This is a genomic window from Chitinophaga agrisoli (assembly GCF_008386695.1).
Lineage (GTDB): Bacteria > Bacteroidota > Bacteroidia > Chitinophagales > Chitinophagaceae > Chitinophaga > Chitinophaga agrisoli.
The window spans coordinates 807,400-863,469 of sequence record NZ_VUOC01000001.1; the positions used below are offsets into that span (position 1 = coordinate 807,400).

A 56,070-nucleotide genomic window follows, 5' to 3' on the forward strand; every position below is an offset into this window, starting at 1 on the left:
GAGACCTGTATTTACCTTCCAAAATGTACCTAATCTTTAATTTTAGTCTTCATGGATGCGTGATAAGACCTGTATTTGTTCCAAGCATACTTAATCTAACAGGTTGTCTCTTGAAATACTCATATTTTTAGTTCCTAATTGGGTTAGGTATGACGTGTATTTACGTCAGGGTATGTTAATTCAATGAGGTATCTACTCTCAAACACTCATATTTCAGCCAAGAGGTACCGGAACACAATGCATGCTTGACACTGGATGTGGAAGCTGCATATGTCCAGCAGGTCTTTAGAGCTTGCGGTAGCATAATTTTATATGCAGATTTTGCCAACAGGTCCTTAATAGAGTTCCGTTATATGATAAAACCCAGCCAACGGGGTGGGAGGTGCATCAACATCTCTGACCTAAGGTAAGTAGAAAACCTTGTGAGGTATAGGAAGTTTTAGGGAAAAGATGACTTTGCTTGCCTCCTTCCTAAGTGCATTGTATACAGAATATGTGAAAACTTGCTTGTTACTATCATTGACCAGCTGGGAGGAGAGAGAATTTTAATGCGAAGGACAGGGACCTATAGGCCCCGATTCCTCTATTTACTTACTAAGAAACTTAGTCCTTGGAGGGCATTTTTGCCGGTTTGTACCCGCCTGTTCAGTCATGGATACGAAGATGGCGGTGGTTTGGGAGGGTTGATGGGAGTATTACCATCGCCTTTTTTTAAGCGGACTGTTCATATCCTTGCTAAAAGAAGCTTTTATATCCTTTTGTGGTTGGGAAGAGGTAATGGTTAATCGCGGCAAACGAGAGATTACCCTAAGGGTGAGACTCCCATTTAACCCATTTATTCCATACCCTTATCACAATGTTCCACGTGGAACATTCAAATATTTACGACCCACTTACCCTGCTTTATATGTAATTTTGCATCTTCTTAGATATACAAAGTATGTTTCCTTCTTATGATGTTATAGTAGTTGGTGCGGGTCATGCGGGTTGCGAAGCCGCCGCCGCTGCCGCAAACATGGGATCCAAGGTATTACTGGTTACCATGAATATGCAGACAATTGCCCAAATGAGTTGTAACCCTGCCATGGGTGGTATTGCAAAAGGGCAAATTGTGCGGGAGATAGATGCATTAGGTGGATACTCCGGTATTGTTAGTGATCAATCCATGATCCAATTCCGGATGCTGAACCGTTCCAAAGGACCCGCAATGTGGAGCCCCCGTTCCCAAAATGACCGGATGTTGTTTGCCGCGAAATGGAGAGAGGCATTAGAGCAAACCTCCAATGTGGATTTTTACCAGGATATGGTGAAGGGGTTATTGGTAAAAGATGGCCAATGCTATGGAGTGGTAACTGGACTTGGACATGAAATAAAAGCCAAAGCAGTTGTACTTACCAATGGCACTTTCCTGAATGGAGTAATGCACATAGGTGATAAACAGTTTGGCGGTGGCCGGGTAGCAGAGCGGGCTGCTACAGGTATTACCGAACAGTTAGTTTCCCTTGGTTTTGAAAGTGACCGTTTAAAGACAGGTACCCCACCGCGGATTGACGGCCGGAGTTTAGACTATTCCAAAATGGAAGAGCAAAAAGGCGATGACGATGTTACTGGCTTTTCTTATCTGGATGTGGAAAAGATAAAACCTGCACAACAGAGAAGCTGCTGGATCACTTACACCAGCAGTGATGTTCACGAAACTTTAAAGACAGGGTTCGATCGTTCCCCAATGTTCCAAGGCAGAATTCAGGGAGTTGGACCCAGGTATTGCCCTAGCATCGAAGACAAGATCAATCGTTTTGCGGAAAGGGAAAGGCATCAGCTATTTGTAGAACCGGAAGGTTGGAGCACGGTGGAAATATATGTGAATGGTTTTTCCACATCCCTGCCGGAAGATGTTCAATACAAAGCATTGCAAAAAGTACCCGGTTTTGAAAATTGCCGGATGTTCCGTCCCGGGTATGCGATAGAGTACGATTATTTTCCACCTACCCAATTACAGTTTTCACTGGAAACAAAACAGGTGCAAGGTCTTTTCTTTGCCGGTCAGATCAATGGTACAACCGGTTACGAGGAAGCTGCTTGTCAGGGTTTGATCGCTGGTATGAACGCGCATCTGAAAGCAAGTGGTCAACCACCTTTTATTTTGAAGAGGAGTGAAGCATATATTGGTGTACTTATAGACGATCTCATTAACAAAGGAACGGAAGAACCATATCGCATGTTTACCTCCCGGGCAGAGTTCAGGACATTGCTCCGCCAGGATAATGCAGATCTGCGGTTGACAGAAAACAGTTATCGGTTGGGTCTGGCCTCTCAGGAGAGAATGGAAAAAGTACGGCAGAAAGAACAAGGTGTAGAAAAAGTAAAAACGATCCTGAAAGAGTTGCCGCTCGATCCGGAGGATATCAATCACTTTTTACAGGAGATGAATTCTGCAGTACTTACCCAACGTCAACGTGCCTGGCAAATATTACTTCGCCCGGGAATAGATATTCTATCCATGAAAAATACAGTAAGCAAAGTAGCGAATGCCTTATCAGATTTTTCAGCAGAGATATTAGAACAAGCAGAGATCCAGATCAAATACGAAGTATACATAGAAAAAGAAAATGAGCTGGTGAAAAAAATGAGTCAGCTGGAAGACCTGGTGATACCCGATACTTTTGACTATACCAAATTAGTATCGCTGAGTGCGGAGGCGCGGCAGAAGTTTAACAAAATTCGTCCGCGTACTTTAGGACAAGCTAGCCGTATTAGCGGAGTAAATCCAAGTGATGTTCAGATATTGATGGTGTACATGGGCAGATAAAAATATTTTTACTTGATACGCAAAAAAGGAGATGTTCAACTAACATCTCCTTTTTTATTATCAAAAAAGACATAATTTCATTAATTAATTGAATTTCAATTTATTAAATAGAAAAATATTGACCTCATTATCTCCTCATATTTGAACGATCGTCCATTGACCAAGGTAATGTTATCAAAAACGAAGTGATTATAATTACGGGGCTTTAAAATGCGTTTTCCGGGATTGTCACCTTTTTTCCACAAAAACTGAGGAGCAAAGCAACGCTTTATAATTAAATATCGTAAATACTATACCTGATTCTCTAAAACGAATATCTTTACATTCCGTGAACAATGGGTTGTGTACTTTGGGAGGATGTAGAAAAAATCAGGTAACAGATATTTCGTGCACGAACTGAACGATATCATCGAAGGCTGCCGGAAATGGAACCGGACCAGCCAGGAATTATTGTACCGGCAATTCTATGGATATGCCATGAGTATTGCTTTGCGTTATGCACAGAATAAAGAAGAAGCTATAGAAATTTTAAATGACGGGTTTCTGAAAATATTTCAACACATCTCTGACTTTGATACGAATCGTCCCTTCAAGAGCTGGCTGGCCAGGATCATGGTAAATACAGCCATCGACCATCTACGCAGCAAAAAAAGAATTTCTTTTACTGAAGATATAACACAAGTGTACGACCTGGGTATGGATGATACCGCCATGGACAAACTCTCGTATGATGAGTTGTTAGTGTTGGTTCAATCTTTACCACCGGCGTACCGTACCGTTTTTAACCTATATGTGATGGAGGGTTTCCAGCACCAGGAGATAGCAGAACAATTGGGGATTTCTGAGGGGACTTCTAAATCTAATCTCTTCAAGGCAAAAAAAATATTGAAGGAGAAAATAGAAAAGGCTATCACCTATAATAGTACGATAAAAACATAAAGACCTTCAGAGGTCACAAGAGAAATGAGTGACGCGTTTGATAAAAAGTTTCGTGAGAAATTGAGCGAGGAAGATTTTCCATTTGATCCGGATGCCTGGAAAAAAATGGAAAAGAAACTTGACGCGCTTAATGAACCTACCGGCAGAAGAAAGCCCTTCTGGTGGTGGATGGCGCCGCTATTATTATTACTGCTGGGTACAGGCGCCTTTATCTGGTGGCGCAATACTACGTCACCCGCAAACATTCCTGAGGAAGATGGTAAAACATCTGCCCAGATTACGCTGCCATCTGCAACTGATACCGTGGCTGCTACTTCCGGGGGAAAAGCAACTGCCGCTCCGGAGAAGGAAACTACTACCCCTGCTTTGTCTGACGATAACACCAGGCCAGCTAACCAGCAGGAGATAAAACCTTCAGACAACAAAAATACAGCAGCAGGGAAAATATCCGTACCCCCAATATTGGTTACAACAAATAACAATAATAATAACGCCGCTAAGGGCAAAACTGTTGTGCCTCCCGCAGTAGTAAAAAATGATAATCCGCCAGCTGCTGCTTCACCCGTACTGGCTTATCAGGAAAAACGAAATGCTGCTGCAAACGCTGTGGATAATAATACTGCAGATAATAATATATTGGACCTACTGGCCAACATACGGCCCAAGGAAAAGCAGGTATCCACAAAACTGAATGGCGCCAGTCACATTCCGGTAAAGGAATCAGTAGAAAAATCAGTAACAAAACAAACTGTTCCCCAACGTAAAGGATTTTCTATAGGAGTGATGGTTGGCCCGGTGCTAAACATAGCGCCTTCTATGCAATATGGTCGTATAGGCGTAGACGCGGGACTGTTGTTAAGCTATCATCTTAATAACCGGTGGTCTTTTACAACCGGTGCGGTATATAGTATAAAACCTTATGGCGGCACCCGCTCTGACTATGGGGTAACAAAAAAATGGAGCCCGCCTATGAGCTATGTGAAAAACATAGACGCCAACTGTGATGTACTCGATATACCCCTCAATATTAATTATGCTGTTGTGAACAGCCCTAAGTATACATTGGGTATAACGGCCGGCTTATCCAGCTACCTGATGCTGAAAGAAAAGTATGAGTATAAATATGACTACTGGGAAAGTGACCGATATATTAATAATGAGAATCGTCACTATTTCTCTATACTTAACCTGGCCTTTACTTATCAGTTCCCGCTAAATAGTCATATGTCGCTGGGATTACAGCCTTATGCCAAAATACCTTTAAAAGCGGTGGGCTTTGGAGAAGTAAGATTATACTCCACTGGTGTTGCAGTTCAATTAAATTTTAATCAGACCAAACGTAAATAACCGTAGGAAGACTGTTGTTTTTTTCCTAATTTGTTATAAACGTTATGATCTATGCGTAAACTATACCTCATTGCCGGCGCCTTGCTCCTGCCATGGCTGCTTAGTGCGCAAACCTTGCCAGAAAAAAAGTCTGATCAGTATCTGTTAATTGGTACCTATACAAAACAAACCAGCGAGGGCATTTATGTGTATGCCTTTAATGCTGAAACTGGCGAGGTAAAACACATAAGTACTGCTACGGGTGTGGATAACCCATCTTACCTGGCAATAGCGCCCGATAAAAAACATGTGTATTCCGTGAATGAAGTAGGCGCAGAGAGAACTGGCAGCGTGAGCGCTTTTACTTTTGACGCAAGTACCGGGCAACTGCAATTTCTGAATAAACAACCCTCTGGCGGGGATGGCCCTTGTTATATTAATACCGATGAAAATGGCAGCCATGTGCTGGTAGGCAATTACGCCGGCGGCAGTCTCTCCGTATTACCGGTGCAGCCAGATGGGAAAGTAGGCGCGCCACTCCAAACCATACAACATACCGGTTCCAGCGTAAACAAAAAGAGACAAGAACAGCCACATGTGCATTGTGTGGAATTTTCGCCGGATCATCAGTTCCTGTATGTGCCTGACCTTGGCATTGATAAGGTGGGTATCTATAAATATGATCCTAATTCAGCACTGCTGCTGCAGGAGGCCAATCCTTCCTATGCGCCGCTGCCACCCGGATCGGGGCCACGTCATATCATTTTTCACCCCAAAGGCAAATGGGCTTATCTAATACATGAGCTGGATGGAAAAGTGACGATGTTTAAATATGATACCGGCAGGCTTACGCCCATCCAAAATATATCTACTGTGCCGGAGGCCTTCAAAGGCGTGATATCCGGAGCAGATATCCACATTTCTCCGGATGGGAAATTCCTGTATGTTTCTAACCGGGGCACATTAAACAACATTGTATATTATGCCATTGATCAACGTAGCGGAAAATTGCAGCGCAAAGGGCAGCAGGCGGCCGGCGGTAAAACGCCCCGTAATTTTATGATTGACCCTTCGGGCCACTTTTTGCTGGTGGCTAACCAGGACAGTGATAATATTGTAGTGTTCAAACGTAATATTACTACGGGCGCTCTCAAACCAACAGGAACAACTATTGAAGTATCTATGCCGGTATGCCTAAAAATGATACCGGCGGAATAGCCCCCGATTTGGCATAACATTTTCGGTAACTTTTAAAAAATGGGTATGAAAGACAAGCATCCAAAACCGGAAAAGAAAGATCTGCCAAAACCACCGAGTATGGAAGAGCAGGAAGAAAAAAGGGAGAAGACTTTCCCTGGTTATCCTACTTATCCCGCGAGCGAAGATATTATGAACCGCGGCGAGCAGGAAGACCTGGACGTGGAAAACTTCACCCGTTCCGCCCGGTTAAATAACGAGTTGAAGGAAAGCAAAAATGTACCGGACGGAGAAGAGAACCTGGATGTACCAGGAGCAGAGCTGGATAACGAAAACGAGGAGATTGGGGAAGAAGATGAAGAGAATAATTTCTACAGTCTGGGAGGAGACCGGCACGAAGATCTTGAGGAAGATCCATCATAATAAAGGAGTGAGCAATCTGCACACCGCGTCTATAAATTTCTCTCCCAGCGAGCGGTTCCTCCAGGAGCGGCGGGTGATCAGTGTGGCGTCTTCCAGGTCGTTTTCAAAAGCCTTATCGAGATCGCGTACTACAGAACGGTCGTACAAAATAACAGCAATTTCAAAGTTCAGGTAAAAGCTGCGGTTGTCCAGGTTTACAGTGCCTACAATAGCCAGGTTATCGTCGATGATCATTGTTTTGGCGTGGATAAATCCTTTTTCATAGAAGTATACTTTTACACCGGCATCCAGCATGGGCTTGATGAATGATTGTGCTGCGTGCTGTACAAAGAAGGAGTCGCCCCGTTTGGGGATCAGCAGTTCTACATCTTTACCAGCTTGTGCAGCCATTTGCAAAGCTGTTAGCAATTGTTCATTGGGGATAAAGTAGGGATTGCTGATACGGATGCGTCGGCGGGCCACATTGATGGCCATCAATATAGTTTGCATAGCCATGGGCCACGGAGAGTCGGGACCGCTGGAAACAATATCCACAAAACACTCATCTTCAAAACTAGCCCTTTGAAAATATGGGTAGGCGAAAGGAAATGTTTTCTTGCTGCAGTAACGGTAGCTCATCATAAACTGTAGCTGCAACTGGTTTATTACATCGCCTTCCAGCTGCAGATGCGTATCCCGCCAGAATACTTCATTACGGCCATTGTTGATATAGCGCTCATCCATATTAATGCCACCGGTAAAACCAACCTGACCATCTATTACAATGATCTTGCGGTGATTGCGGTAGTTCGCATTCAGATAAAAATCCAGCAACACGGGAGCAAAGGCATATACTTCTGCGCCATACTGTTCAAGCGGTTTAGCGATCTTGCTCATATGATCGCAACCCATGTCATCATAGATAAAGCGTACTTCCACACCGGCCTGTAGTCTTTCAATTAATACCTCCAGCACAGCAAGGCCTACACTATCTACCGCGAAAATGTAATACTCAATATGGATATGATGCTGTGCTTTACGCAATGCATCTAAGACAGCGGGGAATTTTTGTTCGCCGTTTAATAATACCTTCACCCGGTTATGCTTGGTGAGTAGTGAATTCCGGGTATTCAGCAACATGGAAGATATTTCCTGTTTACTGGCTACCAGGTGGCGCAACTCTACCTGCATACGTTCTATCTGCGGACGTTTGTTTTCCCAGTAGCGTAGCATCAATGTTTCATCGCGGGAACCCTTGAGGGTAAAACGTTTTCTTTTACGCAGGTCACGACCCAGGTAATAATAGACGATCAATCCCAACAATGGTAAAAACACCAGCAATAGTATATATGCCATTGCTTTGATGGGATTGCGGTTCTCCAACAGGATGGTACCTACTACACCTGCAAATGTGAGCAATACCAAAAAATAGCTGATCAATTTTATGACCAGGTGCCAGTTGGTTTCAGATAACAAATGAAGGATGGTGAACACAGATTGATAGCTATTATATTATGTTGATAAAGATAGAAGTTTGTATCAATTGCGCACACACTGTGCGCACAATTGATACAAACTTTCTCATGCAAAAGTTTCGCCAGTAAAAAGAAATCCCCGTTATTTGCTAATAAAATTAGTAACCGGTTTGTAGATAAAACCCTTCTTACAGAGATCAAATCTATTATCACCCAGGCAAGAGAAAACGCCATCCGCGCTGTAGATCATGAAAGAGTATTAATGTACTGGCATATTGGTAAGCGGATATTTGAAGAAGAACAACAAGGGCAAGACAGGGCCGGTTATGGGGGAGTACTTAATTAAGTATTTAGCGGAGCAGTTACAACCTGAGTTTGGAAGTGGGTTTTCAAAACGTTATTTAGAGCTATTCCGTCAATTTTTTCGGACATTTCCAATTGCGAACTCACTGAGTTCGCAATTGACCAGGACTCACTATAAATTATTAGTACGGACTGAAAATCAACAAAAAAGGGACTTTTACATAACGGGAACCGCCAAAAACCACTGGACCGTCCGCCAATTGGAACGCCAGATCAACAGCCAGTTGTACGAACGTCTTTTGATGAGTAGCGATAAAGAAAGCGTACTTGCTGTAGCCAATGGAGAACAACCGGTTCATGATGCAAAAACAATTATTAAAGATCCACTGGTGCTGGAATTCTTAGGATTAAAAAGAGAATCATCTTATTACGAGAAAGACCTGGGGGGCGCCATCATCAATAACCTGCAGGAGTTTTTATTGGAGTTAGGCAATGGCTTTGCATTCATTGCCAGACAAAAAAGGATTCACCTGGAAGGCGACGATTTCTTTGTAGACCTGGTTTGTTATAACCGCCTGTTGCAATGTTTTGTATTGTTTGAAATAAAAACCGGTAAGCTCACTCACCAGGACTTAGGACAATTGCAGATGTACGTAAATTACTTTGACAGGATAGAAAAGCAGCCTTTTGAGAACCGTACCATTGGTGTGTTGTTATGCGCAGAAAAGAATAACGCCGTAGTGAAATTCACTTTACCAGAGGATAACAAGAATATAGTAGCGAGTAAATACCAACTATACATGCCTACAGAACAACAGCTGATAGCCGCTATGGAAAAAGAAATAGAAAGATTCCAGTAGCCGTTACTGCTGCACCTTAACAAGCGCCGGCGTATACCTGGGTTTTATAAATAGCGCCCAGTGAATAAATACGCTCACCAAAATATTTATCACTGCCCACACGGTCATCCAGGTATTTTCTTTATAAAAACCAGCAATAAAGAACCAGCTGAAGAAATACAAATGAAACCATACAGGCACCAGCCAGGTTATGACCGGCAGGGAGGTAGTTGCAGCAGGATCGCCCTTACGTTTGGCATATCCCATAACCGCCATTACTGTAAATAATACTAACAGCGCTATCAAACGATGCGCGCTGGTAATGCCAAACATCCTTAAAAAGTCAGTGATCGTGAAAAGCGCTAACCATAGCGCCGCTTGTGAAATTATGATGGATAATACCGGGGTAAAGATAGGCCAGACCTTTGCGAGCGCGGGGTTGCCAATACGTACCCGTTCCAGTAAACGTGCAAATGAAGAATAAAAGAACACCACACAAAGCCATCCGTAAAAGTTACCATATGGAACGCCAAACCACTGGCTGGTAAGCACATTATAAGCAGCTCCCCGTGATTCCCAATCCCAGTGCCACATGTGCAGGCGATAGGCCACCACATCCATGCTAAGATCAATACTGATAGCCAGCAGCGCGTCTAATGCCGCGGCCTTCCACAAGGAGATACCCAATGCATCTGTGATCAGCCGGGCGGTATACATAATAATGGCCCAGCCGGTGCCAATACATAAAGGTATATTATGCGGCGCTTTACCAAACATTACCCAGAACTGCCCATATTTGTAACCCGCGTTGGTAGCCACATTCACATATTCCAGTAATAGCCCGAAACCAAGACCGCCCAGTAGATACATCATTGGGCCCATACCTTTTTTGTAAGCATGCACGCAACAAAGTATAAACAGCACATACATGCAACATTCAGTAAGCGGGTAACAAATGCCGGGAGGATAGTCATACGGCATAGTAGGAAAAGGCTTCATCTGGTAAATTTTAAGCAGCAGAATGAAGTTAAAGATTTTTAGGCATTGCTTCCTTTTCTTTATCGATATAGGAGGTATGTTTGGTGTCCCGTACCACTACATACACGATCAGCGATATAAAAATGCAACCGGTGATATACCAATAGTACCAGGGCTCGTGACCAATGTTTTTAAAATACAAGGCAATGTATTCTGCGGTTCCGCCAAATATGGCCACGGTAAGCGCATATGGCAGGCCCACACCCAGCGCCCGTATTTCAGCCGGGAATAACTCTGCTTTTACCACTGCATTGATGGCAGTATACCCGCTCACAATGATCAGCGCAGCCAGTATCAGAAAGAAGGCGGATATAGCAGATGTAGTATGGCTAAGCGTGGTAAGCACCGGCACGGTGAACAGGGTGCCAAATACACCAAACCCAATGAGCAACGGCTTGCGGCCATATTTATCAGAGATCCACCCAAATAATGGTTGCAGGCAGGCGTAAATAAGCATGAGTATAAAAACGATCAGTGTGGATTGTTCTTTGGTAAGATGGACAGTATTTACCAGGAACTTCTGCATATAGGTGGTGTAGGTGTAGAATGCCAGCGTACCGCCTAAGGTAAGGCCTATGACAGTGAGCACCGCACGCGGATGTTGCCTGATCAATACGCCCAGGCTGCCCCGTTCTGTTTTTTTATCATCCAGTTTTACGGATTCCTCCATATTACGGCGCATATATAATACTATCAGGGCCAGTAATGCGCCTATTACGAAAGGAATGCGCCAGCCCCAGTTTGCCAGCTGAGCAGGGGAGAGGAATACTTTCTGCAATAGTAGCTGGATGCCCAGCGCCACCAGCTGCCCGCCAATGAGGGTCACGTATTGAAAGCTGGAGAAAAAGCCACGCTTTTCCGGCGTAGCAATTTCACTGAGATAAGTAGCAGAGGTACCGTATTCACCACCTACACTTAAACCCTGTAACAGACGGGCCAATAATAGTAAAACGGGAGACAGCAGCCCTATACTTTTGTACGCAGGCGTAAGGGCAATCATCAGAGAGCCTAGTGACATGAGCAGCACAGACGTGGTCATAGCGGTTTTGCGCCCCTTCTGATCTGCAATGCGGCCAAATAACCAGCCGCCAATAGGCCGCATCAGAAAACCAACGGCAAAGATAGCGGCGGTATTAAGCAGTTGCACGGTATTGTTACCTTCCGGGAAAAAGGCCGGAGCAAAGTACAGGGCAAAAGCGGCATAAGCGTACCAGTCATACCACTCTACCAGGTTGCCGGCAGAACCGGTGATAATGGCTTTCAGGCGCCAGCCTGTATTATGGGATGTGTGCTGCGATGTTGTTGTCATGGAATTTATTTAACATAGGAAGTGTGGTCAAAAATAACGGCTTTTTGCATAAATTAGAATGATGTGAAGTGTTCTTGTATCTTCGTAACAGATCATTTAATATTTGGTGTATGCAGGATCAGATAACAATTGCTAAAAAGGCTGCCGGCGAAAAGGCGGCAGAGTTTATCCGTCCCGGTATGGTGGTAGGCCTTGGAACCGGCTCCACTGCTTATTGGGCTATACAAAAGATAGGCGCCATGGTGCAGCAGGGGTTGGATATAAAGGGGATTGCCACTTCCGAAGCGTCCGCCCAGCTGGCAAAAGAGCTGGGTATCCCGCTTACCTCTTTTGCAGAGACCCAACGGCTGGATATGGATATTGACGGTGCAGACGAAGTAAGCGAGCGCCTGGATGTTATTAAGGGTGGAGGAGGCGCATTACTGCGCGAGAAGATAGTGGCGTTCCATAGCAAACAACTGATCATTATTGCAGACGAACATAAGTATGTACCTACCCTGGGCAACTTTCCGCTGGCCGTAGAGGTCATACCCTTTGGTTGGGAAGTTACCAACAGCAAGCTGCAGACCTTGGGTTGCGTGCCTACGCTACGGAAAAAGCAGCAGGAAATATTTATAACGGATAACGGGAATTATATTATCGATTGCGCTTTTGGTAAGATCGAAAATCCGCAGCAAGTACATAATGCGCTGCATAATATTCCTGGTATCGTGGAAACCGGACTATTTGTACAAATGGCGCATACCGTGGTGTTAGGGTATGAAGATGGCAGTACTAAGGTGCTGCAGCGCTGATTATTACCGGATAAAATCAAACGTATAGCGGCCGTTGTCATAATGCAACGGCCGTCCCTCTTGTTCCATAATAACCTTTATAGGCAGTACACTATTAGCATGTTCTGTAGGGTACCAGTGCCGTCCTTTTGTTACCACAATCAGTAAGCCCTCTTCATCGCCTACCGCCTTAAATTGTTCCCCATAGTCTTTCCAGACAGGAATACTACTATGGGATTGCAGCTCCCGGATAAAAGCCGTTGTATCATCTACCGGAATGCCGATCTCGCTCACGCTTAACACATGTCTTGAGTTGAAGTGGCCATCAGTTGTGTGGTGATCGAGGTTGTAACGGGCTATGAACTCCAGTATGTTTTGCTCTGCATCATAGAAATACACTGATTTTGCATTCCAGTTGGGGAAATCCACGACCGGCAGTCCATCCTTCAGGATAATAGGAATATGCTGTGCTGTGAGGAAGGGAACTATGGCTGGCAATACGGCGGGTTTAATATTGAAGGCAATATGATAGGGGGTATCTTTTATCTCGCCCGTTTGGGCGAATGAAAGCAGGGTATGGCCTGCTTGTATGGAGAAACTGGTTTCGTCTTGATTGATCAGGGGCAGTCCCAGTTGTGCGGTATAAAAGGCCTTTTGGCGGGCGGCGTTATTACAAAGGAGATGTACTTCTTTAGCGCGCATAAAACGTGGATTTGTACAAAAATACGTCAAAGAAGGTACCGGAAAGCCAATGCGGGCTTACGCATGAAAAAGGGGTACCCGACCACGGTACCCCTTCTCTGTGTAGAATACTGATTTTTATTATTGCAATCCTAATAAGCGGGTTGCATTTGTATAGAACAGCTTTTGCTCTTCTTCTTTGGTCAGGCCCATAGCATGTACACTTTTAATGGCTTCCGTAGGATCGAAGAGCGGAAAATCAGAGCCGAACATAAATTGGTCTATACCAATAGTACGTATGGTCCATACCAGCTGATCCCGGAAAGGGGAGTTACCGAGGATGGGTGCAATGGCGGAGACATCAAACCAGATATTGCTTTTGTACCAGGGGTATTTCTTTAGTGCTTCTATGGTCAGCAACTGCGGAAAGTTTACCATCCCCATATGTGCGAAAATGAACCGCGCATCCTGGTTCATGGCTGCCAGCATGATCAGCTTACCGATCTCATCTCCATCGAGTGGGCTGTAACTATCAAACAGCAAGACCATATGTAACTCACCTGCCTTTTTCACCAGGGCGGCAACTTCCGGCACAGCCACATCAAAATGCTGGCTGTTAGGGTGTAGTTTTATTATCTGCACACCCTGTTTATGCACCCGCTCCATTTCAATAAATGCGGAGTCGCCATCCATGGGGTGCACGGAGCAAATAGGTATAAGGGAAGGATACCGGTGGCTGAGGGCAATGATACTATCATTCCTAAAACGGGTGTCTTGCATATCCCCTTGTCTTGCCATGGTGATGATAACAGATTTAACAATGGAGGACCTGGGCATAAAGGCCAGGATATCCTGGATTGTATTGGTACGTTGAGCACTGAACGCATGGTTTTCACTTTCCTTTACTGACACATGCACATGCATGTCTATAACCTTGCCATTATAATGTTGTGTATTGGATTGACTGTTGCCGGTAAGCGCAGTGAATAACAACGGCAGACATAAAACGTGGGATAGGTGTATTCTCATTTAACAGGAATTTAGGGGCGAAAAGATAATGCTTAATAAGAGCATGGGAAAGCCGGCGCGCCGGTATTTTTTGCTTGATAACAATGCTGCTATGGTACTAAAGCAAATAGGCGAGCCAAACTGGCCCGCCTATTTGCGATCGGGAACTATGTATTTTGTTTAGTAAGTGCAGGCGGCCCTGGTAAACCTAATTTCAGGGGCGTAGTCGAACCGTATGCCAAACAGCATATAATAGCGGAAAGAGTTGGCTCCGGACGGATTGTCATTTGCCATGAGTATCATATCCTTTTTACCATCCCGGTCCAGATCACCTATTGCCACACCGGCGCCCTGTGCTTGTTCGCCAACGGGATCTATTTGGAAAATGGGGTATTTAAAGTTAACCTTAACGGGTTCGCCTTGCAGAGTCATGTCTGTAATAATGGTGGTAAAATACCTTTTGCCATCGCGCAGCTCATAGTAAAAAGCAGCCATGGTAGGCGTGCCATTATTGTGCAGGTCGGCAATATCTATGCCGGCGCCCATTACCTGGTTAATATTGGGTAAGTCGATAATTTGCATAGGGCCCCAATTGGTTGGTCTGCCGTCAACACCCAGGTTGAAGCCTACTTTATAGCGGATCTCATAACCGGTAGTTGCATTTATGCCGTCCAATCCCATGAAAACAATGTCCAGAATACCATTTTTGTCAATGTCTGCCAGGGCAACACCGCCGTCCATGCCATCATTGCCTATTCCATCTACATCATTGTAGGTTTGCCAACTATCAGGTTCGCCATTGGCATTCATGCCAAAACCGATCTGGTAGCGGAATTTATTCAGTCCGGGTTGGGCATCAACAGCCATTAGCACCATATCTACCTTGCCATCCCTGTTAATATCGCCAAAAGCAGCACCAGCGCCCTCGGCATCGTTACAGTTGCAGGCACGGCCTCTCTCGGGCAGGGTAGCAGCAGGCACACCATTGGCATTTACATCCATCAGGAATTTATAGCGGAATGTATTGCCACCAGAAGGGTCATCGTTAGCCATCAGGAAGATATCGGGAATGCCGTTCCCGTTGATATCCGTGATCTTTACATCCGCCCCATCTGCGTTATCGCCCAGGCCCTGAGTTGTTATGAAGTTATACCCAAACCAGTATGCCTGGGAATATAAGGTAACAGGCCCGCTTCCATATACCGTTTTTACGGCCACATCGTAAGTATGTCCGCAGGGCATAGCCATGTTGAAATCAATTACGATCGTTACGGCCGGATCCGGCTGATGAATGAGGCCAGAGATATGTAAGTCCTGCAATACATTCAGATTTCCATCAGTTATCTTGTAGATCGCATAACTCACATCGGCGCCGGTATAGAGCAAAACACGACAGGCATAAGTACCATCACTATTTTTTGATAGCACATCAAAGCCGATGTTGGCGCCAGGCGGAACATCCAGCATTCTGGCGGTCTGCTGCACTGTTTTGTCAACGGTAGCTACGGTTTGTGGCTGTGGCGGATGGGCTGGTACCAACGTGGTGTCATCTACCAAAGCAGACACACCTTTCTCATCCACCACATAGTGGAGAGCCCGCACTTTTTCTTCGCTTGTTTCTGTGTTTGTTGTTGCTGTTGTTGATTCTTTTGCTCCTTCCTTTGAGCACGAGGTCATGAGGAACATGGCTATGGCCAAGGCTCCCAATAGGGCTTTTGTTCGCATAGGTGATACAATTTAAATGGTTAAATGAAATTACCGGTGACAGCGGGTTTTAGGTTTTCACAGGTATTACAAACTATAAATAAAAAAGGCTTTTGAAACATTCAAAAGCCTTTTGGGTTTCGTGGTGTGGGGCGGGATCGAACCGCCGACACAAGGATTTTCAGTCCTTTGCTCTACCGACTGAGCTACCGCACCATCCGTAGTCCTTCTCTCGAAGGGAGTGCAAAGATAATATTTTTCAATTCTAATTTCCAAATATTATTGGGGCAAATTATTACCGTCGCCGCAATTTCCTTAGTTGCCGTACTCTACCAGGAACTTGATCCGCATCAACTTCAGTTGCTCAATGGTGTAATCGCTTTCAATCAACTCTTCACGGGCCAGGGCCAGGCTAGAGGTTTCGCAACCCTTAAAATATTCGATGATCTCGTCCTGCGCGTAATCATCCAGCTCTTCGTCAATGCAATAATCCAGGTTCAGCTTAGTACCGCTGGCCACGATGGTCTCCATCTCATCCAGCAGCTGTGCAATACTCAGTTCTTTGTTCCTGGCGATGGTTTCCAGCGGCATCTTTTTATCGATATTCTGGATTATGAATACCTTCAGACCGCTTTTGTTCACCACGCTTTTCATCACAAAATCATCCGGCTTAACAATATCATGTTCCTGCGCATATTTATTGATCAGGTCTACGAACTGTTTGCCATAGCGGATGGCTTTACCTTTACTTACGCCCTGTATTTTTTCCAGTTCCTGCACAGTGGTAGGGTAGTGGGTAGCCATATCCTCCAGGGAGGTTTCCAGGAATATAACAAAAGGAGGGAGGTTCTTTTCTTTGGATACCTTTTTGCGCAGGTCCTTCAGCATTTCAAACAGCAGGGGATCTGCAGAGGCCTGGGCTTCTGCGGCCACCTCGTCATCATCACCACCATCTTCATCAAACTGGTGGTTAAGGGAAACCATGATGGAATAAGGCTTTTTCAGGAATTTGCTGCCTTTCTCTGTTACCTTCAGCAGGCCATATTCCTCTATATCTTTTCCGATCAAGCCTTCCAGCATCATCTGGCGGATGAGGGAGTTCCAGAAGTGTGCGTCGAATTCTTTGCCTTCTCCAAATATATCCAGTTGATCATGGCGGTAAGTGGTGATCTGCGGGTTGGTTTTGCCGGTGATGATGTTCACGACATACTCTGCCCCAAAGCGTTCTTCGAGGGCTTTGATGGCTTTTAGCACAATCACTACACGGTTCTTAACCTCGATCTTTTCCTTGGGATTGCGGCAGTTATCGCAGTTGCCACAGTTCTCCTTTTCAAGCGGTTCCCCAAAATAATGGAGTATCACCTTACGGCGGCATACGGAACTTTCTGCATAGGCCACCGTTTCATTGATCAGTTGGGCGCCCATTTCACGTTCGCTGAGTGGCTTATCGCGCATGAGATGCTCCAGTTTCTGCACATCCTTGTGGCTGTAAAAGCAGAGGCAGATACCTTCCAGTCCGTCGCGGCCGGCACGGCCGGTCTCCTGGTAGTAGTTCTCGAGGCTTTTGGGAATATTATAATGGATCACAAAACGCACATCCGGTTTGTCAATCCCCATCCCAAAGGCAATGGTGGCCACGATCACCTCTACTTCTTCCAGCAGGAACATATCCTGGCGCTGGGCGCGGGTATTGGCATCCAGGCCGGCATGGTAGGCTACTGCCTTGATGTTATTGGCCATCAGCATATCGGCCAGCTCTTCGGTGGTCTTCCGGTTCAGGGTATAGATAATACCGCTTTTGCCTTTATGCAGGTGGATGAACTTTACTATCTCGCGGATGGTTTGCTCCTTTTTGCGTTTGGGCCTTATTTCATAATAAAGGTTAGGCCGGTTAAAGGAGGATATATAGATCTCTGGTTCGCGTAACACCAGGTTCTTTACAATATCGCTCTGTACCTTGGGGGTGGCGGTGGCGGTGAGCGCAATAATAGGCAGATCCGGGTTGATCATGTCTATCATTTCTTTCAGGCGCCGGTATTCCGGGCGAAAATCATGTCCCCATTCAGAGATACAATGCGCTTCGTCCACGGCAATAAATGAGATCTCAAGATCCCGGAAAAAATCCAGGTTCTCTTGTTTGGTCAACGTTTCCGGTGCTACATACAGCAGTTTTGTTTTGCCGCCCAGCAAGTCGGTACGTACTTTCTTTATTTGTGCTTTTGATAAGGTGGAATTCAAAAAGTGAGCAACATTGTCTTTACTGCTATAAGAGCGCACCAGGTCTACCTGGTTTTTCATCAGCGCTATAAGAGGAGAAACAATGAGCGCGCATCCAGGACTGATCAGGGCAGGCAATTGGTAACATAATGATTTACCGCCCCCGGTTGGCATTATTACAAAAGTATCTTTCCCCGAGAGTATGCTATTTATGATGATCTCCTGGTTCCCTTTGAAGGAATCGAACCCAAAGTGTTCGTGTAATGCATCTAACAAACTTACCTTTACAACAGCCATTGCATTCAAGATTTAACTATATATACGAAACTCTAAAGAACTTAACAGATTACAGTAATTGATTATATGATTTTTAGGGGACACGAAGTTACTTAAAAAACACTTGAATTACAACAGAATTTATATAAACTAAGGTAAATTTGTGGCGTCAGCATGAAAAAGACTACCGCTATTAACATCCGTGAAACCGCCGTACGGACCCTTCAAGTAGAAGCCGCCGCAATTAGTCATTTACAGCAATTTGTGGATGAAGACTTCGAAAAGGCTGTGGAAATTATTGCACATTGTGCGGGCCGGCTGGTGGTGACCGGGATAGGAAAAAGTGCGATCATTGGACAAAAGCTGGTGGCCACCCTCAACTCCACCGGCACGCCCGCATTGTTTATGCACGCCGCAGACGCGATCCATGGCGATTTGGGTATGATACAGCAGGATGATGTGGTGATGTGTATCTCGAAAAGCGGAACCTCCCCTGAGATAAAGGTATTAGTACCGCTGGTACGGAGCTTTGGTAACACATTGATAGCCATGGTAGGTAACACTGGCTCATACCTGGCCCAGGAAGCCAACCTGGTGCTGAATACCACCGTTAGCAAAGAAGCCTGCCCTAATAATTTAGCGCCTACCACCAGTACGGCTGCCCAAATGGCAATGGGCGACGCCCTGGCCGTGTGCCTGATAGAATGGCACGGTTTTACTGCAGCAGACTTTGCTAAATTCCACCCGGGAGGCACTTTAGGCAAAAAACTGTACCTGAAGGTAGGCGATCTTAGCCGTCACCACCAGACGCCCCGGGTACACCTGAACAGCCCATTACGCGAAGTGATCCTGGAGATATCATCCAAGATGCTGGGAGTAACCGCGGTAATGGATGATGAAGGACAATTACAGGGTATTATCACAGACGGAGACCTCCGCCGTATGTTGGAAAGGAATATAGCTACCGACACCGTAATTGCAAAGGACATCATGTCAGCCCATCCCAAGATGATAGAACAGGATGAGCTGGCGATCAATGCCCTGGAAAAAATGCGGCAACACGATATAACGCAACTACTTGTTATGGAGGATAAGCGCTATATTGGCATCATTCATTTACATGACCTTATAAGGGAAGGGATTATTTGACAAGCGATGACACAAATGAACAGGCATTTTTACGTGGCCATTATGGCCGGAGGGATCGGCAGCCGTTTTTGGCCCTATAGCCGTACTGATTACCCCAAGCAATTCCTGGATATTTTAAATACAGGAAAAACATTGCTGCAGTGGACATATGAGCGTTTTGCACAGTTTGTTCCGAAAGAGAACATCTATGTAGTCACCCACCAGCATTATGAGCATAAGGTAAAGGAGCAACTGACAGAATTGCCGGCAGCTAATGTAGTCTGCGAACCTTCCCGTAAAAATACGGCTCCCTGCGTGGCGTATATCTCCTATAAGATCCGTCAGCAGGATCCTGAGGCAAATATTGTATGTGCGCCGGCAGACCACCTGATCATAGACGGGCCTGCCTTTACGGCCTCCTGCCTCAACGCCCTGCTGTTTGTACAGAAACACAGCGCCCTGGTAACCCTGGGCATTAAACCTACCCGCCCGGATACCGGCTACGGGTATATACAGTATGAGACCCAACAGGTAGCGGATAATGTGTACCCGGTAAAGACCTTTACAGAAAAACCCAACCTGGAATTGGCCAAAACATTTCTCCAGAGTGGTGATTTCCTCTGGAATGCGGGCATTTTTGTGTGGAATGTGAAGACCATCCTTGCCGCATTCAAGAAATACCTGCCGGAGATTGACGAGCTTTTTGAGCAAGGCCGCAACGACCTGAATACCGATAAAGAACGGGAGCTGATAGACTCCATTTACCCGCAGTGTACCAATATCTCCATTGACTATGGGATCATGGAAAAGGCGGATAATGTATATGTGATCCCCGCCAATTTTGGCTGGAGTGACCTGGGCACCTGGGCATCCGCTTATGAGAACCTGGAAAAGGATTACCTGGGCAATGCCGTGCAAGGCAAAAATGTAGTGGTGATAGACGCTACTAAATGTATGGTAAAGGCCCCCCACGAAAAGTTGGTGGTATTGCAGGGACTGGATGAGTTCATTGTGATCGATACCAACGATGTGCTGCTGATCTGCAGAAAAGAGAATGAGCAGCAGATCAAAGAATATGTGGCAGAGGTAAAACGTAATAAAGGGGATAAATTTTTATAGTTTTAAGGAATGATGTCCAAACTCCCGCATGTAGGCACCACCATTTTTACCGTGATGTCTGCATTGGCTGCAGAACAGCAGGCCATTAACCTTTCACAGGGTTTCCCGGATTTTGATTGTGATGACCAATTAAAGGAACTGGTGAATGCTGCCATGCAGCAGGCCCATAACCAGTATGCGCCTATGCCGGGCATTATGCCGTTGCGGGAGGCTATCGCACAAAAGGTCTTTAATGCCTACAACCAGCAGGTAAGCCCGGATACGGAGATCACCATTACTCCGGGCGGCACCTATGCTATATTTACGGCTATCGCCACCTGCATACGGCCGGGCGACGAGGTGATCATATTTGAGCCGGCTTATGACAGCTATATCCCCAATGTGCTGGTAAACGGCGGTACGCCGGTGCTGATACCGCTTACGTTTCCGGAATACCGCATTAACTGGGAGCTGGTGCGCAGCAAGATAACGCCCAGTACCCGCATGATCATGTTAAACACGCCGCATAACCCAACGGGCAGTGTATTGTCTGCCACTGATATAGTGGAGCTGGAGAAACTGGTAGCGGAATTTGATCTGTTGGTGTTGAGTGATGAAGTATATGAGCACCTGGTATATGACGGGCAACAGCATCAAAGTATACTGCGTTACCCTAACCTGTTCCGTAACAGTTTTGTGACCTTTTCCTTTGGAAAAACATTCCATGTTACCGGGTGGAAGATGGGGTATTGCATTGCGCCCGCACACCTTATGCAGGAATACCGTAAAGTGCACCAATACCTGTGTTTTTCCGTAAACACCCCCATGCAGCACGGGCTGGCAAAATTCCTGGAAACCCCTGAACATTATCTTTCCCTGCCCGCCTTTTACCAGGATAAAAGGGACTATTTCCTGCAGCTCATGCAGGATACCCGTTTTACGCCGTTACCTTGTTATGGCAGCTATTTTCAGCTGATGCGTTACGACCGTATTTCCCAGGAAGGCGATAAAGCGTTCGCCATTCGTGTTACCAAAGAGTTTGGGGTAGCGAGTATACCGGTATCCGCTTTTTATCAGAACGGGCAGGATGATCATGTGATCCGTTTCTGTTTTGCCAAGCAACGCCAAACCCTGGAACGTGCAGTGGAGCGGCTGAGAAAAGTATAGATAACTTCTCCTTTTTGATCAATCACAGAAAAAAAAGGCCATCTCCAAAAATGGAAATGGCGGTCCTTTGTATTACGAGCAGTACGAAAATACTTGTTTCATACCTTCTTTAGGTCAGCTTACCGCTGCCAGATCTTTTTCGTAGAAGCTATCGGAGCCTAATACCTGGGTGTTGTCCATAAAGGTTACTACTCCGGTCTCTACATCGTAGAGGGCGCCAATAATACCTACTTCTCCTTTCAGTATCATCTCACGTAGAATAACGCTTTGTTCCAGCACGGCCTGAACGGAACGTTCTGTATGCAGGTGGGTAACTGCATCTACAAATGCGCTATTATGGGAGTTCCTGTTTTCTTTGATCGTTTTTTCTGCATACACGGCAGGGGTGATCTTGCTAAGCAGGGCGGTGAGGTTGCCCAGCTCCACCTTGTCACAGGCGCCTTTGATAGCGCCGCATTTGGTATGCCCCAGCACTACGATAAATTTGGAGCCCGCTACTTTACAGGCGTACTCCAGGCTGCCCAGCACATTATCCGTGATCACAGCGCCGGCCAACCGGATGCTGAAAATATCGCCCAGGCCCTGATCAAAGATCAGCTCTGCAGAGGTACGGGAATCCATACAGCTAACGATAGCAGCCAGGGGCCACTGTCCGTCACGGGTCTCATTCACCTGTTGCAAGAGGTTCCGGTTAATACGGAGGTTATCCACAAACCGGGCATTGCCTTGCTTCAATAATTCTAAAGCGTGTTCTGGTGTTATACTGGATTGAGATGCTTTATTCTGTGTTTTCATCAAATTTCGTTTTAAAGAAGTTCCTTAATGGGTGATAAGCCTGTGCTTTTCACCGTTACCTGTCACATTAATTCAATTGCAACTCTTTCAGCAGTTGCTCGTGGTTACCGGATGAGATAGTTTGTACGTGACCCTTGGGGGCCGTGTGATGCCCATCCTCATCATCAGTAAGCGTGTTTGTTACTTTGTATACCTCTTTAAAACCGGTGAGCGTAAGGGTAATGTTTTTCTGTGGCGCCTTTACTTCCTTGAACTCGCGGATAATTTCCAGCACGTCATGATCTATATAGGCGGTTTTACCGGCGTCTATGATCACCGCGCTGTTTTCCGGCATATGATCCAGTGTAAGCAATATGCTGGCTTTGTTCAGGAAAGAAACTTCCTGCGCCAGTTCCAGGCGGATGGTATCGCCGGCATGGTATTTTTCTTTCCGGAAATAGTAAGGGCTCTTTATATTACCCCTTAAGATGGCGATCACGCTCACGGCCATACCCAGTGCTATACCTATCAGCAGGTCTGTGAATACGATGGCTACCACTGTTACCACAAAAGGCACCCATTGGTACTTGCCCTTGCTGAACATTTCCTTGAAGATGGAGATCTTACACAGTTTATAACCGGTTACCAGCAATACGGCAGCCAGGGTGGCCAGCGGTATCTTATTCAATATGCCAGGAATTAAAGCTGCACATCCCAGCAACAGGAAGCCGTGGGTAATGGACGATAACCTGGTACGTGCACCGGCATTGATGTTGGCGGAAGAGCGTACAATTACAGAGGTAATGGGCAGGCCGCCAATTAAGCCGCTTATCATGTTACCGATACCCTGGGCCCGCAATTCGCGGTTAGGGGAGGTATGGCGTTTCAGCGGATCCAGCTTGTCTGTAGCTTCTACGTTCAGCAGGGTTTCTACAGACGCTACGATGGCAATTGTTAGGGCTACTATCCACACTTCTTTATTAGCAAATGCGCCAAAATTGGGCGTAGTGAACTGACCGATGAACTCCTGGAAGCTGCTGGCCATCGGCAAACTCACCAGGTGACTTTGCGCGAGGGCCAGGCTGCTACCAGAACTAACAAAAAGGGCGTTCAGCACAACCCCGGTAATCACTGCTACCAGGGGGGCCGGTACGAGGTTGAGTTTGGGTATTTTGCCCCAGTACAGAATTATAAGTACGGATATTATGGTAATAAGTGTTGCGCCCAGGTGAATATGGTTAATGCCGGACAGCAGTGCTGTAAAGCTGTTATCCCCATTTACCTGGATAAAGGTGAAGTCGCCTTCAGAATCTTTGTCATAACCAAACGCATGGGGTATCTGTTTCAGGATGATAATGAGACCAATAGCCGTTAGCATACCCTTGATCACATTGGATGGGAAGTAGTTAGCTACTGTACCGGCCTTTATAATACCCAGCAGTAATTGAATGGCGCCGCCAATAAACACCGCCAGCAGGAACACATCAAAAGCGCCCAGTTTGGTGATGGCGGTCAGCACCACCGCGGTGAGGCCGGCCGCCGGGCCGCTTACGCTTAATTGTGAGCCGCTGAGGGAACCTATTACCAGGCCACCGATAATACCGGAGATCATACCGGAAAACAGAGGCGCGCCGGATGCCAGGGCTATACCCAGGCACAATGGCACTGCGATCAGGAACACCACCAGGCCCGAAGGCAGGTCGCTTTTTATATTGGAGAATAAAGATGTTTGCTTGCTCATAATCGCAAAGGATTTAAGTGTTTAAAGAATTTGTCACAGGAAGCTTCTGATAACCATCCAGTATATACATGCGTTTCCCTCGTTATGTATCATAACAGTGGAAAAGCCGGCATGTATACCCTGTAGGGTACAGAATGATGAATAAATGAAAATAAGAATAGCGTTACGCGAGCACGTAAACGTCAGATGGTACTAAATCCTTAGCAGTTGGGTGGGGGAGCGTGAATTTCGCGGGCAGGTCCGCTGGGGATATCCTCAAACAGCTGGTACTGAACAATATTCAGGAACAGCTCCGGGGCAAATTTTAAAGCTTCATCAAAATGATTATAATATTTAAACTCCTTGGCGTGTTTAACAGTATCACAACCATCTACGGGGTGTTCTTCAACGATCTGATTATTAAACAATAGCTTACCCATCTCCTTTATCGGGAGAAGTTGTGTGCCCATGAGCACCAGTAAACATATGCCTATAATCCTCTTCATTGTGATCTTACTCCGGGACAAATGTAATTAACCAAGTTTATACTTTGAAAAATACGACAATTAAAAAAATGTTAAAAGGATTTTAACAAATATTCATCCTTTTATTGCGCCATTCATCACATACATTTTGGGCTTTCTTTCCGCCAAAATGCGCCTTAGATAAGCCACCAGCGCGCGTATTCTATTTTTCGGCCGGTAATGTTCAAAGCAAGTTATTTTGCTTTCTATGGTATTGTGTATTGCATAGTAGTAAATTTTACCTATTTTTGTATCGTAAAGTTTAATAAAGCTCACTTGCCATGAATATAGATAACACACAATCACAGATGCGAAAAGGGGTACTGGAGTTCTGTATCCTTTCCATCATCAAGCAAGGAGAAGCTTATCCTTCAGACATTATTGAAAAAATGAAAGAGGCGAAGCTGGACATCCTGGAGGGCACCCTGTATCCCTTACTAACACGCTTGAAGAACGCAGAACTTTTAACCTATCGTTGGGTGGAAAGCAGTTCCGGGCCACCCCGCAAATATTTTTCCATGACCGAAAAGGGCGAAGGCTTCTATAAGGAACTGGAAGCAACCTGGAACGAACTAGCCAATGCTGTACATCAATTAACACAGAACAACACGTCCTTTAAATCTATAACCTAAAATCTGAACAGCCCCCTGCTGTTGAAAATCAAAACTGTAAAGATGAAAAAGATTATTAACATAAACCTCGCCAGCCGCCTGATCCCCATAGAAGACAGTGCCTATGAGATACTGCGGCAGTACCTGGAAAGCCTTAAGCGGTATTTTGCCAGGGAAGACGGGGCAGATGAGATCGTTAGCGATATAGAAAGCCGCATAGCGGAATTATTCCAGGACATACTGAAAAAAGGCGCCCACTGTATCACAGATGAGGATGTTCAGGCCATCAAGGCGTCTATGGGTACGCCGGAGCAGTTTGAGGAAACCGCGGCGGACACTAACCAGACGGCAGGCCAGGAGCAGCCAGCCTCCGCCTACCCCCGCCCCCGCAAAAGGCTGTACCGCGACCCGGATAATAAAGTACTGGGCGGCGTATGTAGCGGCCTGGGCGCATACCTGAATGTGGACCCGGTGGTGTTCCGGATCATTTTTGCTCTGCTGGCCATAGGAGGCTTTGGTACCGGTATACTGGTATACTTTATCCTCTGGATAGCTACGCCGGAGGCCAATACCGCCGCAGAAAAGCTGCAAATGCGCGGCGAAAGGGTAGACCTGAATAACATCAAAGCCACCGTACAGGATGAGATAAATGCCCTCAAAGGCCAGTTTAAAAACGTAGGAGACGATGTCCGAAATTTTTCGCAGGGCCGCGGAAGGCAGGTTGGTGATGACATTGAGCGGATCTTCCGCAACTTTTTCACCGGCCTGGGGAAAGTGCTGTTGTTTGTTACGAAGGGCTTCTTTTACTTCCTGGCAGTTGTGATACTGTTTAGCCTTATAGTGGCCGGTATTGCCATGGCTGCCTCTTCCGCGGTCCTGTTCCCGCTTAAAAGTCTTGTATTAGCAACGCCGATGCAGAACTTCCTTTTCTGGCCGGCTATTATTTTTCTGCTGGGTATTCCGGTGGTGGCCCTGGTGGTATTCATTATCCGCAAGCTTACCGGCGTAAAACAAACCAGCCGCTATGTGGGGTATACGCTTAGCCTGCTGTGGGTGATAGGTTTGATGTGCGGTATTGGCCTGGCTATCTCTGTAGGTAAGGATTTCCGCACCAACTACCGCGATGAGGGCATTTTTACCCTGCAACAGCCCAGTCATGGTAAGCTGATCGTGAAGAAAGCAGACGATATGGTGGAAATAGAGGATGTGGAGCTGTTTGATGGCCGCCTGCGCGTAACGGATGATACCACTATCATTGATAATATATGGGTGGATATAGAAAGGAGCGAAACAGATAGTTTCCAGGTGGAGATCTCCCGCCGCTCCAGTGGCCGCACGGTATCACAGGCCAGGAACCTGGCCCGCGAAATAGAGGTACGGCTTAGCCAGCAGGATTCTGTACTGTATCTGCCTGCGGGCATCAGCATACCGCGCCACTCCCGTTTCCGTGGTCAGCGGGTGATCATCACCATAAAAGTGCCGGTAGGCAAAAACCTGGATATTGATGACGAGGCTTTTCACCGGTATAACTTCAGGCGCGGCCGCCACGGCGACTGGTGGGATGGTTGGGATGATTGGGACCACGGCCGTAACGGCTCCATGCAGCTGAGAATGACCCCGGATGGATTGGATGACCTGAACGAAGACAAACGGGATGATACCAGGGAAACCCCCATAGAAGATTCCCTGCAGGACCACTACCGTTACAAAGGCAATGAAGAAAAGAAACAGGATACGCCCGCTCCGGCGCCGGAAGATAGCAAACCGGTAACGCACACCAGCCATACTGCCACTGCGCAGCTGGACATTCCGGAAGTGGAAAGCGCCTCTATGATCCTGTACAGTGTATACAATATGTTAAAATAAACGATTTCAATCATCACAATAAGTTCAAATCAGTTTACGAAAGAAATGAAAACCACGGTATCCACCGTGGTTTTTGCTATTTTATGACCTTGCGCCCATCTGCCGGCAGCGCTTTTTTTCCCGATCCGATCATTCAACTGCCTTTTTAATTCATAGCTTTGCATATTTCAAACTTTCGATGACAAGGGATAAGGAATGCAGGCAACAACAAATGCATCAATAAATATTGCGCTGGTAGGTAATCCAAATAGTGGAAAAAGTTCACTCTTTAATGCATTAACGGGTTTAAATCAGAAAGTCAGCAATTTTCCCGGCGTAACGGTCGATAAAAAAACCGGCACCAGTAGCATTTCCGCTGCCCTGCAGGCCAATATTATAGACTTACCCGGCACCTACAGCCTATATCCCAAAAGCGCCGATGAGTTTGTGACCTATGATGTGCTGGTAAATCCCAAGGGCAATGACCGCCCGGATATGATCCTCATCATTGCAGACGCCTCCAACCTTAAACGCAACCTGCTCTTCTGTTCCCAGATCATAGACCTGAAGATCCCCGTTATCATAGCCCTTACCATGATGGACATTGCCCGGAAAAAGGGCGTGGAAATAGACCTTACCGGTCTGGAAAGGGAGCTGGGCGTGCCCGTGGTGTCCATTAACCCGCGTAAGAACAAAGGCATACCGGAATTAAGAAAGAATATAGACCTCCTGGCCAGGGAACATTTTCCGGTACCGCCCCGCGATTTTGTGGATAGCCATGCCATGGCGCCGGAAGTGGTGAACCAGATAAAACAGCATGTGCAGGTACGCAGTGATTATGCCGCCCTGCATATTGCCGTAAACAGTGATGAGCTGCACTTCCTGAACGGCGGGCAGAAACTGGCCATCAAAAATGCCCTGCAGGAACACCGGTTTAATAAGACCAAGGTACAGGCAGAGGAGATCATGCAGCGCTACGCCCGCATCAAACATATTATGAAGGCGGCGGTGGTGGAGGCAGATCCGCTGCAAAAGCAGCTGCAAACGGAAAAGCTGGATAATTTACTCCTGCACCGTTTCTGGGGCTATGTGATCTTACTGGGCGTATTGTTCCTCCTGTTCCAAAGCATATTCTGGCTGGCTTCTTATCCCATGGATGGCATAGAGGCCGCCTTTGGCGCGTTAAGCGGCTGGCTTACAAACGTACTGCCTGATAACCGGATAAGCGATCTGCTCATCAACGGTATCGTGGCCGGCATAAGCGGTATTGCCGTATTTGTGCCGCAGATCATGATCCTGTTTGGCCTTATTACCCTGCTGGAAGATACCGGGTATATGGCCCGTATTAGTTTCCTCACAGACCGGCTGATGCGCCAGGTAGGCCTGAACGGGAAATCCGTGATGCCCCTTATCAGCGGGGTAGCCTGTGCGGTGCCTGCTATTATGGCCGCCCGTAGCATAGAGAACCGCAAAGAACGCTTGATCACTATATTAGTTACGCCATTAATGAGCTGCTCCGCCCGCCTGCCCATCTATACCGTGATGATTGCGCTGGTGGTGCCGAACCGCAGTGTGTTGGGTTTCTTAAGCCTGCAGGGTCTTGTGATGATGGGCCTCTATTTGCTGGGCTTTTTTATGGCCCTGGTACTATCCGCGGTAATGAAATGGTTTATCTCCATTAAGGAAAAAAGCTATTTTATCATGGAACTGCCGGTGTACCGTGCACCCCGTTGGAAGAACGTGGGAACCACAATGGTGGAAAAGGCCAGGATCTTTATAACAGACGCCGGTAAGGTGATCATGGTCATCTCCGTAATACTCTGGTTCCTGGCATCCTATGGTCCGGCCAGCAAAATGGACCCGGTACACGCCAAATATGAACAATTGATGGCCGCCAACCCGGCAGCGCATGATGAGCTGGATAAAGCCTACCAATCTGAAAAACTGGCCAACTCCTACGCCGGTATACTGGGGCATGCCATTGAACCGGCTATCCGTCCCCTGGGTTTTGACTGGAAAATAGGGATTGCGCTGATCACCTCTTTTGCTGCCCGCGAAGTATTTGTGGGTACCATGGCTACCTTGTACAGTGTGGGTGAAAGCCCGGAGGATAATGACGCTACCTTGCGGGAAAAGATGTCTGCCGCTGTACGGGCGGATGGCAGCCCGGTATACACCGTGGCCACCGGTTTCTCGCTTATGCTGTTCTATGCTTTTGCCATGCAATGTATGAGCACCCTGGCTATTGTAAAGCGTGAAACCAAGTCCTGGAAAATACCCGCTATACAATTGGTGTATATGACCGCCCTGGCATATATCTGCAGTTTTATTGCCTATCATATTTTTTAATATACCACTCCCCAAGGCGTATTTTGGACATAATGTCGTAAAAATAGACCGGCTTTATTGCGGTAAAACTGGGGTGTTTCCCTCCTAAAAAGGCATTGAAAGGTTACTGCAACCCTAGTGAAACCCGTATCGACCCTATTTTGAAACGATGCTGCAAATAATCCATCCGGCGGCAGATCGCTGCTATTAACAAATCCTCGTTATATTGCAATTAACCTAATTAACAGTTATGAAAAGGCTTCTACTAGCTGCCATTTGTCTGTTGCCCACATTGGCGGTATTTGCCCAAAAGCAGGGTATTGATTCCCTGCAGCTGATAAAAGACATCCGCACGCTTAGCGCTGATAAGTTCGAAGGCCGCAGGACCGGCACCAAGGGCAACCGCATGGCGCAGTTCTATATTATGGACCGTTTTAAGGAACTGGGTTTGCAGCCCTATCATAATACCTATGAATATCCTTTCTATTTTAACGAAGGGGAGAAACGCGTTATGGGTACTAACCTGTATGGCTATATTCCGGGCAAGCAACCCGGCGCCATTGTGATCACCGCACACTATGACCATCTGGGTATTAGCCGCCGGGATGGGGCAGTGGACAGCATTTATAACGGGGCGGATGATAACGCGTCCGGTACCTGCGCCCTGCTGGTCCTTATCAAATATTACAAACAGCACCCGCCGCAACATACGCTGGTGTTTGCGGCGCTGGACGGTGAGGAGGAAGGCCTGCAGGGCGCCAAAGCATTGCTGCAACAGCCGCCTATACCCGTGGAGCAGATGGAGCTAAACCTGAATATGGATATGGTGAGCCGCAATACCCAGCAGGAGCTCTATGTATGCGGCACTTACCAATACCCGGATCTGAAGCCCTTTGTAACAAAGGTGGCAGGCAACAGCGGGATTAAATTGCTGATGGGCCATGACCGGCCGGAAGATGGCGCCCAGGACTGGACCAAACAAAGCGATCATTACGAGTTTCACAAAAAGGGGATACCCTTCCTGTATTTTGGCGTAGAGGACCACCCGGATTACCATAAAGCCGGCGATGAGTTTGAGCACATTGATCCGGCATTTTATTATAAGGCGGTGCAAACCGTGCAGATGGTAGCGGATGTGGCAGACCAGGAGATGACAGGAAGAAAGCTGCGCTCAAAAGTAATTTACAAGCAATAGCCTTACAATTTAAAAGCAAAAGGGTGTATCACAGTTGATACACCCTTTTTTATTGCAAGCATGGTATGCGTGTTATTGCCTCGCAGGCTTTATAATCATGCCTTTGAAGTGTTTATCAGGTATGGCCCTGCCAGTCCTGAACCGGCGCAGGCTTTCGGTAGCGGGGGCCATACGTCCCAGTTCGCTGTCAGAAACGCCTAATTGTTTAAGGGCCCGGCGCAGGTATACTTCATTAAGGCTGCCCCAGTTTATTGTATAGTCTTCATCGCGCTGATTTGCCGGCACAGTGGCGGCATCATCCGGTATGAATCCGTTAAAGTAGTCGCCTGCCCCCAGGGCATTCTTGTTCCATATGGAAACGGCATACATGTCATAACCGCCAATGGTGATACCCACAAACCCTACTGGTTTACCAAAAGTGGTATCGCCTACCAGTTTAACCGGCATATAAGGCTTTAATACGTTCATCACCAGTTCGCTGGCAGAGGCAGTGGAGTAACTGCCGATGAACACCACGGTATTGGGATGCACGTTGCCTTTGGTAGAGAAAAAAGCGGTAGGGTTTCGTACCCAGCTCTCAAAAACATCCGCCCAGGAATCGCTATAGCCGGGAATTTTAGCCTTAAAGTAGTTGCTGGACTGGTGGTTGGTAAGGTTGGTGTTGAAGTACTCTTTGTACATCACCTTGATCTTATCGCCCACGGAAGCAGGCGCAATCAGGTTAGCCATGTACTCTGCTGTTTCAACTGCGCCGCCGCCATTGTAGCGTAGATCCACAATGAGGTCCGTGATGCCGCTGAATGTGCTGAAGGCCGCGTCGATCTTGGGCTGCGCCTTCTCAAGGGACAGGAACTGGTTAAATACCAGGTAGCCTATCTTTTTACCGCCTAATGTATAAGTATTGCTGTATAAAACGGGATTGATATTGTAGTTAGCTACGTTTAATGTAGCCGTAGTGGTGGTACCATCTGGCCGTTTAAGCCCAAGGGTGATAGTATTATTGTTATAGATCGCATCGCTTATCTTATCGATGTGGGGCCCATGACCATCAGGACCGGCATCATACTCAAGATTGCTATCTCCGTTTATGGAGATGATCTGCCAGCCGCGTTTGATACCTTGCTGATCAGCGGGCGAGCCCGGATAGGTGTACAGGATCCGCAGGTCTGTGCGGGTTTGATAGTCCAGATCAAAGCCAAAGTCGCCGGCAATGCCCTCATTGATCTCTCCGGCAACGGCGCCGTGGTCAACAAAGCTGTATTTATCCATATACCCGCCGGTAGCATTTTTCTTAAAGGAAGCCAATGCCTCGAACATGTCTTCCAGGTTGGAATAACTGCCGGGTTTGAAGGTAGCTGAATCCGGAATTACATCGTTCCACAGATATTCATCCTTGAAAATGAAGTACATAGAGTCGTTGGCGGAGCCAGAACCGCCACCAATCGGCTCTACGGCCGGTCCATGGTCTTTCTTGCACGCGCCCAGGGCCAGCAACGTTATCACCAATGCCCAGGTGGTTTTTCGACAGGTAGCAAACATAAAAGCTATTTATTTAGGTGCTGAATTTAGTTAAAATAAAAACGGTTTCTTTCCCAAAATACGTACATATGGCGGCATAAGTTGCGTCACTGTTCCGGATAGCGGGATCATACCGCCAAACCGGGTTAAATTATCTGCGGCTAGGGCAGGGCTTTAACGGCCTCCAGCTCGCGCGATACCCGGGTCATCCATTCCTGTTGTGCCGCGGCGTTAACGCCGTTACGGGTTTCGCCGTCATACTCCTCCTGCAGGCGGTTCATTTCCCGGAAGGCCTCCAGGTATTCGTATTGGATCATGCTGTCATAGTCATCCCGCGTCAGTGCCAGGCTTCGTATCCGTTGCTTAAACCGTTGCGCCACCAGGTAGGTGATGTCAAAATGGAGTTGTTCATGCCCCAGGGCATAGCTATCCATGATGCCGGCCCGCGCCCAGGAGGCGCTGCGGATAAAGAACACCTGCAGGGTAAGCGTAATTTGCAGCGTATCGCGTTGCAAACGGCTGCGGCCCTCATAGGCAAAGCTGGTAAAGGCTACCGCTGCACTGGGCCCCCGCAGGGAGGGCGTACCCCTGAAATCCGTCCAGCGTAATTTCCGGGCCGGGTAAAAAAGGGTATCTGCCTCCGGATCATCCGGCCGGGAGTCCATAGTGAACACCAGTTTTATAATGGGCGTGTCTTTTACAACGGAGGCCGGGCTGGCGTCATTAAACGTTGGCTTACAGGGCGTATCATTGATGGCAGGGTCGGGGCTGCCGTATAGACCGGCAACAGGTAACAAAGTGCATAATATACTCCACGCTGGCAATAACATTGTGTGTTTGCTAGGCCCTGACAGTTTGGCGAACCACTATCCCTAAATTAAACGATTTTCGGCCGGAATGTGTAAAAATCGTAATTTACAATCAACCAAAACAATCGTCCCATGTACGGTGGAGGATATATATTTGATGAGCCCAACAGGAAACAGTTGCGCGAGGAGCAACTGCACGACGACCCTGAGAAACTGGCCGCCTTTGAAGAGCGTATTGCCAAAGGAGAAAAGATAGAGCCCGGCGACTGGATGCCGGTAGAATACCGCCGGCAGCTTACCCGTCTTATTGAACAGCATGCACATTCTGAAGTCATAGGCGCATTGCCGGAGGGCACCTGGATCACGCGTGCACCGGGATTTAAGCGTAAGCTGGCCCTGATTGCCAAGGTACAGGACGAAGTTGGCCATGGACAGTTACTGTACAATGCTGCAGAAACGCTGGGCAAAAGCCGGGAAGCGATGATCAACGACTTGCTCAGTGGTAAGTCCAAATATTCCAATGTATTTAATTATCCGGCCATGACCTGGGCGGATGTTACCGTGATAGGCTTCCTGATAGACGCAGCCGCTATCGTAAACCAGGTAGCCAATGCAAAAGGCTCTTATGGCCCTTATTGCCGCGCCCTGGAGCGTATTTGCTATGAAGAGAGTTTTCACCTTAAACAAGGGCATGATGCGCTGATAGAGCTGGCTACCGGTACGCCGGTACAAAAGGCCATGCTGCAGGATGCCCTGAACCGGTGGTGGCAGCCTATTATGCATTTCTTTGGCCCGCCGGACAAAGTTTCCCAGCACTCAGAAAAGCTGATGCAATGGAAGGTAAAGATGGCTAGTAACGATGAAATGCGTAACCAGTTCCTGGACGCTTACGTACCCAAGATATGGGAGCTGGGCCTTACCCTGCCGGACGCACATCTGCATAAAAATCCCGAAACAGGCCGTTGGGAGTATACGGATCCTGACTGGGACCTGTTCTTTAAGGTGATCAACGGCGGCGGGCCGTGTAACCAGGAGCGCCTGCAGGTGCGCAAATGGGCGGAAACAGAAGGCCGCTGGGTGCGCAAAGCGCTCATGAAACCGGAAGAAAGGAAAGTAATGCCCGTGGCATAGATCAAATTTATTAGCCGTGCGCTAAAGTAGTGATATCAATTCAATTAACTGCCGGCAGGTAAGAAGAACTAATGCCGGAGCATAGATTAAGCGGCAATTTGGCTGCCTGCCAACAACCCGTTAGGTAAACGTTCAGCAAACATGTCAAACCAATCATATGATCCCCGCGTAAACCGCCTGAAGCTGGGGAGCACAGACGATCCGATAAAAGTAGAAGAAGGCGAGAACTGGAATATCTACGAAGTATTTCACCAGGAAAAAAGAGGCGCCCATCATGAGCATGTGGGCTGCGTACATGCGCCGGACCCACAGCTGGCGCTGGTATTTGCAAAAGAGCAGTTTGGCCGCCGCAAAAAATGTGTAAACCTTTGGGTGGTACGCAGCGCAGACATCCTGGCCTTTGACCTGGAAGATGAAGATATGTTTGCCAACAATATGGAGAAAACATACCGCGACGCCAGCGGATTTAAGGTAATGGAGAAGATCAATAAGTTCAAAGGGGCCGGCAAACAACCACCGGCCAAAGATGGCAAAGAAAAGTAACGGAGAACTTGCCTGCGGAAAGAAGGACCATATTAGAGGGGAAACAGGCATCCACGAAAAACTAAACCACGGAAGACTAAAATAATTACGCATGACTACCGCTCAGCAACAGGCAATTACGGACCTTATCACTAAAATGGCAGATGATGAACTGATCCTCGGACACCGGAATTCTGAATGGACCGGGTTAGGCCCTATTATGGAAGAAGACATTGCCTTTTCTTCCATGGCGCAGGATAAAATTGGCCATGCCTGGGCACTGTATCGCATATTACAGGAGCAGCTGCAGGGCCAGGATCCCGATCAGTTTGCCTTTATGCGCGCCGAGGCGGATTTTAAATGCTGCCACCTGGTAGAGATGCCCATTGGTACCTATGATTTTAGCCTGATGCGGCATTTCCTGTTTGACCACGCGGAAGCGGTACGTTATGACAGCCTGCAGCAAAGCAGCTTTGAGCCGCTGCAGCAACTAAGCCGGAAGCTGAAAGGAGAATTAAAATACCATACCCTGCATGCAGACGCCTGGATCATTCAGCTTTGCCGCGCAGGGGAGGAGAGTTATAACCGCCTGCAGGCAGCACTGGAAACCTGTTTGCCGCTGGCCTTTGGCATTTTTGAGCCAGCAAAAGAAGAGCAGGAGCTGACAGGCGCTAATATTTACCCCGGTGAGCGGGCATTGTTTGAGCGTTGGATGGATAACATCTATCCCGTGCTGGTAAACGCCTCCCTGAACATGCCGGATCCGGCGGGTATATCCCCTCAGTTTGGCGGGCGTTATGGGGAGCACACGCCGCACCTGCGGCCCCTGTTACAGGAAATGGGAGAGGTTTTCCGCCTGGACCCTACCGCCAACTGGTAATAATATGTAAACATGACAACAGACATCACCATAGACAATATTTACAAAGCGCTGGAGCAGGTCATGGACCCGGAGATACCGGTATTAAATGTACTGGACCTGGGTATGATCACCGGCGTAGCCCTGGAGGCGGATATGGTACACATAAAGATGATACCCACTTTTGCCGCCTGCCCGGCGGTAAGCCTTATACAACAGAATATACAAACCACGGTGGAAAAAACCACGGGCCTGCTGGTGCAGGTGACCGTAGATAAAGAGGTGCATTGGGAAAGCAACCGGCTTTCTGCCGCTGCTAAGGAAAAACTGCAACACTTTGGTATTGCGGCTCCCCAGGTGCACGAAGGCGAGCTGCGCGCAGAGATCATGCTGAACACCCCCTGCCCCCATTGCAGTAGTAAGAACACCTATCTGCGCTCTCCGTTTGGATCTACCCTTTGCCGGGCCATCCATTATTGCAAGGATTGCGGGATAGTATTTGAGCAGTTTAAGCCCGTGGGGTAAAACATGTTGTGCGGAATTTATATATTACAGCCCAAATAAAAGCTGCGCATGAAGATTGGCTTATATTTCGGGTCCTTTAATCCTATACATGTAGGACATTTGATCATTGCAAACTATGTAGCCTATAATACGGACCTGGATAAGGTATGGTTAGTTGTATCACCACAAAACCCCCTGAAGCCCTCTTCTTCCCTGTTAAATGAACATCACCGGTTTCACCTTACGGAGCTGGCCGTAAAAGGAGAGCAACGGCTAAGGGCCAGCAATATTGAGTTTACGCTGCCAAGGCCATCATTCACCATAGACACCCTTACTTACCTGGCAGAGAAATTTCCCACACAGGAGTTCACCGTTATCATGGGCAGCGACAGTTTTCAGAACATTACACGCTGGAAGAATTATGAACAGCTGATAAAACATTATCCCATCTACGTATACAAAAGGCCGGGGCATGAAATAACCGATACGCACGGCGCAAAAGTAGAGGTGTTAGAAGCGCCCCTGCTGGATATCTCCGCCACCACTATCCGCCGCTGGATCCAGGAGGGTAAGTCTATCCGGTACCTGGTGCCGGACAATGTTGCCGCATATATCATGGAGAACAATTACTACAAATAGTGGCTATAACTGTTGCTTAATGCTACAACTGTTTACAGCAGCTATGCCGCGGCTCATGGCGTTTTGATCACCTTCACCTCTCTCTTTTTCACCAGGAACTCATTGGAATAGATCTGTATCAGCAGAATAAACATAGAAATGAGCAGGGGGCCAAAGATAAGCCCGATAAAACCAAAGAGATTAACGCCCACAATTACCCCAAATACGGTAATTAGTGGATGTACATCCCCAATTTTTTTTGCCAGCAGAAAACGGAAGATATTATCAGAAGCGCCTACTACCACAAATCCATAGATCAGTACGCCCAGACCTTGCCAGGTATGGCCGTCCGCGATCAGGAAAATGCCCATGGGCACGTATACAGCCGCCGCCCCAATAATGGGGAGCATGGCAGTAAAGCTGGTTACCACAAACCAGAAGACCGGTTGGGGCACTTTAAAAATGAAATAGCCTATCAGCGCCACGATACCCTGTATAATGGCTATTAGCGGAATACCTACAGCATTGGCAAAGATCATGGTCTTTAATTCCATGCCCAGGCGGATCACATTTTCATCCTTGAGGGGAATATATTCGTAGAGGCCATCTTCCATTTCACGGGCATACACCAGCATAAAGTAGAGTACAAAGTACATGATAGCAATGGCTGTTACGGTATTAAAGGTAGCGCCCAGGAACATGGGGAGGAAGCTGCCAAGGGACTCCTGGAATTTTTGCAGGCGGGCCTCAGTAAGCAGGTTAAAGCCGGTAGCGTCCTGCAATCGTTTGTTTACGGTCTCTATTCCCTGTACCAACTCAGAGGAGTGCGAAATGGCATAACTTACTTTAGTGGTGAGCATATTAATAAGCAGCCCAAAGGGTAATAATATGATAATAAAGGAAAGGACCATGAGTAAAGCTGCAGCCAGGCTTTTTCTCCATTTACGCTGCTCTACCAGCAGCAGCATCCATTTACGGCTCAGGATATAAAGGCTAAGCGCCCCCAACAGACCGGGGAACAGGCCATAGAGCTCAGAAAAGAGCAATACGCCCCATAAGATGATGATCAGCAGAAAGAAGATCTGTTTTAAACGCGCATTGTCAAGATAGCTCATAGTACAAGAAGTGAAGGGTGAACAGGTTGTTGCCAAACCTACATGATTTTCTACGAATGACAAAAAGGGCTAATTTTAGGCCAATCCGGATGTCAATTAAGCAGGGGGCAAAAATTGTGGAATAATGTTTGTACCCGGTTAAATACCCTTGATAAAATTTAATGTTTAATCTAAAAACGTATTAACCATGAGTAACAGTTCAAAAGCCGTTGTTTCCTTTATTGTAGGCGCTGCCGTAGGTGTAGCCGTTGGTTATTTCCTGAATTCTGATAAAAAAGACGAGCTGGTTGAGAAGCTGCGTTATCAGTCAGACAAGCTGAAAGACCGCTTTAAAAAAAGGAAAGAGCAATTTGAGGATGCCATAGAAAACGAACTGGCATAATCCCATAAAATCATTTGCATGGAAGAAAACTTTAGCAATTATTTTAACCAAACCGGCAAGGTTGCCAAAGAGTATTTGGAAACCCGTTTGGACCTCATTAAGCTCCAGGCAGCAGGAAAGCTATCAAAGGCCTTAGGGCTTTTCTTCTCTTTAACCATGGCTTTCCTGCTGTTCTTTTTTGTGATCGTGTTCCTGGGCATGGTGGTAGGCTTTTGGATAGGGGAGCTAACGGGTAGTTATACCATCGGTTTCTCCTGTGCAGCGGGGCTTTTTGTGTTATTGCTGATCATTATGCTGATATTCCGTAAGGCGCTTATCCAACGCCCGCTGTCTAATATGCTCGTGCAGGAATTGTTAGGGGAGATGGATGATAAGGATGAGGAACACGAACCTGTAGCATAAAAGTATCCCATGGGGCAATTTCCAGTCAACAACAATGATAAACGTTTACACATGCAAAAGGTGAAAGTCACCAATTCTGATACCCTGGAGCAGGAGATAGCCCGCCTCAGGCGGCGCTCCCGTGACCTGGAAATGGAGCTGGGCACCAAGGTGGATTTCTTTAAGGAAAACTACAAGGGAATGGCCATTAATTCCGTTATACCTGGTGGCGGCAGTGGCAAGGGCTTCTTTAAGGTAGCCTCTCATATTGCTGGTATTGCCTGGGGAAGCCGCAATGTTAAATCCTTTGCCACCAGTGCCTTGATGACCGCTGTGGAGTTTATAGGCGTAAGGATGGGCATTAACCTGTTCAGTAAATATCAGCAGGGTAGAAGAAAGAGAAGGGCCCGCAAAAGAAGAGAGAAGGAAACGACGGAGGAAGGATAAAACGCCATCATCTGTCACGCCATTATGCCAGCATCCTCAGGGAGGATGCTATTTTTATGCGTATATGTTTAACCCCATACTTTAGTGCCTTCACTGCAATTGGCACAGATATCAATATTCTTACGGCCTTCTTTGATCTGGGTACGGAAACGTACATACTTTTCATCATACCATAACTCGCGGAAAGATTGTTGTTTCAGATCACCCAGTTTATGCTGCGCATCCTTATCAAAGCAACAGGGCGCTACCAGCCCATCCCAGGTAATAACAGGTGAACGCCATAAGCGCCAGCAACTATTGCCTAGTTTATTCTTAATGGTATAGGTACCGTCGTCATTCCGGTGATAGCGGCTGTATTTATCAATGGTGGGTATCAGGCGGTTGCCTTCTTCATAATCATATACCTGGGCGGTTTTGAAACGTACCTCATCCACGCCAATCTCTTTTGCCAGTTGTTTAATATCCTCAATCTGGTGCTCATTGGGTTTTACTACGAGGAATTGGAAGAATACAAAAGGCTTTTTGGAGTTAAGCTCCTTTTTCCATTTCACTATATTCTTAGCGCCCTGTATCACTTTCTCCAGGTTGCCACCCACCCGGTATTGGGTGTACACATCCTGGGTGGTGCCGTCTATGGAGATGATAAGCCGGTCCAATCCGCTCTCTACCGTTTTGCGTGCATTTGCCTCTGTAAGATAGTGGGCGTTAGTGGAGGTGGCGGTATAGAGGCCTTTTTCGCTGGCATACTTTACCATGTCCAGGAAACCGGGGTTCAGGTACGGCTCGCCCTGGAAATAGAAGATCAGGTATAAAAGGTCTTTTGAGATCTCGTCGATGGTTTTACGGAAAAAGTCCTGCTGCAGCATACCTGTGGGCCTGGTAAAGGCGCGGAGGCCGCTGGGGCATTCCGGGCAGCGGAGGTTACAGGAGGTAGTAGGCTCAAAGGAAATGGAGATAGGATACCCCCACTGTATGGGCTTCCCGGTCCATTTACTCACCAGGTAGCTGCTGAATACCTTGCCGGCGTTCCACGCCCGGCGGGGTGTGAACTTGGAGATCAGGTTCAGCGTATCATTCAGATTAAATTCCGGCATGGTATAGTCTCTTTGTATGTAAAATTAAGATAACTGTACTGTAATAGTAATAAAATATTTGCGCTATACTTGTACCCTGAGTTGTAAGTTGTTAATAGCTAATTGTTGGTAAACAAGTATTGCTAGCCCCTAATTACTAACCACTTACAGTAGCAAACAGGGAAAATGAAAATCTGGAAACAAGGACAGTCATTATTAGTATTACTATTTGTAGCAGCCCTGGCCATAGCGAGTTGGTGGTGGTGGCAACAGCGGCAGGAGGCGTTAAATTTTGTACGGTACGAAGAATTTGGCATAGATATGCCGGTAAATTATGCGATACACGGAATAGATGTATCCAAGTTCCAGAAAGATATTAACTGGGAAGCAGTACGGCAGATGCAGGTAGCCAGGATACGTATATCCTTTGCCTTTATTAAGGCTACAGAGGGTATTACCCGCCAGGACGCCGCCTTTAAACGCAATTGGCAAAAGGCAGGCAAGGCGGGATTGATACGTGGCGCCTATCATTTCTTTTATGCCACCCGTGACCCGATAAAACAGTCTATTAATTTCCGGAATGTGGTAACGCTGGAGTCTGGCGACCTGCCGCCCGTGCTGGATATTGAAACACATAATAACCAGCCGGCCGCCGTGATCCGCAGCACCGCCAAGATCTGGCTGGAGGAAATGGAAAAGGCGTATGGCGTAAAACCCATTATCTACACGAACCTGCGTTTTTATAACACCTACCTGGGAGATGAGTTTAATGATTACCCGTTGTGGATAGCCCATTATTACCAGAAAGAGCGGCCACGGGTAGACCGTGAATGGGTGTTTTGGCAGCACAGTGATATTGGCCGGGTGAATGGGATAAAAACAATTGTGGACTTTAATGTATTCAGAGGAGACAGTGCGGCGTTAATGAAATTATGCCTGCCTTAATCATATAACGGATCATTATGGAAGAGCCCAATAAAACAGAAGACCGGAAAGAACCATTGAATATGGAGCTGGTAATGTACTTTGTTAAGATCATGCGCACGCTGTTCCTGGGTTTTTTCTGGATGCTCATCAATGTTTTCCTGGGCTTATTCCTTGGGTTAGCCATACCGGAAGAGTCTACGCCCGGCCGCATGATCTTCTTTTACAGCTGGCTGGTGATAACGCTGGCCGGTTATATTTATATAGTATGGCGCTGGTGGCGGAAGAAAATGCCGCCACCATGAAACCCGGGCCTACTTGCTGGTAGTACCCAGCTCCATTGTCCAATACTTCTCATATTTGCCAATCCCCAGTTCATGAAAGCTGGCGCCCATCATATTCTGACAATGTTTGGGACTGCTTAACCAACCCAATATCACATTTTGTTCGTCAAAAGTGCCGGTGGCTATGTTTTCGCCATAAGTGGTCCAACGGTAGCCCAGGGCGTCCAGGCGCTGGCCGGGATTGCTGCCATTGGGCGCAATATGATCAAAGTACTGCTGGTCATTCATGTCTTTACTATGCAGCCAGGCCGCTTTTTCCAGGGTACCGTTCCAGGTAAGGGGCCCTACGGGAGGCATCTTGGTATCGCCACAGGTGCAACCGCGGCTACGCAGCCCGTTCACCAGACGTAACAGGGCGGTACGGTCCACTTTATTTTCAGGAAAGCTGTCTGTAACGGGCGCTGTATCGCCAGGAGTAATAGGTGTATTTGTTGCATCTTTTGTACAACAGATCACGGAAAGGGGCAGGCATATAAGCGCCACAAATCTTAAAAAGCCGGTCATTATTACCAGTTAAATCGTTAGGAATAGATAACTACCGGTTTGAGATAGAATAGTCGGGTTAAAATTGATCCGGTTGTTCAGAGGCAGGGTTAAAATTAATAGGAGTGGCCAAAGATAAGTTGCTATGGCGAAATTGAGTGAGGTTTTTTTGCAAAACGAATGTTAATCAACAGCGTTTAGCCTTTAGCTGTTAGCTATTAGTAGTTAAAACATGGCAAATAACAAGCAGTTGTTAGCTGCTGCCCGTTGAGCTGCTTGCTAAAAAGATAGCCGTTAACTGTTAGCAATTAAAACGGGATATTTTATCCGGTTCGATCACTAATAGCTAACGGCTAAAAGCTTACAGCTTTCATTTCTTGAGTTCCTTGTTCAGGTCGCGGTACTTCCTGATCCGGTCATGCGATAATTTAAGCTCCCCAAACTGACGGGTTATAATATCCAGTATATTCTGGGGGATCTCAATATCATTGGTCAGCGCCATGTTATACACCTTTAGGGTCACGTCTTCCCCATACTCGCAGGAAGCCAGTATGCTGTCATCGCTATTGGCGGTGAAATCAGCTTTCATATCCATCCAGGTGCGGTACAGGTCGCCAGCCACGCTGGTATCCGTTTCTTCTTCTCCACCTACTTCTTTTATATGCCGGTTCAGCTCAAAGCCGTATTCGCGGCTTTGGTCGGCCATGGATTGGAAGATGTGTTTCAGTCCCGGATCCTCTGTCTGAGCGACGGCCGTATCATACCCTGCTGCCCGGTCATTGTTCACTCTCACCAGGTCATTCATGGTCTTGATAAGGTCTGTGTACATGATCATAACGAAGGTTTTTAACGTTGCATAATTGCTACAATAATGCTTGCTGCAAATATGCTACCTGAAAGCTTTTGATAAGCCGGACGGTGTCCTCCTGGGATTTACCGGTCTTTGACTGCAGGCGCACGATCAGGTCCTGCTCTTTACCAAATTCATAGTTAAGGTCTTCTTCAGACAATTGGGAGTAACGTTGTTTTAGGATTTTCTTCAACTCCCACCATTCACGCAACTGGATCTTCATAATCTTAGCAGGTTTTTAATGTGATCAAAAAAAGTGTGGAAAAAAGAGGAGACAATTTCTATGCCCAGCCTTATAGATTGACTATCAAAGCCCCGGAAGGCAACTGCAATCGAATGACAGTTGGGGAAATGGCCTGTTAACAACACCCTCTTTGTGGAGCGGCGCCGTACATGTTGTGGAATTCACGCGTCACATTACACGCTTTTATGCCTGCTGATAAGCAGTTTATGGCTGGAATAAACTTTGCAACATGCTTCTTTACTACCTAAACCGGCAACTATGCCTTAACCGCATAAAATTATGGCCAACGATAAAAAGGGTAAAGGGGGGAATACCAAGGTAGACCGCCCTAAAAAGCCTGTAAAGATATTGAAGACGGATAAAGCTGACCAAACGCGCAATCCGCTACTGTCGGACTTGTCAGAGAAACCTGAGAAAGAGAATAAGGCGGTTCAGCAAAGTGAGGAAGATGAAGATGACATTTGACTCACCATATCGATATAAAATTGGAACTCCCATTAACAACATTCGACGATTTTAACAATTCAGGGAACAGTGTTTAGTCATAGTTCTTCTTTAATGTTGTGGTGTATAGCAGGCCGTCCCATTCCTGGGATGGTTTTCTTTTTTCAGGGAGTTTCAGCTACTATGATCTGCAATGATCTTCCAGGCGCCATTCAGTTTCCGGATCAGCAGGGTAAAATGCCCCTCCAGGTTGCCTGCCGTGCGCTGCAGCTGCCATTTACCCACCAGGAAGAAAAGGTCTGGCGCTAACTGCTTAAATTCCAGCAGGTTAAACTGCAGTTTGCCCATGGCGGCCGTATCCGGGTAGGACTTTTTATAACGTTCAAGGGTAGCCTGCCAGCCGTGCGTAATACCATTTTTGCCAATGAACAACAGGGAGTCTGATTGCCAGTAGGTTTGCATAAAACCTGGGATATTACCCTGGTTCCAGGCGGCTGTTTGTTGCTGCATTAGCTGCCGGATGGCCTGCTCCGGCGATTGCTGGGCATAACCCGGGCTGCTGAACAATAAGGCAGAGGATGCCAACAGAATAACAGACAACAGGAAACGCATGTTGAATTTTTAGCAAAAGATAAACAGTTTTTAGCTGTGCGGCAAATTTTGATTATACTACCTTTGCACCACGATAAAAAAAATACATCTTCATCAACACGTTAAAATCAACAGCTTATGCCAGGATTTGAACTATTTGGCGCCGAAGAAAAGAAAGAAGTGAACGACGTACTGGAAACCGGCATTTATATGCGTTATGGGTTTGATGGCCCCCGTAAAGGTATCTGGAAAGCCAAAGAACTGGAGCAGGCCATCAGCAGTAAGCTGAACGTTCCTTATACGCAGCTCACCTCCAGCGGCACCACCGCGCTTACCACTGCCCTGGCAGCCCTGGGCGTAGGCGCCGGCGATGAGGTGATCATGCCTACCTTCACCTTTGTAGCCAGTTTTGAAAGTATATTCTCTGTAGGCGCTACCCCCGTACTGGTGGATGTGGATGATACCCTTACCCTGGATCCCCGTGCAGTAGAAGCGGCTATCACCCCCCGCACCAAAGTGATCATGCCCGTGCACATGTGCGGCGCCATGGCGGATCTGGATGCGTTAAAAGCCATTTGCGACAAACACAGCCTTATATTACTGGAAGACGCCTGCCAGTCTTTTGGCGCCACTTATAAAGGCCAGGCCATCGGTACTATTGGTCATGCCGGCGCGTTCTCTTTTGACTTTGTAAAGACCATCACCTGCGCGGAAGGCGGGGCGGTGGTAACCCACGATAAAGACCTTTACATTAAATGCGACGGCTATTCCGATCATGGTCATGACCACCTGGGCGTAGACCGTGGGGCGGACCAGCATCCTTTTATGGGATACAATTTCCGGATCTCTGAGCTGCATGCCGCGGTGGGCCTGGCCCAGATACGCAAGCTGGACAAGTTCCTGGCTATACAGCGCACTACTAAAAAGATCTTTAAGGACGCATTAGCGACCATACCAGCAATAAGCTTCCGCCGCCTGCCGGATGCGGAAGGCGATAGCGCCACCTTCTTGGGCTTTTTCCTGCCGGAAGAAGGCCAGGCCCGCGCTGCGGCTGCCGCTATGAAGGCTGCCGGGCTGGCCGCTTTTTACTGGTACGACAATAACTGGCATTATATCCGCAACTGGGATCACTTTAAACAAAGCACATCCCTGAACCGTTTTGCACCCGGCCTGGCACAGGCGCTGGAGGTCTATAAGATCAAACAGTTCCCCGTATCAGATGCCATCATGAGCCGCTGCATATCCACGCCTATCAGCCTGGCCTGGAGTGAGCAGGAGGCAAAAGAGCGGGCAGACAAAATGGTGCAGGCAATAAAGAGCGTTTTATGAAGAAAATAGCTTTAATACCCGCCCGCTATGGCGCTACCCGGTTTCCCGGTAAGCTCATGGCTAAGCTGGGCGGCAAAGCCGTTATTACCCGCACCTATGAAAGCACGGTAAATACCGGCGTATTTGATGAGGTGATGGTGGTAACAGACAGCGACGTGATCTACCAGGAAATAACACAGCACGGCGGCAAGGCCGTGATGAGCAAAAAGGAGCACGAGTGCGGTACGGACCGGATAGCAGAAGCGGTGATGGATATGGATGTAGATATTGTGGTAAACGTACAGGGGGATGAGCCTTTTACCCAAAAAGGGCCCCTGGAAAAGCTGCTGCAGGTATTTGAAGGCGAGGCCGGCCAGCAGGTGCGGGTAGCCTCCCTGATGCAGGAACTGAAGGACTGGTCGGCTATCGAAGATCCCAACTATGTAAAGGTTGCGGTGGATAAGCAGTTCAACGCCCTGTTCTTCTCCCGTTCCGTAATACCCTATCCGCGGGATAAGCAGGTAAAAAGCATTTACTACGAACATATAGGCATTTATGCCTTTCGCAAGCAAACCTTGCTGGAGTTTACCCAATTGCCGGTAAGCCCGCTGGAGGCCGCTGAGAAAATAGAATGCCTGCGCTACCTGGAGAATGGCATACCCATGAAAATGGTGGTAACGGATTATATGGGCGTGGAAATAGACACCCCGGAAGACCTGGAGAAAGCGGCCAGGCTCTTATAAATGAACAAAGGCCTGTAAGCCGGCGTTTAACAAACAACTAAAACGATACAATCTCAGGGATGAAATTCAGGAATTTTAAGCTGGTAGGTTATGTAATATTTGGCCGTGGCGCCTTTAACCAATTGGACGAGATACTGGCACCGCAACGTAAGGGCGATGCGCCGATGATCTTTTTTGTGGATCATTTCTTCCGGGATAAACCGGCTTTTACCGGCCGGCTGCCGCTACAGGTCAAGGATAAGATCGTATTCATAGATGTTACCCACGAGCCCAAGACCAGTTATGTGGATCAGCTGCGGGATGAGCTGCAGGCGGAGTTTGGACAGGTATCCGGTATTGTGGGCATAGGCGGCGGCTCCACCATGGATATGGCCAAGGCCGTATCGCTGATGATGACCAACCCCGGTTCCGCTGCGGATTACCAGGGATGGGACCTGTTAAAGCACCCCGGTGTTTATAAAGTGGGCGTACCCACCCTATCCGGCACGGGCGCAGAGGTAAGCCGTACCACGGTACTTACCGGGCCAACCAAAAAGCTGGGCCTGAACTCTGATTTCACTCCTTTTGACCAGATCGTACTGGACCCTGAGTTAGTAAAAGACGCACCCGTGAACCAGCGGTTCTATACCGCCATGGATTGTTATATACACTGTGTTGAATCCCTGGAGGGTACTTACCTGAACGCATTTAGCCGCTCTTACGGAGAAAAGGCCCTGGAATTGTGCCAGGAAATATTCCTGAAAAAGCCGCACTGGGATGATGATGCGGATGAGAAACTGATGATGGCCTCCTATGCCGGGGGTATGAGCATTGCCTACTCGCAGGTGGGCGTGGCCCATGCGGTAAGTTATGGCCTCAGCTACCTGCTGGGTACCCATCATGGCGTAGGCAACTGTATTGTGTTTGATAAGCTGGAGGAGTTTTATCCCCAGGGCGTGCTGGAGTTTAAGGAGATGGTGGCCCGTCATAACATCACAATACCGCAGCACATTACCAAAGGGCTTAGCGATGAGCAGTTCAACAAAATGATCGATGTTTCTATGGGGCTGGCTCCTTTATGGGAAAATGCCCTGGGCAAGGACTGGCAGCAGCAGATGAGCCGTGAGCGCCTGCGTGCCCTGTATGAAAGATTGTAATCAAATAACTACCACGCCTCCAACGGTAGGGTATATAAAAAAGAAGGTGTATCGTATTACGGTACACCTTCGTCTATTTATATAAAGATCAATTGCTTATAACCATCTGCGGAAAGGCGTTTTGATATGCGCCTTCATATGTACCAGCCGCCACATCACTTTCAAACGGTGGTTGTCATAGATCAGGAAGAGATAACAAACCGCCATTAGGGTGGCTACGCCCATTACCCCAAAAGCAAGTGGGAAGTAAGCGGCATTGTTGTGATAGATGAAGGCGGAGAGGTAAGCGCCCAGGCCTATACCTGCTTCCATGGCAATATACATGGTAGCCAGTGCGCGGCCCCGGAATTCAGGATTACCCAGGTCCACCGTCCAGGCGGTAACAGCAGGGGAGTTTAATCCTACAGAAATGCCGTATATTATAGCCGCTAACATCATCATATAAGGGGTGGTAGCAGTAGCCAGCATAAAGAGGGAAATGGCCATGGTAACGGCAGACAGCTTTAACACCGGCAACCGGCCGTATTTATCGGAAACCTTACCGGCCAGCAGGCGGATGCCAATGGAGGCTGCGGTAAAGAAGGTAAAGAACAACCCTTTATTATGGATGCCCAGATGCTGGCTAAAGTCCGGGATGATGGTCAGTAAAGCGCCGTAGCTCAGGAAGCAGAGGAACGTAACGATCACCGGGGCTATTACCAGGGGCTCAAATATTTCACTGCGGGAGATCTTTAACAAGGATGGACGGAACTTCTGACGGTCAGGCAATGTTTCCCTTAAACCGCCCACCAGTATTACCACTGACAGCAGGGCAAATACAGCGGATACCTGGAACATCACATATATATTCCAGCGGGCAGCGATAAAACCCCCGATAGCGGGTCCCATGGCCAGGCCGATGGTGCTGAACAGCCCTACCATACCCATAGCCTCCGCGCGGCGGTTATAAGGTACCAGATCTGATATATAGGCGCTGGTGCCGGTAGGCTTAAAGCCGGTAGAGAAACCATGAAAGAAACGGAGTAAGAGGAATGCGCCAACAGAGCTAACCAGTGGATACAGGAGGCTGCATACTACACAAACGAGGGAGCCGAAGATCATGACCGGCACCCTGCCAACAGTATCTGTCAATTTGCCGCTGAAGGGTCGTGAGAGTCCTGCCATCAAGGTAAAAAGTGCCAGGATGTAGCCTTTATAGTCTGCACCTCCCATACTGCTCAGGTAAGCAGGTAATTCGGGGATAAGCATATTGTAACTGGCGGAGAATACTGCATTACTAAGGCAAAGTAATATAAAATGCGTGGTGTATATTCTCCCCGACGACTGTTCCATACCACAAAATTATGAAGTATGGCACAATAATAGCAAAAGAAGCGGCACCTTTACATCCTATTTTCGTAGGATTTCTATCAAAAATGACAGCCACCACACAAACCATTAGGAACAAGTAGAACAATTAAATCTAACTCACATGAAAGCAAACATCGGAATCTCAGAAGAGCACCTGCAACAGGTAGCATTGGAATTGAACAAGGCCCTGGCAGACCTGGTAGTGTTGTACACTAAAACCCGTAATTACCATTGGAATGTAGAGGGCTCCAGCTTTATGGAATTACACAAATTCTATGAGGAGCAGTATGGCCAGCTGGAAGAAGCTATCGACGACGTGGCAGAGAGGATCCGTTCCCTGGGTCACTATGCGGAAGGCCGTTTGTCAGATTTCCTGAAGCTGGCCAGTCTGGTGGAGCAGGAGTACACCAATGATCCCAAGGCTCAGCTCACTAACCTCCTGAGTGATCATGAGACCATTATCCGCAACCTGCGCAGGCTCGTAGACGAGTTTGACGTTAAGTACAAGGACAAAGGTACCAGTGATTTTGTTACCGGATTAATGGAAGACCATGAGAAAATGGCCTGGATGATCCGCTCCTACCTCAGATAATCCCCTTTCATTATTAGCCGGCACGCAGATCTTTTGTAATATTATAGTACTAAACCCTTTAATGGCTTATGGACAGTAATGCAAAAGATCTGCGGCTAGCCGTGCTGATCGACGCTGATAATATTCCCCATAGCAATATAAAGGCTATGATGGAGGAAGTAGCCAAATATGGCATTCCCACCTTTAAAAGGATCTATGGCGACTGGACCAAACCCCACCTCAGCGGCTGGAAGACCGTGCTGCTGGAGAACGCCATTAACCCCGTACAGCAATACAGTTATACCACCGGCAAGAACTCCACTGACTCTGCGATGATCATAGACGCTATGGACATCCTGTACACCGGCCGGGTAGACGGGTTTTGCCTGGTTACCAGCGATAGCGATTTTACCCGCCTGGCCACCCGCCTGCGGGAAGCCGGCATGCGCGTGTTTGGCCTGGGCGAGATGAAGACCCCGGCCGCTTTCCGGGCCGCCTGTGATAAGTTCATTTACCTGGAGATATTACAGCAGAACCGGGAACGGGAAACGACGCCTGCCAAGAGTAAAGCCAGTAAAGGCAAGGCAACAAAAGGCATCAGTAAAGCAGACCGGGAACTGATCAACCTGCTTTCTTCCAGTATTAATGATATTGCAGACGAAGACGGTTGGGCGTACCTTGGGGAGCTGGGCAACCTGTTGCTAAAGAAACAACCGGATTTTGACGCGCGTAACTATGGGTATAATAAACTGATACAGCTGATCAAGAATTTTGACCGTTTTGAGGTGGATATCCGGGAGAGCGGGAGGAAGGGGAAGCTGGTGTATGTAAGGGAGATACAGCGGTAGGCAGATATGTTTGGGAAAATACAGGGAGAAATACAACATTAGCATATGGATATACACGAAAGGATCACTGCGCAGCAGGGCGATATTACCAAAACACAGGCGGATGCGATCGTAAATGCGGCCAATACCTCCCTGATGGGAGGCGGCGGAGTAGATGGCGCCATCCATCGTGCCGGGGGCCCGGCCATACTGGACGATTGCCGGAAGATAGTGGCCCGCCAGGGCGGTTGCGCCGTAGGAGAGGCGGTGATCACCACCGCAGGCCGGTTGCCGGCCAAACACGTGATCCATACCGTAGGGCCTGTATGGAATGGCGGTAATAAAAACGAAGAGGAAAAGTTGGCCAGTTGTTACCGGAACGCTTTGCAGCTGGCGGTGGATAATGGGTTAGCCACTATTGCCTTCCCGAATATCAGCACTGGTATTTACCGTTTCCCGAAGGACCGGGCGGCCGGCATAGCCGTTCAAACTATCCGTGTTTTCCTGGAAACGCATACCGGCATACAGCAGGTACTGCTGGTATGTTTTGATGAGGAGAACCTGCGCTACACCCAACAGGCATTACAGCAGCAGGCATAAAAAAGCCCCGGCACACCGGGGCTGATATATAATAAGCTAAAAAGTTCGCAGCTAATAGATTACGGCTTCACATACTTGATGGTAGCGTACAGGAACATCAATGCAAACAGCGCTATCAGCACGAATACCAAAACACCACCTACCTTGTCAAAGGTCTGATAAAACTCCGTTGTCTTTACCGTTAAGAGCGTATGCAACATAATATTAAGTATTTAAATATTGAATGCAAGTTAGGCCATTCCGTTTAAAAATCCCATAGCCCAATATTATCAATATGCTGCCAGCTGCCGGATACACTGATCCAGCCGGGATTTGGCCAGAAAATTTTTTTCAAGCTCGCCTGCAAAAGGGACCGGCGTATCCAGGCTGGCGCAGCGGAGTATGGGGGCGTCCAGCAGTGAGAAACAGTGTTCCGCTATCCAGGCGGCTATCTCTCCGCCAAAACCGCCGGTGAGGGTGTCCTCATGGAGTATCAGCACTTTGCCGGTTTGGGCCACGGCGGCATAGATAGCTTCGTAGTCCAGCGGTAGCAGGGTGCGCAGGTCCAGGATGTGGAGGGATAGCTGCGGATGCTGACGGGCATAGTCCAATGCCCAGTGTACGCCGCTGCCGTAGGTGATGATCGTGATCTCTGAGCCGTCCTGTACTATATTCGCTTTTCCGATGGGCACTGTATGCCAGCCCTCCGGCACGGGACCGGTGATGCTGCGGTACAAGGCCTTATGCTCAAAATAGAGTACCGGGTTGGGATCCGCTATGGCGGCCAGGAGCAGGCCATAGGCATCTGCCGGGGTAGCCGGGTACACTACTTTAAGGCCGGGGGTATGGGTAAACCAGGCCTCATTACTCTGGGAGTGGAACGGGCCTGCGCCTACGCCGGCGCCGGCCGGGAGGCGTATCACTACATCAGCCGCCTGTCCCCAGCGGTAATGGATCTTGGCCAGGTTATTTACGATCTGGTTAAAGCCGCAGCTTACAAAATCAGCAAACTGCATTTCCACCATACTCTTGTAACCCATAAGGGATAGGCCCAGGGCCGCGCCTATAATGGCGCTTTCGCACAGGGGCGTATTACGTACCCGTTCCTTACCAAACAGCTCCACAAACCCTTCTGTGATCTTAAATGCGCCGCCATATTCCGCGATATCCTGTCCCATGAGCACCAGGTTAGGGTATTGCTCCATGGCGGTCTTAAGCGCGCCGGAAATGGCATTAATAAAGCGGGTATCGTGGGTGGTGTGTACTGCCGGGGCGGGCTGCGCTGGCGGCAGGGGGGCGTAGATATCGCCCAGCTCTGTGCCGGTATCTACCAGCGGCGGCTCCGTTTCCGTAAGGGCCTGGTTCACGGCATCGTCTATCTGGTGTTTGAGCTCCTGGTGCAGGGCGTCTATGCCGGCGGCGTCCAGGAGGCCAATAAATTGCAGGAAGGCTTCGTAATGGTGGATAGGGTCCCTTTGGGCCCATTCTTCCAGCAGGGCGGGCGGCACGTATTTGATGCCGCTGGCCTCTTCATGGCCCCGCATACGGAAGGTGAGGGCTTCTATCAATACCGGTTTGCTTTCTCGCAGGGCATATGCTTTGGCTTCCGTAACGGCGTGGTATACTTCCAGGAGGTTGTTGCCATCTATCTGCATGCTGCGCATACCGTAGCCGATGGCTTTATCCGTGAGCTGTTTGGCGCGGTACTGTTCCGTTACCGGGGTACTAAGGCCGTAGCCATTGTTCTCTACCAGGAAAATAACGGGCAGGTCCCATACGGCCGCCACGTTGAGCGCCTCATGAAACTCGCCCTCGCTGGTACCGCCTTCGCCGGTAAAGGCGAGGGCCAGTTTTTGCTGCCCGGCCAGTTTGGAGGCCAGGGCAATACCGTCTGCGATGGACAGCTGCGGACCCAGGTGGGAGATCATGCCGCAGATGTGGTGTTCGCGGCTGCCGAAATGAAAAGAGCGTTCCCGGCCCTTGCTGTAGCCGTGCTGGCTGCCCTGCCACTGCAGGAACAGTTTCTCTAATGGCATGCCCCTTGCGGTAAATACACCAAGGTTGCGGTGCAGGGGCAGGATCCATTCATCCGGAGAGAGGGCCAGCGTGGCGCCCACCGCAATGGCTTCCTGGCCTATGCCGGAAAACCATTTGCTAATGCGGCCCTGCCGCAGCAATAACAGCATCTTTTCTTCTATCAACCGCGGGTATAATAAAGCGCGGTGGAAGGATAGCAACTGCTCATCGCTGATATGGGAACGGTCGAAGTACATAATTAGTTATCACTGGCAAGACCGTGCATAATGCTGTTGATCACGGTCATTACTATACTGAATATTAATGCCCAGAAAAAACCATCTACCCGGAAGCCTTTTACCAGGTTGGCGGCCAGCAGGATGATGATGGCATTGATCACCAGCAGGAACAATCCCAGGGTAAGGATGGTAGCCGGCAGGGTAAGGATAATAAGGATAGGCTTTACCAGCAGGTTCAGTACTGCCAGTACTAAAGCCAGTATAAGCGCCGTTATAAAGTTGTCGATCTTAACACCGGGTAACAGGTAAGCGGTTAACATAGCGGCCAAGGCACTTACCAATAAGCGGATCAGAAATCCCATAAAAACAGATATTTAAGTTAAGTTAAGAAAATAGCATCAGAAAATGTGGCTGCAAAGGTAACAGCATAAAAAGTTTAGTTTCAGGATAAACCTATTATTTTTGTAATATAATAAACCATATCTACCATGCAAAAATCTATTGTGCGACTACTGGCCCTGGCGGGCGTTTTTACCTTGCTTTTTATAGCCTGCAGCAAGGATGATGATACCCCACCAGAGAACAAAATGATCCAGGGTAACTGGCAATTCGATTTTTCCATTGATACTGTATTTAATCCGCAGAATGCGGTAGTATCTATAGATACAACTACCAGCGCGGATGTAAGCGGCGCATATTTTAACCTGAAGGCTGACGGGAAATTTGAGGCTAACCTGAGCGATACCGTTGTTACGGGTACTTACCGTTTAATAAATGGCCAGACACTGGAGTTGACCAACAACCAGGGCATTTCTGACCAGGTGCCGGTGATCACGCTTACAGATACCCAAATGGTATTTATGGTACGGGATAATGATTATGGCAACGGCAATTACAGCAAAGAATATTTTCACCTGAAAAAATAACTATCAGGGTTTCAATAAAAAAAGGATGAAGTACACGCTTCATCCTTTTTTATTGAACGATATAACGATCGTTAGCCCAGGAAATCATCTGCCTCACGATAGGCTTTTATCACCGCCGCTTCGCCTTCCTTGCCGGATTGGGAATTGCCATGCTCCATACCCAGTATGCCTTTGTAGCCTTTTTCGTGCAGGTGCTTAAAGATATTCTTATAATTGATCTCGCCGGTACCTGGCTCTTTACGGCCGGGGTTATCACCTATCTGGATGTACGCGATCTCTTCCCAGCACATATCCATCATGGGGATAAGGTGACCGGTGTTGCGCTGCATGTGGTAGATATCATACAGTATTTTACAGGAGGGGCTTTTTACGGCCTTACAGATCTCGTAGGTCTGGTCTGCAGTGCGCAGGAACAGTTCCGGCGTATCGCTGAGCGGTTCCAGCACCATAATAAGACCATGCGGTTCCAGGATCTCCGCGCCTAAACGCAGGGCCTCTACCACATTAGCGGTTTGGATGCCGATGGGCAGTTTACGCTCAAAAAAGCCCGGTACCACGGTAGCCCATTTGGCATTACAACGTTTGGCTGTTTCTACGGCTGATTTGCAAACTTTTACAAAAGTGTCTTTAAACTCCTGTTTGCCGGTAGCGAGGGATACCTTCCAGTTATCGCCGCCTTCGATCACGAATACGCCCATCTGCATATCCAGTTTGGCCAGCAGGTTGCCTATCTTTTCCTGTTCTGCCGGGTCCCTTTTGAGCATGCCATTGTCTTCTATGCCCCGGAAGCCCTGGTCGTGCATAAACCGGATCTGGTCCAGGAAATTATCGCCGGCGCTGTTCTTGAACATGCCATCATGGGGGGCATAGTTCATGTTAAAGGGTTTTGCCATAGCAGTACCGGTAGCGGCTGCATGGGCGTTGGTTCCGGTGGCAGCAGCATGAGCCGCGGCGCCGGCGCCAAAAGTCAGGGCCGATATACTGGCCAGGGTACCTTGTTGCAGGAAGGTTCTTCTTTCCATAACGTTACGAAGGGTTAAGGGTGATGCTATATGGGCACTAAATTTAATGGCTTTTCATTTGAATATTTATAGTTTTTTATCCTTTTATAGGGAACCTTATCAAATAAGTATTGGATTCCAGGAACGGATTTAATAAATTCACCAGCCTACTTGTTATTGTATGATGAAACAACTGACGACGCTGGCGTTAACAGGTGTGTTAGCTCATTCTGTACTGGCTCAAAGCGCATCTAACGCCGCCACAGCGTTTACCACGTATGAAACAAAACTTCCGGGAACGGATATCAGCTTTAAGATGGTGCCTATTGAAGGCGGGTCCTTTATGATTGGCAGTCCGGCTACGGAAAAAGGGCGGGCCGCAGATGAGGGGCCGCAGCAAAAGGTAACGATATCGCCCTTCTGGATGGGCGCTCATGAAGTTACTTTTGATGAATATGACGTGTATACCGACCCGGAAAAGGATAAAACGCCTATGCCGGATGGTATGACCCGCCCCAGTCCGCCGTATATAGACCTTACCCTGGGCATGGGCAAAAGCGGAGGCTACCCGGCCAACAGCATGAGCCAGTATGGCGCGCTGATGTACTGCCGCTGGTTATATATAAACACCGGCATATTTTACCGCCTGCCCACCGAAGCGGAATGGGAGTATGCCTGCCGGGCCGGCGCTACTACCGCCTGGCCTTTTGGGAACGAAGCCGGCGCTTTAAAGGATTATGCCTGGTATGCCGCCAACAGCGAGGGTAAATATCATAAAGTAGGCGAGCTAAAGCCCAACGCCTGGGGCCTGTACGATATGCTGGGCAATGTAGCAGAATGGACGCTGGACCAGTATGACGCGCAGTTCCTGGAGCATGCGGGCGCTAAGGACCCCTGGAACAAACCTACCGCCAAAACACCGCGCACCATTAAAGGCGGCAATTACCAGGATGAACCGGCGCAGCTGCGCGCAGCGGCCCGCCTGAAATCAGACCCGGAGTGGAACCGCCGCGACCCGCAGATCCCCAAGAGTAAATGGTGGAATGCGGATGCGCCTTTTATAGGTTTCCGGATAGTGCGGCCCTTGCAACAGCCCACTAAGGAGGAGGCCGAACAATTCTTTGCAGATGTACTGGACAAATATAAAGGAGCACGATAAGGTACGCGCTCCTGCCTTATGAATTTCACACTATAAAACTGCACGTATGGAAAACGAAAACAAACAAACCCTACACAATCAAAGCCGCCGGGACTTTATGAAACAGTCTTCCGTGCTGGCGGGCGGCCTCCTGGCCATGCCTGTATTGTCGCATGCTAATTATTTCTCCGGCGCTAAGGATACGATCAAGATCGTGCTGATAGGTTGCGGCGGCCGGGGCACAGGCGCTGCCACCCAGGCGCTGAGCACCAAGGAGAATGTAGAACTGATCGCTATGGCCGATGCTTTCC

Annotated in this window: 58 protein-coding genes, 1 tRNA gene and 1 pseudogene (1 of these 60 only partly in view); 36 read left to right on the forward strand and 24 right to left on the reverse strand. The window is 47.9% G+C overall.

What is annotated here, in order from left to right; genetic code table 11:
- The first annotated feature begins 940 nt into the window (after positions 1-940).
- The 5 genes from mnmG (at position 941) to F0L74_RS03325 (ending at position 6,694) form a co-directional block, all read left to right on the forward strand.
- The gene (mnmG, locus tag F0L74_RS03305; protein WP_149836399.1) at positions 941-2,809 is read left to right on the forward strand and encodes a tRNA uridine-5-carboxymethylaminomethyl(34) synthesis enzyme MnmG; all 1,869 of its coding nucleotides are present in this window, start codon (positions 941-943) and stop codon (positions 2,807-2,809) included.
- Positions 2,810-3,196: 387 nt separating this feature from the next.
- Positions 3,197-3,748, forward strand: a complete 552-nt coding sequence (locus tag F0L74_RS03310) for an RNA polymerase sigma factor (RefSeq protein ID WP_213086878.1) — start codon at positions 3,197-3,199, stop codon at positions 3,746-3,748.
- 105 nt (positions 3,749-3,853) lie between these two features.
- Positions 3,854-5,095: an outer membrane beta-barrel protein gene (locus F0L74_RS03315; protein ID WP_188315838.1), complete on the forward strand. Its 1,242-nt coding sequence runs from the start codon at positions 3,854-3,856 to the stop codon at positions 5,093-5,095.
- Between the two features lie 51 nt (positions 5,096-5,146).
- Positions 5,147-6,292, forward strand: coding sequence for a lactonase family protein (locus F0L74_RS03320; protein WP_149836401.1), 1,146 nt, complete (start codon positions 5,147-5,149; stop codon positions 6,290-6,292).
- Positions 6,293-6,337: 45 nt separating this feature from the next.
- Positions 6,338-6,694, forward strand: coding sequence for a hypothetical protein (locus F0L74_RS03325; protein ID WP_213086879.1), 357 nt, complete (start codon positions 6,338-6,340; stop codon positions 6,692-6,694).
- Here the strand turns inward: F0L74_RS03325 and cls are convergent.
- Positions 6,689-8,167, reverse strand: coding sequence for a cardiolipin synthase (gene cls, locus F0L74_RS03330; protein ID WP_149836402.1), 1,479 nt, complete (start codon positions 8,165-8,167; stop codon positions 6,689-6,691). The genes F0L74_RS03325 and cls overlap by 6 nt on opposite strands.
- A gap of 72 nt (positions 8,168-8,239) precedes the next feature.
- On the opposite strand from cls, the gene F0L74_RS34000 reads away from it, so the two are divergent.
- The 3 genes and pseudogenes from F0L74_RS34000 (at position 8,240) to F0L74_RS33830 (ending at position 9,311) form a co-directional block, all read left to right on the forward strand.
- Positions 8,240-8,494 (forward strand): DUF1016 N-terminal domain-containing protein, encoded by a 255-nt coding sequence (locus F0L74_RS34000; RefSeq protein WP_188315839.1) that lies wholly within the window; start codon positions 8,240-8,242, stop codon positions 8,492-8,494.
- Positions 8,475-8,687 (forward strand): annotated as a pseudogene (locus F0L74_RS34080) (DUF1016 N-terminal domain-containing protein); the annotation flags it as partial. The gene F0L74_RS34000 and the pseudogene F0L74_RS34080, both read left to right, overlap by 20 nt.
- Positions 8,688-8,753: 66 nt before the next feature.
- Positions 8,754-9,311 carry a PDDEXK nuclease domain-containing protein gene (locus tag F0L74_RS33830; RefSeq protein WP_188315840.1) on the forward strand — a complete coding sequence of 186 codons (558 nt, stop codon included), beginning with the start codon at positions 8,754-8,756 and terminating at the stop codon, positions 9,309-9,311.
- 3 nt (positions 9,312-9,314) lie between these two features.
- Here F0L74_RS33830 and F0L74_RS03345 read toward each other — a convergent pair whose 3' ends face one another.
- Positions 9,315-10,163, reverse strand: coding sequence for a carotenoid biosynthesis protein (locus F0L74_RS03345; protein WP_188315841.1), 849 nt, complete (start codon positions 10,161-10,163; stop codon positions 9,315-9,317).
- 154 nt (positions 10,164-10,317) lie between these two features.
- Positions 10,318-11,637: an MFS transporter gene (locus F0L74_RS03350; protein ID WP_149836405.1), complete on the reverse strand. Its 1,320-nt coding sequence runs from the start codon at positions 11,635-11,637 to the stop codon at positions 10,318-10,320.
- Positions 11,638-11,747: 110 nt separating this feature from the next.
- Between F0L74_RS03350 and rpiA the strand changes: the two genes are divergently transcribed.
- Positions 11,748-12,431 carry a ribose-5-phosphate isomerase RpiA gene (gene rpiA, locus F0L74_RS03355; RefSeq protein WP_149836406.1) on the forward strand — a complete coding sequence of 228 codons (684 nt, stop codon included), beginning with the start codon at positions 11,748-11,750 and terminating at the stop codon, positions 12,429-12,431.
- 3 nt (positions 12,432-12,434) lie between these two features.
- On the opposite strand, the gene F0L74_RS03360 is transcribed toward rpiA, so the two are convergent.
- From F0L74_RS03360 to recQ, 5 genes are all read right to left on the reverse strand, one after another.
- The gene (locus F0L74_RS03360; RefSeq protein WP_149836407.1) at positions 12,435-13,112 is read right to left on the reverse strand and encodes a VOC family protein; all 678 of its coding nucleotides are present in this window, start codon (positions 13,110-13,112) and stop codon (positions 12,435-12,437) included.
- A gap of 120 nt (positions 13,113-13,232) precedes the next feature.
- Positions 13,233-14,120: an amidohydrolase family protein gene (locus tag F0L74_RS03365; protein ID WP_149836408.1), complete on the reverse strand. Its 888-nt coding sequence runs from the start codon at positions 14,118-14,120 to the stop codon at positions 13,233-13,235.
- Positions 14,121-14,279: 159 nt separating this feature from the next.
- On the reverse strand, positions 14,280-15,824 hold the full coding sequence (locus F0L74_RS03370; protein ID WP_149836409.1) for a hypothetical protein: 1,545 nt from the start codon (positions 15,822-15,824) through the stop codon (positions 14,280-14,282).
- Positions 15,825-15,946: 122 nt separating this feature from the next.
- Positions 15,947-16,019: transfer RNA gene (locus F0L74_RS03375), tRNA-Phe, on the reverse strand.
- Between the two features lie 99 nt (positions 16,020-16,118).
- Complete coding sequence (recQ, locus tag F0L74_RS03380) at positions 16,119-18,317, reverse strand: DNA helicase RecQ (RefSeq protein WP_149836410.1); 2,199 nt, start codon at positions 18,315-18,317, stop codon at positions 16,119-16,121.
- Positions 18,318-18,470: 153 nt separating this feature from the next.
- On the opposite strand from recQ, the gene F0L74_RS03385 reads away from it, so the two are divergent.
- The 3 genes from F0L74_RS03385 to F0L74_RS03395 are packed head-to-tail and all read left to right on the forward strand — an operon-like array spanning position 18,471 to position 21,689.
- Positions 18,471-19,445: a KpsF/GutQ family sugar-phosphate isomerase gene (locus tag F0L74_RS03385; protein ID WP_149836411.1), complete on the forward strand. Its 975-nt coding sequence runs from the start codon at positions 18,471-18,473 to the stop codon at positions 19,443-19,445.
- A gap of 15 nt (positions 19,446-19,460) precedes the next feature.
- Positions 19,461-20,543 (forward strand): mannose-1-phosphate guanylyltransferase, encoded by a 1,083-nt coding sequence (locus tag F0L74_RS03390; protein WP_188315842.1) that lies wholly within the window; start codon positions 19,461-19,463, stop codon positions 20,541-20,543.
- A 9-nt stretch (positions 20,544-20,552) separates the two neighbouring features.
- Positions 20,553-21,689, forward strand: coding sequence for a methionine aminotransferase (locus F0L74_RS03395; RefSeq protein ID WP_149836413.1), 1,137 nt, complete (start codon positions 20,553-20,555; stop codon positions 21,687-21,689).
- Positions 21,690-21,803: 114 nt separating this feature from the next.
- On the opposite strand, the gene F0L74_RS03400 is transcribed toward F0L74_RS03395, so the two are convergent.
- From F0L74_RS03400 to F0L74_RS03410, 3 genes are all read right to left on the reverse strand, one after another.
- Positions 21,804-22,484, reverse strand: coding sequence for a carbonic anhydrase family protein (locus F0L74_RS03400; protein WP_149836414.1), 681 nt, complete (start codon positions 22,482-22,484; stop codon positions 21,804-21,806).
- Between the two features lie 67 nt (positions 22,485-22,551).
- Complete coding sequence (locus tag F0L74_RS03405; RefSeq protein ID WP_149836415.1) at positions 22,552-24,204, reverse strand: SulP family inorganic anion transporter; 1,653 nt, start codon at positions 24,202-24,204, stop codon at positions 22,552-22,554.
- A 200-nt stretch (positions 24,205-24,404) separates the two neighbouring features.
- On the reverse strand, positions 24,405-24,653 hold the full coding sequence (locus tag F0L74_RS03410; RefSeq protein WP_149836416.1) for a hypothetical protein: 249 nt from the start codon (positions 24,651-24,653) through the stop codon (positions 24,405-24,407).
- A 335-nt stretch (positions 24,654-24,988) separates the two neighbouring features.
- Here F0L74_RS03410 and F0L74_RS03415 point away from each other — a divergent pair, with 335 nt between their 5' ends.
- From F0L74_RS03415 to F0L74_RS03430, 4 genes are all read left to right on the forward strand, one after another.
- Positions 24,989-25,339: a PadR family transcriptional regulator gene (locus F0L74_RS03415; RefSeq protein ID WP_149836417.1), complete on the forward strand. Its 351-nt coding sequence runs from the start codon at positions 24,989-24,991 to the stop codon at positions 25,337-25,339.
- Between the two features lie 42 nt (positions 25,340-25,381).
- Positions 25,382-27,184: a PspC domain-containing protein gene (locus tag F0L74_RS03420; protein WP_149836418.1), complete on the forward strand. Its 1,803-nt coding sequence runs from the start codon at positions 25,382-25,384 to the stop codon at positions 27,182-27,184.
- 195 nt (positions 27,185-27,379) lie between these two features.
- The gene (gene feoB, locus F0L74_RS03425) at positions 27,380-29,512 is read left to right on the forward strand and encodes a ferrous iron transport protein B (RefSeq protein ID WP_149836419.1); all 2,133 of its coding nucleotides are present in this window, start codon (positions 27,380-27,382) and stop codon (positions 29,510-29,512) included.
- A gap of 229 nt (positions 29,513-29,741) precedes the next feature.
- Entirely contained in the window at positions 29,742-30,686 is a 945-nt protein-coding gene (locus F0L74_RS03430; protein ID WP_149836420.1) for a M28 family peptidase, read from the forward strand.
- Between the two features lie 72 nt (positions 30,687-30,758).
- Here the strand turns inward: F0L74_RS03430 and F0L74_RS03435 are convergent, their stop codons facing one another.
- Positions 30,759-32,225, reverse strand: a complete 1,467-nt coding sequence (locus F0L74_RS03435) for a S41 family peptidase (RefSeq protein WP_149836421.1) — start codon at positions 32,223-32,225, stop codon at positions 30,759-30,761.
- Between the two features lie 140 nt (positions 32,226-32,365).
- On the reverse strand, positions 32,366-33,001 hold the full coding sequence (locus F0L74_RS03440) for a hypothetical protein (protein WP_149836422.1): 636 nt from the start codon (positions 32,999-33,001) through the stop codon (positions 32,366-32,368).
- Positions 33,002-33,145: 144 nt separating this feature from the next.
- Between F0L74_RS03440 and paaA the strand changes: the two genes are divergently transcribed.
- From paaA to nadD, 5 genes are all read left to right on the forward strand, one after another.
- Positions 33,146-34,144 (forward strand): 1,2-phenylacetyl-CoA epoxidase subunit PaaA, encoded by a 999-nt coding sequence (gene paaA / locus F0L74_RS03445; RefSeq protein ID WP_149836423.1) that lies wholly within the window; start codon positions 33,146-33,148, stop codon positions 34,142-34,144.
- Positions 34,145-34,285: 141 nt separating this feature from the next.
- Positions 34,286-34,687 carry a 1,2-phenylacetyl-CoA epoxidase subunit B gene (locus F0L74_RS03450; protein WP_149836424.1) on the forward strand — a complete coding sequence of 134 codons (402 nt, stop codon included), beginning with the start codon at positions 34,286-34,288 and terminating at the stop codon, positions 34,685-34,687.
- A gap of 91 nt (positions 34,688-34,778) precedes the next feature.
- On the forward strand, positions 34,779-35,546 hold the full coding sequence (gene paaC / locus F0L74_RS03455; protein ID WP_149836425.1) for a 1,2-phenylacetyl-CoA epoxidase subunit PaaC: 768 nt from the start codon (positions 34,779-34,781) through the stop codon (positions 35,544-35,546).
- A 12-nt stretch (positions 35,547-35,558) separates the two neighbouring features.
- Positions 35,559-36,050, forward strand: coding sequence for a 1,2-phenylacetyl-CoA epoxidase subunit PaaD (gene paaD, locus F0L74_RS03460; protein WP_149836426.1), 492 nt, complete (start codon positions 35,559-35,561; stop codon positions 36,048-36,050).
- Between the two features lie 48 nt (positions 36,051-36,098).
- Positions 36,099-36,668 carry a nicotinate (nicotinamide) nucleotide adenylyltransferase gene (gene nadD / locus F0L74_RS03465; protein ID WP_149836427.1) on the forward strand — a complete coding sequence of 190 codons (570 nt, stop codon included), beginning with the start codon at positions 36,099-36,101 and terminating at the stop codon, positions 36,666-36,668.
- Positions 36,669-36,721: 53 nt separating this feature from the next.
- On the opposite strand, the gene F0L74_RS03470 is transcribed toward nadD, so the two are convergent.
- Complete coding sequence (locus tag F0L74_RS03470; protein ID WP_149836428.1) at positions 36,722-37,762, reverse strand: AI-2E family transporter; 1,041 nt, start codon at positions 37,760-37,762, stop codon at positions 36,722-36,724.
- A gap of 187 nt (positions 37,763-37,949) precedes the next feature.
- Here F0L74_RS03470 and F0L74_RS03475 point away from each other — a divergent pair, with 187 nt between their 5' ends.
- The 3 genes from F0L74_RS03475 to F0L74_RS03485 are packed head-to-tail and all read left to right on the forward strand — an operon-like array spanning position 37,950 to position 38,972.
- Complete coding sequence (locus F0L74_RS03475; RefSeq protein ID WP_149836429.1) at positions 37,950-38,144, forward strand: YtxH domain-containing protein; 195 nt, start codon at positions 37,950-37,952, stop codon at positions 38,142-38,144.
- An 18-nt stretch (positions 38,145-38,162) separates the two neighbouring features.
- A complete protein-coding gene (locus F0L74_RS03480; RefSeq protein WP_149836430.1) occupies positions 38,163-38,546 on the forward strand; it encodes a hypothetical protein in 384 nt (127 codons plus the stop codon).
- 51 nt (positions 38,547-38,597) lie between these two features.
- The gene (locus tag F0L74_RS03485) at positions 38,598-38,972 is read left to right on the forward strand and encodes a hypothetical protein (RefSeq protein ID WP_149836431.1); all 375 of its coding nucleotides are present in this window, start codon (positions 38,598-38,600) and stop codon (positions 38,970-38,972) included.
- A gap of 68 nt (positions 38,973-39,040) precedes the next feature.
- On the opposite strand, the gene F0L74_RS03490 is transcribed toward F0L74_RS03485, so the two are convergent.
- The gene (locus tag F0L74_RS03490; protein ID WP_149836432.1) at positions 39,041-40,066 is read right to left on the reverse strand and encodes a radical SAM/SPASM domain-containing protein; all 1,026 of its coding nucleotides are present in this window, start codon (positions 40,064-40,066) and stop codon (positions 39,041-39,043) included.
- Positions 40,067-40,231: 165 nt separating this feature from the next.
- On the opposite strand from F0L74_RS03490, the gene F0L74_RS03495 reads away from it, so the two are divergent.
- Together F0L74_RS03495 and F0L74_RS03500 are read left to right on the forward strand one after the other, a co-directional pair.
- A complete protein-coding gene (locus F0L74_RS03495) occupies positions 40,232-40,990 on the forward strand; it encodes a glycoside hydrolase family 25 protein (protein WP_149836433.1) in 759 nt (252 codons plus the stop codon).
- Positions 40,991-41,007: 17 nt separating this feature from the next.
- Positions 41,008-41,274, forward strand: a complete 267-nt coding sequence (locus F0L74_RS03500; RefSeq protein ID WP_149836434.1) for a hypothetical protein — start codon at positions 41,008-41,010, stop codon at positions 41,272-41,274.
- Between the two features lie 9 nt (positions 41,275-41,283).
- Here the strand turns inward: F0L74_RS03500 and F0L74_RS03505 are convergent, their stop codons facing one another.
- The 3 genes from F0L74_RS03505 to F0L74_RS03515 all read right to left on the reverse strand — a co-directional run bounded on the left by F0L74_RS03505 (position 41,284) and on the right by F0L74_RS03515 (position 42,869).
- Positions 41,284-41,817 (reverse strand): CAP domain-containing protein, encoded by a 534-nt coding sequence (locus tag F0L74_RS03505; protein ID WP_149836435.1) that lies wholly within the window; start codon positions 41,815-41,817, stop codon positions 41,284-41,286.
- Positions 41,818-42,166: 349 nt separating this feature from the next.
- A complete protein-coding gene (locus tag F0L74_RS03510; protein ID WP_149836436.1) occupies positions 42,167-42,631 on the reverse strand; it encodes a PA2169 family four-helix-bundle protein in 465 nt (154 codons plus the stop codon).
- Between the two features lie 28 nt (positions 42,632-42,659).
- Entirely contained in the window at positions 42,660-42,869 is a 210-nt protein-coding gene (locus F0L74_RS03515) for a general stress protein CsbD (RefSeq protein ID WP_149836437.1), read from the reverse strand.
- Positions 42,870-43,169: 300 nt separating this feature from the next.
- On the opposite strand from F0L74_RS03515, the gene F0L74_RS03520 reads away from it, so the two are divergent.
- Positions 43,170-43,355, forward strand: coding sequence for a hypothetical protein (locus F0L74_RS03520; RefSeq protein WP_149836438.1), 186 nt, complete (start codon positions 43,170-43,172; stop codon positions 43,353-43,355).
- Between the two features lie 153 nt (positions 43,356-43,508).
- Here the strand turns inward: F0L74_RS03520 and F0L74_RS03525 are convergent, their stop codons facing one another.
- A complete protein-coding gene (locus tag F0L74_RS03525) occupies positions 43,509-43,946 on the reverse strand; it encodes a YybH family protein (protein ID WP_149836439.1) in 438 nt (145 codons plus the stop codon).
- 117 nt (positions 43,947-44,063) lie between these two features.
- On the opposite strand from F0L74_RS03525, the gene F0L74_RS03530 reads away from it, so the two are divergent.
- The 3 genes from F0L74_RS03530 to F0L74_RS03540 are packed head-to-tail and all read left to right on the forward strand — an operon-like array spanning position 44,064 to position 47,112.
- Positions 44,064-45,254, forward strand: a complete 1,191-nt coding sequence (locus tag F0L74_RS03530; RefSeq protein ID WP_149836440.1) for a DegT/DnrJ/EryC1/StrS family aminotransferase — start codon at positions 44,064-44,066, stop codon at positions 45,252-45,254.
- A complete protein-coding gene (kdsB, locus tag F0L74_RS03535) occupies positions 45,251-45,976 on the forward strand; it encodes a 3-deoxy-manno-octulosonate cytidylyltransferase (protein ID WP_149836441.1) in 726 nt (241 codons plus the stop codon). Before F0L74_RS03530 ends, kdsB begins: the two co-directional genes overlap by 4 nt.
- Positions 45,977-46,035: 59 nt before the next feature.
- Positions 46,036-47,112, forward strand: coding sequence for an iron-containing alcohol dehydrogenase family protein (locus F0L74_RS03540; protein WP_149836442.1), 1,077 nt, complete (start codon positions 46,036-46,038; stop codon positions 47,110-47,112).
- Positions 47,113-47,208: 96 nt separating this feature from the next.
- Here the strand turns inward: F0L74_RS03540 and F0L74_RS03545 are convergent, their stop codons facing one another.
- Positions 47,209-48,444 (reverse strand): MFS transporter, encoded by a 1,236-nt coding sequence (locus tag F0L74_RS03545; protein WP_149836443.1) that lies wholly within the window; start codon positions 48,442-48,444, stop codon positions 47,209-47,211.
- A gap of 139 nt (positions 48,445-48,583) precedes the next feature.
- On the opposite strand from F0L74_RS03545, the gene F0L74_RS03550 reads away from it, so the two are divergent.
- The 3 genes from F0L74_RS03550 (at position 48,584) to F0L74_RS03560 (ending at position 50,460) form a co-directional block, all read left to right on the forward strand.
- Positions 48,584-49,054 carry a Dps family protein gene (locus F0L74_RS03550; protein ID WP_149836444.1) on the forward strand — a complete coding sequence of 157 codons (471 nt, stop codon included), beginning with the start codon at positions 48,584-48,586 and terminating at the stop codon, positions 49,052-49,054.
- Positions 49,055-49,122: 68 nt separating this feature from the next.
- On the forward strand, positions 49,123-49,881 hold the full coding sequence (locus F0L74_RS03555) for an NYN domain-containing protein (protein ID WP_149836445.1): 759 nt from the start codon (positions 49,123-49,125) through the stop codon (positions 49,879-49,881).
- A 45-nt stretch (positions 49,882-49,926) separates the two neighbouring features.
- Positions 49,927-50,460 (forward strand): O-acetyl-ADP-ribose deacetylase, encoded by a 534-nt coding sequence (locus tag F0L74_RS03560; protein WP_149836446.1) that lies wholly within the window; start codon positions 49,927-49,929, stop codon positions 50,458-50,460.
- Positions 50,461-50,519: 59 nt separating this feature from the next.
- Here F0L74_RS03560 and F0L74_RS33205 read toward each other — a convergent pair whose 3' ends face one another.
- From F0L74_RS33205 to F0L74_RS03570, 3 genes are all read right to left on the reverse strand, one after another.
- The gene (locus F0L74_RS33205) at positions 50,520-50,660 is read right to left on the reverse strand and encodes a hypothetical protein (RefSeq protein ID WP_188315844.1); all 141 of its coding nucleotides are present in this window, start codon (positions 50,658-50,660) and stop codon (positions 50,520-50,522) included.
- Between the two features lie 69 nt (positions 50,661-50,729).
- Positions 50,730-52,712, reverse strand: a complete 1,983-nt coding sequence (locus tag F0L74_RS03565; RefSeq protein ID WP_149836447.1) for an alpha-ketoacid dehydrogenase subunit alpha/beta — start codon at positions 52,710-52,712, stop codon at positions 50,730-50,732.
- A 2-nt stretch (positions 52,713-52,714) separates the two neighbouring features.
- Positions 52,715-53,056, reverse strand: coding sequence for a phage holin family protein (locus F0L74_RS03570; RefSeq protein ID WP_149836448.1), 342 nt, complete (start codon positions 53,054-53,056; stop codon positions 52,715-52,717).
- Between the two features lie 126 nt (positions 53,057-53,182).
- Here F0L74_RS03570 and F0L74_RS03575 point away from each other — a divergent pair, with 126 nt between their 5' ends.
- A complete protein-coding gene (locus F0L74_RS03575; RefSeq protein ID WP_149836449.1) occupies positions 53,183-53,620 on the forward strand; it encodes a lipocalin-like domain-containing protein in 438 nt (145 codons plus the stop codon).
- A 71-nt stretch (positions 53,621-53,691) separates the two neighbouring features.
- On the opposite strand, the gene F0L74_RS03580 is transcribed toward F0L74_RS03575, so the two are convergent.
- A complete protein-coding gene (locus tag F0L74_RS03580; protein WP_149836450.1) occupies positions 53,692-54,642 on the reverse strand; it encodes a hydroxypyruvate isomerase family protein in 951 nt (316 codons plus the stop codon).
- 160 nt (positions 54,643-54,802) lie between these two features.
- Here F0L74_RS03580 and F0L74_RS03585 point away from each other — a divergent pair, with 160 nt between their 5' ends.
- Both F0L74_RS03585 and F0L74_RS03590 read left to right on the forward strand, forming a co-directional pair.
- The gene (locus tag F0L74_RS03585) at positions 54,803-55,780 is read left to right on the forward strand and encodes a formylglycine-generating enzyme family protein (RefSeq protein ID WP_149836451.1); all 978 of its coding nucleotides are present in this window, start codon (positions 54,803-54,805) and stop codon (positions 55,778-55,780) included.
- A gap of 46 nt (positions 55,781-55,826) precedes the next feature.
- Positions 55,827-56,070, forward strand: the beginning of a protein-coding gene (locus tag F0L74_RS03590) for a Gfo/Idh/MocA family protein (RefSeq protein WP_149836452.1). It continues 1,100 nt past the right edge of the window; 244 of the gene's 1,344 nt are visible here — the first part of the coding sequence; the start codon lies at positions 55,827-55,829; the stop codon falls past the right edge of the window.

Excerpts from the sequence above, each read along its gene's own strand:
- F0L74_RS03370 (WP_149836409.1), bottom strand. The coding sequence starts at position 15,824 with ATGCGAACAAAAGCCCTATTGGGAGCCTTGGCCATAGCCATGTTCCTC.
- feoB (WP_149836419.1), top strand. The coding sequence starts at position 27,380 with ATGCAGGCAACAACAAATGCATCAATAAATATTGCGCTGGTAGGTAAT.
- F0L74_RS03475 (WP_149836429.1), top strand. The coding sequence starts at position 37,950 with ATGAGTAACAGTTCAAAAGCCGTTGTTTCCTTTATTGTAGGCGCTGCC.
- F0L74_RS03545 (WP_149836443.1), bottom strand. The coding sequence starts at position 48,444 with ATGGAACAGTCGTCGGGGAGAATATACACCACGCATTTTATATTACTT.
- F0L74_RS03480 (WP_149836430.1), top strand. The coding sequence starts at position 38,163 with ATGGAAGAAAACTTTAGCAATTATTTTAACCAAACCGGCAAGGTTGCC.
- F0L74_RS03320 (WP_149836401.1), top strand. The coding sequence starts at position 5,147 with ATGCGTAAACTATACCTCATTGCCGGCGCCTTGCTCCTGCCATGGCTG.
- F0L74_RS03315 (WP_188315838.1), top strand. The coding sequence starts at position 3,854 with ATGGAAAAGAAACTTGACGCGCTTAATGAACCTACCGGCAGAAGAAAG.
- F0L74_RS03345 (WP_188315841.1), bottom strand. The coding sequence starts at position 10,163 with ATGATGTATCTACTGGGCGGTCTTGGTTTCGGGCTATTACTGGAATAT.
- F0L74_RS03505 (WP_149836435.1), bottom strand. The coding sequence starts at position 41,817 with ATGACCGGCTTTTTAAGATTTGTGGCGCTTATATGCCTGCCCCTTTCC.
- F0L74_RS03585 (WP_149836451.1), top strand. The coding sequence starts at position 54,803 with ATGATGAAACAACTGACGACGCTGGCGTTAACAGGTGTGTTAGCTCAT.
- paaC (WP_149836425.1), top strand. The coding sequence starts at position 34,779 with ATGACTACCGCTCAGCAACAGGCAATTACGGACCTTATCACTAAAATG.
- F0L74_RS03570 (WP_149836448.1), bottom strand. The coding sequence starts at position 53,056 with ATGGGATTTCTGATCCGCTTATTGGTAAGTGCCTTGGCCGCTATGTTA.
- F0L74_RS03390 (WP_188315842.1), top strand. The coding sequence starts at position 19,461 with ATGAACAGGCATTTTTACGTGGCCATTATGGCCGGAGGGATCGGCAGC.
- F0L74_RS03400 (WP_149836414.1), bottom strand. The coding sequence starts at position 22,484 with ATGAAAACACAGAATAAAGCATCTCAATCCAGTATAACACCAGAACAC.
- F0L74_RS03575 (WP_149836449.1), top strand. The coding sequence starts at position 53,183 with ATGCAAAAATCTATTGTGCGACTACTGGCCCTGGCGGGCGTTTTTACC.
- F0L74_RS03525 (WP_149836439.1), bottom strand. The coding sequence starts at position 43,946 with ATGCGTTTCCTGTTGTCTGTTATTCTGTTGGCATCCTCTGCCTTATTG.
- F0L74_RS03350 (WP_149836405.1), bottom strand. The coding sequence starts at position 11,637 with ATGACAACAACATCGCAGCACACATCCCATAATACAGGCTGGCGCCTG.
- F0L74_RS03360 (WP_149836407.1), bottom strand. The coding sequence starts at position 13,112 with ATGCGCGCTAAAGAAGTACATCTCCTTTGTAATAACGCCGCCCGCCAA.
- F0L74_RS03560 (WP_149836446.1), top strand. The coding sequence starts at position 49,927 with ATGGATATACACGAAAGGATCACTGCGCAGCAGGGCGATATTACCAAA.
- rpiA (WP_149836406.1), top strand. The coding sequence starts at position 11,748 with ATGCAGGATCAGATAACAATTGCTAAAAAGGCTGCCGGCGAAAAGGCG.
- F0L74_RS03385 (WP_149836411.1), top strand. The coding sequence starts at position 18,471 with ATGAAAAAGACTACCGCTATTAACATCCGTGAAACCGCCGTACGGACC.
- F0L74_RS03500 (WP_149836434.1), top strand. The coding sequence starts at position 41,008 with ATGGAAGAGCCCAATAAAACAGAAGACCGGAAAGAACCATTGAATATG.
- F0L74_RS33205 (WP_188315844.1), bottom strand. The coding sequence starts at position 50,660 with ATGTTGCATACGCTCTTAACGGTAAAGACAACGGAGTTTTATCAGACC.
- F0L74_RS03395 (WP_149836413.1), top strand. The coding sequence starts at position 20,553 with ATGATGTCCAAACTCCCGCATGTAGGCACCACCATTTTTACCGTGATG.
- F0L74_RS03565 (WP_149836447.1), bottom strand. The coding sequence starts at position 52,712 with ATGTACTTCGACCGTTCCCATATCAGCGATGAGCAGTTGCTATCCTTC.
- F0L74_RS03495 (WP_149836433.1), top strand. The coding sequence starts at position 40,232 with ATGAAAATCTGGAAACAAGGACAGTCATTATTAGTATTACTATTTGTA.
- F0L74_RS03550 (WP_149836444.1), top strand. The coding sequence starts at position 48,584 with ATGAAAGCAAACATCGGAATCTCAGAAGAGCACCTGCAACAGGTAGCA.
- F0L74_RS03540 (WP_149836442.1), top strand. The coding sequence starts at position 46,036 with ATGAAATTCAGGAATTTTAAGCTGGTAGGTTATGTAATATTTGGCCGT.
- kdsB (WP_149836441.1), top strand. The coding sequence starts at position 45,251 with ATGAAGAAAATAGCTTTAATACCCGCCCGCTATGGCGCTACCCGGTTT.
- F0L74_RS03450 (WP_149836424.1), top strand. The coding sequence starts at position 34,286 with ATGTCAAACCAATCATATGATCCCCGCGTAAACCGCCTGAAGCTGGGG.
- F0L74_RS03485 (WP_149836431.1), top strand. The coding sequence starts at position 38,598 with ATGCAAAAGGTGAAAGTCACCAATTCTGATACCCTGGAGCAGGAGATA.
- nadD (WP_149836427.1), top strand. The coding sequence starts at position 36,099 with ATGAAGATTGGCTTATATTTCGGGTCCTTTAATCCTATACATGTAGGA.
- F0L74_RS03510 (WP_149836436.1), bottom strand. The coding sequence starts at position 42,631 with ATGATCATGTACACAGACCTTATCAAGACCATGAATGACCTGGTGAGA.
- F0L74_RS03405 (WP_149836415.1), bottom strand. The coding sequence starts at position 24,204 with ATGAGCAAGCAAACATCTTTATTCTCCAATATAAAAAGCGACCTGCCT.
- F0L74_RS03490 (WP_149836432.1), bottom strand. The coding sequence starts at position 40,066 with ATGCCGGAATTTAATCTGAATGATACGCTGAACCTGATCTCCAAGTTC.
- F0L74_RS03515 (WP_149836437.1), bottom strand. The coding sequence starts at position 42,869 with ATGAAGATCCAGTTGCGTGAATGGTGGGAGTTGAAGAAAATCCTAAAA.
- mnmG (WP_149836399.1), top strand. The coding sequence starts at position 941 with ATGTTTCCTTCTTATGATGTTATAGTAGTTGGTGCGGGTCATGCGGGT.
- F0L74_RS03365 (WP_149836408.1), bottom strand. The coding sequence starts at position 14,120 with ATGAGAATACACCTATCCCACGTTTTATGTCTGCCGTTGTTATTCACT.
- F0L74_RS03580 (WP_149836450.1), bottom strand. The coding sequence starts at position 54,642 with ATGGAAAGAAGAACCTTCCTGCAACAAGGTACCCTGGCCAGTATATCG.
- F0L74_RS03530 (WP_149836440.1), top strand. The coding sequence starts at position 44,064 with ATGCCAGGATTTGAACTATTTGGCGCCGAAGAAAAGAAAGAAGTGAAC.
- F0L74_RS03410 (WP_149836416.1), bottom strand. The coding sequence starts at position 24,653 with ATGGGCACACAACTTCTCCCGATAAAGGAGATGGGTAAGCTATTGTTT.
- F0L74_RS03420 (WP_149836418.1), top strand. The coding sequence starts at position 25,382 with ATGAAAAAGATTATTAACATAAACCTCGCCAGCCGCCTGATCCCCATA.
- F0L74_RS03470 (WP_149836428.1), bottom strand. The coding sequence starts at position 37,762 with ATGAGCTATCTTGACAATGCGCGTTTAAAACAGATCTTCTTTCTGCTG.
- F0L74_RS03430 (WP_149836420.1), top strand. The coding sequence starts at position 29,742 with ATGAAAAGGCTTCTACTAGCTGCCATTTGTCTGTTGCCCACATTGGCG.
- F0L74_RS33830 (WP_188315840.1), top strand. The coding sequence starts at position 8,754 with ATGAGTAGCGATAAAGAAAGCGTACTTGCTGTAGCCAATGGAGAACAA.
- F0L74_RS03520 (WP_149836438.1), top strand. The coding sequence starts at position 43,170 with ATGGCCAACGATAAAAAGGGTAAAGGGGGGAATACCAAGGTAGACCGC.
- paaA (WP_149836423.1), top strand. The coding sequence starts at position 33,146 with ATGTACGGTGGAGGATATATATTTGATGAGCCCAACAGGAAACAGTTG.
- recQ (WP_149836410.1), bottom strand. The coding sequence starts at position 18,317 with ATGGCTGTTGTAAAGGTAAGTTTGTTAGATGCATTACACGAACACTTT.
- F0L74_RS03435 (WP_149836421.1), bottom strand. The coding sequence starts at position 32,225 with ATGTTTGCTACCTGTCGAAAAACCACCTGGGCATTGGTGATAACGTTG.
- F0L74_RS03555 (WP_149836445.1), top strand. The coding sequence starts at position 49,123 with ATGGACAGTAATGCAAAAGATCTGCGGCTAGCCGTGCTGATCGACGCT.
- F0L74_RS03325 (WP_213086879.1), top strand. The coding sequence starts at position 6,338 with ATGAAAGACAAGCATCCAAAACCGGAAAAGAAAGATCTGCCAAAACCA.
- F0L74_RS03415 (WP_149836417.1), top strand. The coding sequence starts at position 24,989 with ATGAATATAGATAACACACAATCACAGATGCGAAAAGGGGTACTGGAG.
- paaD (WP_149836426.1), top strand. The coding sequence starts at position 35,559 with ATGACAACAGACATCACCATAGACAATATTTACAAAGCGCTGGAGCAG.